General features: G+C 62.2%; 50 protein-coding genes and 1 tRNA gene. 37 read left to right on the forward strand and 14 right to left on the reverse strand.

The annotated features are described in order from the left end of the window. Positions 1-467: sigma-70 family RNA polymerase sigma factor (locus CWO89_RS06935; RefSeq protein WP_130577891.1), on the reverse strand; the 467-nt coding region annotated here is incomplete at its 3' end. Positions 468-577: 110 nt separating this feature from the next. Between CWO89_RS06935 and CWO89_RS06940 the strand changes: the two genes are divergently transcribed. The 3 genes from CWO89_RS06940 to CWO89_RS49090 all read left to right on the forward strand — a co-directional run bounded on the left by CWO89_RS06940 (position 578) and on the right by CWO89_RS49090 (position 3,101). Beyond that, positions 578-1,033 carry a carboxymuconolactone decarboxylase family protein gene (locus tag CWO89_RS06940; protein WP_165421038.1) on the forward strand — a complete coding sequence of 152 codons (456 nt, stop codon included), beginning with the start codon at positions 578-580 and terminating at the stop codon, positions 1,031-1,033. Between the two features lie 335 nt (positions 1,034-1,368). Continuing rightward, a complete protein-coding gene (locus CWO89_RS49085; RefSeq protein WP_349644866.1) occupies positions 1,369-2,262 on the forward strand; it encodes a HAMP domain-containing protein in 894 nt (297 codons plus the stop codon). Between the two features lie 14 nt (positions 2,263-2,276). Continuing rightward, positions 2,277-3,101, forward strand: coding sequence for an adenylate/guanylate cyclase domain-containing protein (locus CWO89_RS49090; RefSeq protein ID WP_349644867.1), 825 nt, complete (start codon positions 2,277-2,279; stop codon positions 3,099-3,101). A 96-nt stretch (positions 3,102-3,197) separates the two neighbouring features. Here the strand turns inward: CWO89_RS49090 and CWO89_RS06950 are convergent, their stop codons facing one another. Continuing rightward, positions 3,198-4,007, reverse strand: a complete 810-nt coding sequence (locus CWO89_RS06950) for an alpha/beta fold hydrolase (protein WP_130577893.1) — start codon at positions 4,005-4,007, stop codon at positions 3,198-3,200. 234 nt (positions 4,008-4,241) lie between these two features. Between CWO89_RS06950 and CWO89_RS06955 the strand changes: the two genes are divergently transcribed. Beyond that, positions 4,242-4,784: a methylated-DNA--[protein]-cysteine S-methyltransferase gene (locus CWO89_RS06955; RefSeq protein WP_130577894.1), complete on the forward strand. Its 543-nt coding sequence runs from the start codon at positions 4,242-4,244 to the stop codon at positions 4,782-4,784. 91 nt (positions 4,785-4,875) lie between these two features. Here the strand turns inward: CWO89_RS06955 and CWO89_RS06960 are convergent, their stop codons facing one another. The 6 genes from CWO89_RS06960 to CWO89_RS06990 all read right to left on the reverse strand — a co-directional run bounded on the left by CWO89_RS06960 (position 4,876) and on the right by CWO89_RS06990 (position 10,253). Then, the gene (locus tag CWO89_RS06960) at positions 4,876-5,748 is read right to left on the reverse strand and encodes an MBL fold metallo-hydrolase (RefSeq protein WP_130577895.1); all 873 of its coding nucleotides are present in this window, start codon (positions 5,746-5,748) and stop codon (positions 4,876-4,878) included. Positions 5,749-5,761: 13 nt separating this feature from the next. Then, positions 5,762-6,376: a glutathione S-transferase family protein gene (locus CWO89_RS06965; protein WP_130577896.1), complete on the reverse strand. Its 615-nt coding sequence runs from the start codon at positions 6,374-6,376 to the stop codon at positions 5,762-5,764. Positions 6,377-6,502: 126 nt separating this feature from the next. Next, complete coding sequence (locus CWO89_RS06970; protein ID WP_130577897.1) at positions 6,503-7,345, reverse strand: fumarylacetoacetate hydrolase family protein; 843 nt, start codon at positions 7,343-7,345, stop codon at positions 6,503-6,505. A gap of 186 nt (positions 7,346-7,531) precedes the next feature. Continuing rightward, a complete protein-coding gene (locus tag CWO89_RS06980) occupies positions 7,532-8,386 on the reverse strand; it encodes an MBL fold metallo-hydrolase (RefSeq protein WP_130577898.1) in 855 nt (284 codons plus the stop codon). A gap of 81 nt (positions 8,387-8,467) precedes the next feature. Further along, positions 8,468-9,457, reverse strand: coding sequence for an NADPH:quinone reductase (locus CWO89_RS06985; protein WP_130577899.1), 990 nt, complete (start codon positions 9,455-9,457; stop codon positions 8,468-8,470). A 13-nt stretch (positions 9,458-9,470) separates the two neighbouring features. Beyond that, entirely contained in the window at positions 9,471-10,253 is a 783-nt protein-coding gene (locus CWO89_RS06990; protein WP_130577900.1) for an SDR family oxidoreductase, read from the reverse strand. 148 nt (positions 10,254-10,401) lie between these two features. On the opposite strand from CWO89_RS06990, the gene CWO89_RS06995 reads away from it, so the two are divergent. Further along, on the forward strand, positions 10,402-11,163 hold the full coding sequence (locus CWO89_RS06995) for an SDR family NAD(P)-dependent oxidoreductase (protein ID WP_130577901.1): 762 nt from the start codon (positions 10,402-10,404) through the stop codon (positions 11,161-11,163). Positions 11,164-11,755: 592 nt separating this feature from the next. After that, a tRNA-Met gene (locus CWO89_RS07000) sits at positions 11,756-11,832 on the forward strand. Positions 11,833-12,120: 288 nt separating this feature from the next. On the opposite strand, the gene CWO89_RS07005 is transcribed toward CWO89_RS07000, so the two are convergent. Continuing rightward, positions 12,121-12,303 carry a hypothetical protein gene (locus CWO89_RS07005; RefSeq protein WP_130577902.1) on the reverse strand — a complete coding sequence of 61 codons (183 nt, stop codon included), beginning with the start codon at positions 12,301-12,303 and terminating at the stop codon, positions 12,121-12,123. Positions 12,304-12,361: 58 nt separating this feature from the next. Between CWO89_RS07005 and CWO89_RS07010 the strand changes: the two genes are divergently transcribed. Then, on the forward strand, positions 12,362-13,000 hold the full coding sequence (locus CWO89_RS07010; RefSeq protein WP_130577903.1) for a class I SAM-dependent methyltransferase: 639 nt from the start codon (positions 12,362-12,364) through the stop codon (positions 12,998-13,000). Between the two features lie 237 nt (positions 13,001-13,237). Here CWO89_RS07010 and CWO89_RS07015 read toward each other — a convergent pair whose 3' ends face one another. Further along, positions 13,238-14,137: a DUF2189 domain-containing protein gene (locus CWO89_RS07015; protein WP_130577933.1), complete on the reverse strand. Its 900-nt coding sequence runs from the start codon at positions 14,135-14,137 to the stop codon at positions 13,238-13,240. A gap of 535 nt (positions 14,138-14,672) precedes the next feature. Here CWO89_RS07015 and CWO89_RS07020 point away from each other — a divergent pair. The 6 genes from CWO89_RS07020 to CWO89_RS07045 all read left to right on the forward strand — a co-directional run bounded on the left by CWO89_RS07020 (position 14,673) and on the right by CWO89_RS07045 (position 19,474). After that, the gene (locus tag CWO89_RS07020) at positions 14,673-15,506 is read left to right on the forward strand and encodes a cytochrome c oxidase subunit II (RefSeq protein WP_130577904.1); all 834 of its coding nucleotides are present in this window, start codon (positions 14,673-14,675) and stop codon (positions 15,504-15,506) included. Positions 15,507-15,579: 73 nt separating this feature from the next. Beyond that, complete coding sequence (gene ctaD / locus CWO89_RS07025; RefSeq protein WP_130577905.1) at positions 15,580-17,355, forward strand: cytochrome c oxidase subunit I; 1,776 nt, start codon at positions 15,580-15,582, stop codon at positions 17,353-17,355. Next, positions 17,352-18,056 carry a cytochrome c oxidase subunit 3 gene (locus CWO89_RS07030; RefSeq protein WP_130577906.1) on the forward strand — a complete coding sequence of 235 codons (705 nt, stop codon included), beginning with the start codon at positions 17,352-17,354 and terminating at the stop codon, positions 18,054-18,056. The genes ctaD and CWO89_RS07030 overlap by 4 nt, the downstream gene beginning before the upstream one ends. Positions 18,057-18,070: 14 nt before the next feature. Continuing rightward, positions 18,071-18,793 carry a heme-copper oxidase subunit III family protein gene (locus tag CWO89_RS07035; protein ID WP_130577934.1) on the forward strand — a complete coding sequence of 241 codons (723 nt, stop codon included), beginning with the start codon at positions 18,071-18,073 and terminating at the stop codon, positions 18,791-18,793. A gap of 9 nt (positions 18,794-18,802) precedes the next feature. Next, positions 18,803-19,204, forward strand: coding sequence for a cytochrome C oxidase subunit IV family protein (locus tag CWO89_RS07040; RefSeq protein ID WP_165421035.1), 402 nt, complete (start codon positions 18,803-18,805; stop codon positions 19,202-19,204). 75 nt (positions 19,205-19,279) lie between these two features. After that, entirely contained in the window at positions 19,280-19,474 is a 195-nt protein-coding gene (locus CWO89_RS07045) for a hypothetical protein (RefSeq protein WP_130577907.1), read from the forward strand. Between the two features lie 134 nt (positions 19,475-19,608). Here the strand turns inward: CWO89_RS07045 and CWO89_RS07050 are convergent, their stop codons facing one another. Beyond that, the gene (locus CWO89_RS07050; protein WP_130577908.1) at positions 19,609-20,718 is read right to left on the reverse strand and encodes an HD-GYP domain-containing protein; all 1,110 of its coding nucleotides are present in this window, start codon (positions 20,716-20,718) and stop codon (positions 19,609-19,611) included. A 477-nt stretch (positions 20,719-21,195) separates the two neighbouring features. Here CWO89_RS07050 and CWO89_RS07055 point away from each other — a divergent pair, with 477 nt between their 5' ends. The 8 genes from CWO89_RS07055 to CWO89_RS07090 all read left to right on the forward strand — a co-directional run bounded on the left by CWO89_RS07055 (position 21,196) and on the right by CWO89_RS07090 (position 27,373). Further along, complete coding sequence (locus tag CWO89_RS07055) at positions 21,196-22,170, forward strand: helix-turn-helix transcriptional regulator (RefSeq protein ID WP_130577909.1); 975 nt, start codon at positions 21,196-21,198, stop codon at positions 22,168-22,170. Between the two features lie 166 nt (positions 22,171-22,336). Further along, positions 22,337-22,786, forward strand: a complete 450-nt coding sequence (locus CWO89_RS07060; protein WP_028163034.1) for an ester cyclase — start codon at positions 22,337-22,339, stop codon at positions 22,784-22,786. Between the two features lie 227 nt (positions 22,787-23,013). Continuing rightward, on the forward strand, positions 23,014-24,105 hold the full coding sequence (gene ada / locus CWO89_RS07065; protein ID WP_165421036.1) for a bifunctional DNA-binding transcriptional regulator/O6-methylguanine-DNA methyltransferase Ada: 1,092 nt from the start codon (positions 23,014-23,016) through the stop codon (positions 24,103-24,105). 112 nt (positions 24,106-24,217) lie between these two features. Further along, the gene (locus tag CWO89_RS07070; protein ID WP_130577911.1) at positions 24,218-24,541 is read left to right on the forward strand and encodes a hypothetical protein; all 324 of its coding nucleotides are present in this window, start codon (positions 24,218-24,220) and stop codon (positions 24,539-24,541) included. Positions 24,542-24,704: 163 nt separating this feature from the next. Next, a complete protein-coding gene (locus CWO89_RS07075; RefSeq protein WP_130577912.1) occupies positions 24,705-25,271 on the forward strand; it encodes a methylated-DNA--[protein]-cysteine S-methyltransferase in 567 nt (188 codons plus the stop codon). Then, the gene (locus CWO89_RS07080; protein ID WP_130577913.1) at positions 25,268-26,017 is read left to right on the forward strand and encodes a 2OG-Fe(II) oxygenase; all 750 of its coding nucleotides are present in this window, start codon (positions 25,268-25,270) and stop codon (positions 26,015-26,017) included. Before CWO89_RS07075 ends, CWO89_RS07080 begins: the two co-directional genes overlap by 4 nt. Before the next feature lie 164 nt (positions 26,018-26,181). Beyond that, complete coding sequence (locus CWO89_RS07085; RefSeq protein WP_130577914.1) at positions 26,182-26,667, forward strand: hypothetical protein; 486 nt, start codon at positions 26,182-26,184, stop codon at positions 26,665-26,667. A 187-nt stretch (positions 26,668-26,854) separates the two neighbouring features. Next, positions 26,855-27,373, forward strand: coding sequence for a methylated-DNA--[protein]-cysteine S-methyltransferase (locus CWO89_RS07090; RefSeq protein ID WP_130577915.1), 519 nt, complete (start codon positions 26,855-26,857; stop codon positions 27,371-27,373). Positions 27,374-27,387: 14 nt separating this feature from the next. On the opposite strand, the gene zigA is transcribed toward CWO89_RS07090, so the two are convergent. After that, positions 27,388-28,593, reverse strand: a complete 1,206-nt coding sequence (zigA, locus tag CWO89_RS07095) for a zinc metallochaperone GTPase ZigA (RefSeq protein ID WP_130577916.1) — start codon at positions 28,591-28,593, stop codon at positions 27,388-27,390. Between the two features lie 344 nt (positions 28,594-28,937). Between zigA and CWO89_RS07100 the strand changes: the two genes are divergently transcribed. The 9 genes from CWO89_RS07100 (at position 28,938) to CWO89_RS07140 (ending at position 39,643) form a co-directional block, all read left to right on the forward strand. Next, on the forward strand, positions 28,938-30,332 hold the full coding sequence (locus tag CWO89_RS07100) for a cytochrome B6 (RefSeq protein WP_130577917.1): 1,395 nt from the start codon (positions 28,938-28,940) through the stop codon (positions 30,330-30,332). Positions 30,333-30,526: 194 nt separating this feature from the next. Then, positions 30,527-31,030 (forward strand): DUF4142 domain-containing protein, encoded by a 504-nt coding sequence (locus CWO89_RS07105; RefSeq protein WP_245475793.1) that lies wholly within the window; start codon positions 30,527-30,529, stop codon positions 31,028-31,030. Positions 31,031-31,526: 496 nt separating this feature from the next. Beyond that, the gene (gene rnk, locus CWO89_RS07110; RefSeq protein WP_165421037.1) at positions 31,527-31,925 is read left to right on the forward strand and encodes a nucleoside diphosphate kinase regulator; all 399 of its coding nucleotides are present in this window, start codon (positions 31,527-31,529) and stop codon (positions 31,923-31,925) included. Between the two features lie 215 nt (positions 31,926-32,140). Beyond that, entirely contained in the window at positions 32,141-32,326 is a 186-nt protein-coding gene (locus tag CWO89_RS07115) for a hypothetical protein (protein ID WP_130225404.1), read from the forward strand. A 281-nt stretch (positions 32,327-32,607) separates the two neighbouring features. Next, positions 32,608-32,898 carry a hypothetical protein gene (locus CWO89_RS07120; RefSeq protein WP_130577919.1) on the forward strand — a complete coding sequence of 97 codons (291 nt, stop codon included), beginning with the start codon at positions 32,608-32,610 and terminating at the stop codon, positions 32,896-32,898. 167 nt (positions 32,899-33,065) lie between these two features. Continuing rightward, positions 33,066-33,869: an MBL fold metallo-hydrolase gene (locus CWO89_RS07125; protein WP_130577920.1), complete on the forward strand. Its 804-nt coding sequence runs from the start codon at positions 33,066-33,068 to the stop codon at positions 33,867-33,869. Positions 33,870-34,087: 218 nt separating this feature from the next. Then, a complete protein-coding gene (locus tag CWO89_RS07130) occupies positions 34,088-36,358 on the forward strand; it encodes a spermidine synthase (protein WP_130577921.1) in 2,271 nt (756 codons plus the stop codon). A 93-nt stretch (positions 36,359-36,451) separates the two neighbouring features. Then, the gene (gene htpG, locus CWO89_RS07135; RefSeq protein ID WP_130577922.1) at positions 36,452-38,317 is read left to right on the forward strand and encodes a molecular chaperone HtpG; all 1,866 of its coding nucleotides are present in this window, start codon (positions 36,452-36,454) and stop codon (positions 38,315-38,317) included. Positions 38,318-38,488: 171 nt separating this feature from the next. Further along, a complete protein-coding gene (locus tag CWO89_RS07140) occupies positions 38,489-39,643 on the forward strand; it encodes a DUF3095 domain-containing protein (RefSeq protein WP_130577923.1) in 1,155 nt (384 codons plus the stop codon). A gap of 4 nt (positions 39,644-39,647) precedes the next feature. Here the strand turns inward: CWO89_RS07140 and CWO89_RS07145 are convergent, their stop codons facing one another. Together CWO89_RS07145 and CWO89_RS07150 are read right to left on the reverse strand one after the other, a co-directional pair. Next, a complete protein-coding gene (locus CWO89_RS07145) occupies positions 39,648-40,088 on the reverse strand; it encodes a DUF2147 domain-containing protein (RefSeq protein WP_130577924.1) in 441 nt (146 codons plus the stop codon). Between the two features lie 191 nt (positions 40,089-40,279). After that, complete coding sequence (locus CWO89_RS07150) at positions 40,280-40,807, reverse strand: GNAT family N-acetyltransferase (RefSeq protein ID WP_130577925.1); 528 nt, start codon at positions 40,805-40,807, stop codon at positions 40,280-40,282. 274 nt (positions 40,808-41,081) lie between these two features. Between CWO89_RS07150 and CWO89_RS07155 the strand changes: the two genes are divergently transcribed. The 7 genes from CWO89_RS07155 to CWO89_RS07185 form a co-directional block, all read left to right on the forward strand. Then, positions 41,082-41,678 (forward strand): superoxide dismutase, encoded by a 597-nt coding sequence (locus CWO89_RS07155; RefSeq protein ID WP_130577926.1) that lies wholly within the window; start codon positions 41,082-41,084, stop codon positions 41,676-41,678. Between the two features lie 245 nt (positions 41,679-41,923). Further along, positions 41,924-42,310: a fluoride efflux transporter CrcB gene (gene crcB, locus CWO89_RS07160; protein ID WP_130577927.1), complete on the forward strand. Its 387-nt coding sequence runs from the start codon at positions 41,924-41,926 to the stop codon at positions 42,308-42,310. Positions 42,311-42,582: 272 nt separating this feature from the next. Further along, positions 42,583-43,185, forward strand: coding sequence for a permease (locus CWO89_RS07165; RefSeq protein ID WP_130577928.1), 603 nt, complete (start codon positions 42,583-42,585; stop codon positions 43,183-43,185). After that, positions 43,182-43,682: a hypothetical protein gene (locus CWO89_RS07170; RefSeq protein WP_130577929.1), complete on the forward strand. Its 501-nt coding sequence runs from the start codon at positions 43,182-43,184 to the stop codon at positions 43,680-43,682. The genes CWO89_RS07165 and CWO89_RS07170 overlap by 4 nt, the downstream gene beginning before the upstream one ends. A gap of 49 nt (positions 43,683-43,731) precedes the next feature. Next, positions 43,732-43,935, forward strand: a complete 204-nt coding sequence (locus CWO89_RS07175) for a hypothetical protein (protein ID WP_130577930.1) — start codon at positions 43,732-43,734, stop codon at positions 43,933-43,935. Between the two features lie 3 nt (positions 43,936-43,938). Further along, positions 43,939-44,691, forward strand: a complete 753-nt coding sequence (locus CWO89_RS07180) for a metal ABC transporter ATP-binding protein (RefSeq protein ID WP_130577931.1) — start codon at positions 43,939-43,941, stop codon at positions 44,689-44,691. A 4-nt stretch (positions 44,692-44,695) separates the two neighbouring features. After that, positions 44,696-45,229, forward strand: a 534-nt coding sequence (locus CWO89_RS07185; protein ID WP_130577932.1) for a metal ABC transporter permease, incomplete at its 3' end; no start/stop codon positions are given.

The raw sequence follows: 45,229 nt of genomic DNA on the forward strand, positions 1-45,229 counted from the left end.
CGCCGGGCACGGCTTGCAAGCTGGCGCGCCGCCGCCGGCGTGCGGCCGACGATCGGCGCGATCTCCTCGAAGGGGACGGCGAACATGTCGTGCAGCACGAAAGCGAGCCGCTCGGCCGGCGCGAGCGCATCCAGCACCACCAGCAGCGCCGCGCCGACGGAATCGGCCATCTCGGCGTCGCGCTCATGCATATCGTGCGCGGCCGGCTCGGGCACATGCGGGCCCATCGGGTCCTCGCGGCGCGCCTTGCGCGCGCGCAGCATGTCGAGGCAGACACGGGCGATCACGGTGGTCAGCCAGCCTCCCAGATTTTCGACCGCGGAGGCATCGGTGCGGCTCAGCCGCAGCCAGGTCTCCTGCACGGCGTCGTCGACCTCGCTCGCTGAGCCGAGCATGCGGTAGGCCACTGCGCGGAGATGGGCCCGGTTGGTCTCGAATTGCGCGGCCAGAAAATTTTTCTCGTCCATCGGTCACACTCTCCATCTCGCGTCCGTCATGGCCATGACGAAGCAAATCCGGCCGGTGTGACAGCAAATCGGCTGGACTGCGTCAAAGCCAACGGCATGGAGAACAAATGATGCAAGCCCGCATGAACCACCCCGTGATGGTCATTCCCGAGGCCATGAAGACGATGCAGACGCTCAGCAACCTGCCGCACGGCAGCCTGCCCGAGAAACTGCTCGAACTCGTGCACCTGCGCGCCAGCCAGATCAACGGCTGCAGCGTCTGCGTCGACATGCATCCGAAACTCGCGAAGAGGGCTGGGGAAACGGACGAGCGGCTGTTCTGCGTCGCTGCCCGGCGCGATGCGCCCTATTTCACCGACGCCGAGCGCGCCGCGCTAGCGCTGACGGAATCGCTGACCCGGCTTAGCGATCGCGAGGAGGGGGTGCCGGATGCGATCTGGCGTGAGGCCGACAAGCATTTCAACGAAAAGGAGTTGGCGTCCCTGATCCTTGCGATCGCCGTCATCAACGTCTGGAATCGCCTCAACGTCGCCGTCCGCCAGCCGGTCGGCGCGTGGAAGATCTGATCGCCTCCTGCACCTCCTGCCTTGGGAGAGAGGCCGGCTGCGACATTGCATCGGGCGGTGAGGAGCTTCTCCGAAGTCTCCTCACCGGCCGCGTCGCCTTTTCTTGAATTCATTATTGGGCACTTAAGGTCCGCGCAGAAAAAGCCCGCCGGTCCCGGTGGCGCCGAAAACGACACCCAATCCAGTCTCTGGAACTGTGCTACATTCGCGAAGGCTGATCAGACGCTTGGGTTGGCCAAGTCGGTTGGCCTCGTCTCGATCGGCCGTGTTTCCCGTTCTCGCGTCATCCCGTTCTTACTTCGAAGATTCCGCCTGTCATGTCAGAGCGCCGATTAATGCTGCAACCGACAATCAGAAACCGAATCCTTGGCATTGCCATGGGGCTGATCGTGCTGATGGCCATCATCTCGGTGTTGTCGACGGTGATGGCAAGGAGGATCGCCCACCAGCTCGATGAGCTGACGACGAAATATGTTGAGGCTTACGGTCATCTGGCGCGGATGAATGTCCGTTCGCTCGAGCAGGCATTGGCGCTCCGCAGGATGGTGATCGCAAGCATGCAATCGCCACCGGACCAGGCTGCAGTGGCCGAGCAGCAGAAAGTCTACGAGGCGAAGGGCCTGGAAGTCGATCAGGAAGCGAAGACCGCGCGTGGCCTCGTCAACGCGATCATCGCGGATCTTTCCACCGAATCGGACAACGCGAGGCTGGGCCGGATCGACGATCGAATTGAGACGCTGAATAGCGACCTCCGCCGCTATCTGGGTGAGGAGCACAAACGGCTGCTGCCGTTGCTCGAAGCCGGCAATCTTGCCGAAGTCAATGCCAGTCTTGCTCGCACCGAAGCCCTGCGCAATGAACTCAACCAGAGAGTGGATGAGGTTCGCGGGGAGATGCTGGCGCAGGTGCGCGCCGACGCCGCGGTGACGATGAAGGATCAGCAAAGGTCGATTTTGGCCTCCGTCATTCTGACGGCACTTGCCGCGATACTGGGCCTGCTCTTTTCGTTCTTCGTAAGCACCGGCATCACGCGGCCGGTCAGGCGCTTGCTGGAAGGGACCCGCGCGGTCGAAGCCGGCCGGCTCGATGGCTCGATCGACGTCACGACCCGGGACGAGATCGGCCAGCTAACGGCGGCGTTCAACAAGATGGTCGAGCAATTGCGCCACAAGGAGCGGATGCGCGAGACCTTCGGCAGATATATCGACCGCGGGTCGTGGAGGGATTGATTGAAAGACAATCTTTGACCGCGGCCGACGGTCAGCGCCGTGTCATGACCGTGCTGTTCTGCGACATGAAGGGCTTTACCAGCCTCAGCGAAGGAATGACGCCGCAGGGATTGGTCAAGGTGATGAATCACTACCTCTCGACCATGTCCGGCCCGATCCGCAGTCATCAGGGGATCATCGACAAATATATCGGTGATGCGATCATGGCCTATTGGGGCCCGCCGTTCAACGAGGATGGCGACCAGGCGCGGCTTGCCTGCCTCGCCGCCATCGACATGGCCGATCGCGGTACGGCATTGCGGACGGAATTGCCCGAGCTGCTGGGCGTGCGGTCGGTACCGAGTGAATGCGACGTTCGCATCGGGGTTGCGACCGGCGAGGTGCTGGTGGGAAGCATCGGCTCGGAATTCATGATGAGCTACACCGTCATGGGCGACGCGGTGAACCTTGCCTCGCGCCTGGAGGGCGTGAACAAGATATACGGCAGCCATGCCCTGGTCTCCGAAGCGACCGTGAAAGCGGCCGCCGATGCGATCGAGTTTCGCGAGGTCGATCGGCTGGTCGTCGTTGGCCAGACGCGGCCGGTTACGGTGTTCGAGATCATCGGGCGCAAGGGCGAGCTGAGCCCGGCGCAATTGGCATTGTTGAAGCGATATTCCGAGGGACTTGCCGCTTATCGCGCCTGCCGTTGGGACGAGGCGCTTCAGGCCTTCAAGGAGGCACTTGAAGCGGTTCCCGCCGACGGGCCATCCATGACCTTTGTCAAACGCATCGACGGCTTCAAGATAGATCCGCCCACCGACGATTGGGATGGCTCATGGTATCTCGATCACAAGTGATGCGCCTCTCCACTCGTCATTGCGAGCCACCGGGTCGGCGCGCAGCGCCGCCCCGGTGGCTCGCAATGACGTGGCGGCGGCGGAGGTGAGCGGCAGTCACTCCGCCAGAAAATCCAGCACGATCTCGCAATAGCGCTGAGGGGCCTGCTCGAACATCGGATGCGTCGTGCCCGGGATCATCTCGGTGCGCGAGTCCTTCACATGGGCCGCCAGCGTGTGCAGCACTTTCGGCAGCGCGCCTCTGGTGTTGGCGCCGCCGATGAACAGGGTCGGCGTCCGGATCGCTTCGGCGTCCGCCTTCGAGAACGGCGGACGCTTGTCGCTTGTCTGGCCAATCAACGTCGTCGCGTTGTCGCGCAACGGCTCTTTCACTGCCGGCGGCAACCGCTTCCAGGCGCCGGGGCCTTCCAGCGCGTCGATGAAAATCTGCAGCCCGCCATCGATATCGCCCTTGGCGATGATTTCGGCGGAGGCGGCGATCCGCGCCGCCAGCGGCGAGGGGCCCGGCTTGAACTCGGGATCGAGCGTTTCATCCAGTTCGCCACCGGGCTCGGCCAGGATCAGTTTGCGCGACAGATCCGGCCGCCGCTGCGCGACCCGGAAGGAGACGTGTCCACCGCGCGAGTGGCCCATCAGGTCGACCGGCTTCGGCTCGATCTGCTCGATGAAGGCGATGACGTCTTCGACGTGCTGGGCAATCGAATAGGTGTCGCCGACACCGTCCCAGCGGTCGGGGAAGAAGTGCCGCAGGCTGACCGCGATCACGCGGTGCTTGCGCGACAGAAGTCCCAGCGTCGCCGACCAGATGCGGAAATCGCAGAGCGAGCCGTGCACGCACACCAGTGGCGGCCCTTCGCCCACCTCGAGATAGGCCATGTCGTATCCGTTGACGCGAAGGGTTTGCATGCAGGGGCTCGTGGAGGCTGAAGGGACGGCCCATGATTCCATGGAACGCAGGCGCTGCCCATGCCCGAAAACGCAGGGCGGAAGTCTCGCTTTTTCAAGTGGATGCCGCCGATCCGGTATTGCCGATGCCTCGGGTTCCGGCCAGGATTCGGGTGGTTAGCAATATTCGCCAAGCCTAGATTCCGCGACAAGGATCAAGCTCCTACATGGAGCAAAGCGGATATGGAGCAAGCCATGACCGAGCAGCATTTTGCGATCTTCGACACCGTGATCGGCGCTTGCGGCGTAGTGTGGGGCGAGCGCGGCATCACCGGCGTGCAATTGCCGATGGGGAGCGAGGAAAAGACCCGCCAGCGCATCCACCAGCGGAGCGGCGAGGTGACGGAAGCCACACCGCCCGCGGACGTGAGACGTGCGATCGAGGCCATGACCGAACTGCTCGCGGGCAAACCGAACGACCTTGCCGAGGTCGTGCTCGACCTCGACGGCGTGCCGGCGTTCAACCGCGGCGTCTATGACATCGCGCGCAGGATACCGCCGGGCAAGACCATGACCTATGGCGACATCGCCAAGCAGCTTGGCGGCGTCGAGCTGTCGCGCGACGTCGGCCAGGCGCTCGGCCGCAACCCGTGCCCAATCGTCGTGCCCTGCCACCGCGTGCTCGCGGCCGGCGACAAGCCCGGCGGCTTCTCGGCGAATGGCGGCGTGGTGACGAAGCTGAAGATGCTCGAGATCGAGGGCGCCATCGTCAACCACACGCCGAGCTTGTTTGATTGAGCAAATCGCGGGGTGGGCAAAGCGCAGCGTGCCCACCATCACGGCGGAGTCTCTAACGGTGGGCACGCTGTGCTTTGTCCACCCTACGCGGCTAACTGATCGTCTCGCACTTAAACCCGTCGCCTCTGCGCCGGATATTGCCGACCGAGGGCGAGGGGAAATGCGCGGTGCAGCAGAGCGTGTCGGTGTCGCAATAGCGCTCCAGGAAACTGCGCCGCGTCCGCGCTGCCTGCGCCTGGTCGACATCGAACTTCGCCGACAGTTCCGGATAGTGCGTCTGCAGCGGCGAGTGCATGAGATCGCCGGAGAACACGGCGTCGTCCTTGCCGCGCCCAAGGGTGAAGGCGACATGGCCCGGCGTGTGTCCGGGCGTCGGCAGGATGCGTGCGTGGTCGCCGATGGCGAAATCATTGGTCACGATCGCCTCGCGCTTTGACTCCACGATTGGCAGCACGCTGTCGACGAACGCCGGCACCTCGCTCTTTTCGTTCTGCGTGGTCCAGTAGTCGAACTCGCTTCTTGCAAAGACGTAGCGCGCCCTCGGGAAGGTCGGCACCCAGCGGCCGTTTTCCAGTCGCGTGTTCCAGCCGACATGGTCGACATGCAGATGCGTGCACAAGACGTAGTCGATGTCTTCGACCGAGAACCCGGCCGCGGCGAGGCCGCGCATATAGGTGTCGTCGGTCTTCATGTTCCATTTCGGACGCTGCGGGCGCGGCTTGTCGTTGCCGATGCAGCTATCGATCAGGATGGTGTGATGCGGCGTCTTCACGACATAGGACTGGAAGCACAGGAGCAGTACGTCGCTATCATCGAGCGCCTTGGCCTCACGCATCCAGGCCCGGTTCTCGGCCAGCACTTCCGGCGTCAGGCCGGGCAGCATGTCCAGCGCCGGCAGGAACGCCGTCTCCTGCTCGATGATGCGGTGGATGGTGAGGTCGCCGATCGAGAAAGTGAGGCTCATGGCAGACTCCGCTTCAGGCTGGCGGCACCGAGATCTTGACTGACGGCCGCTCCAGCATCTTCTGGTTGAATGCATCAAGCTTCGGATGGGCCTTGCGCCAGCCGCAGTCGGGGAAGCGGAGGTCGGCATAGCCGAGCACGCAAACCAGTCCGATCTGGGCGACGTTGAACGGCCCGGAAAGCACATCCTCCCGCCGCTCGAACCGCGCCATGCCGGCCCAGGCCCGGTTCCAATGGTCGTCATACCAAGCCTGCCACTGCGAGCCCTGCGGCCGCACCATCTTTTCGTGGCGGCACAACAGCATGGAATCGAGCATGCCCTGCAGCAGCGAGTGATCGGTCTTCGCCTTCCAGCGCGCCGGTCCGGACGAGGGAATCAATTTGCCGCCGCCGGCGAGATCGTCGAGATATTCGACAATGACGTAGGAATCGAGGATGACGTCGCCGTCATCGAGGATCAGCACCGGGAGTTTCTTCAGCGGGTTGATATCGCGCGTATAGGCATCATTCGCGGTGCCTGGCGCGACCGTGGTGGGGACCAGTTCGATCTTGTCGATCAGCCCGGTCTCGATCGCAGCGATGCGCACCTTGCGGGCAAACGGCGAGGCGGGCGAGAAAGTAAGCTTCATGGGATGCCCCTTGGGTCGTAGGGTGGGCAAAGCGAAGCGTGCCCACCATCACGAACAGAATTGCTAGTGGTGGGCACGCTTCGCTTTGCCCACCCTACGCGGCTCCTCAGGATGAGAGAGCGGCCGTTACGCCGCGACGATCTCCTGGCGCTGCTCGCCGAGGCTCTCGATGCCCAGCGTCACGACGTCGCCGACATTGAGGTACTGCGGCGGCTTCATGCCGGTGCCGACGCCGGGCGGGGTGCCGGTCGTGACGATGTCGCCGGGCAACATTGTCATGAACTGCGAGACGTAGGAGATGCACTTCGCCATCGAGAAGATCATGGTCGAGGTCGAGCCGGTCTGGCGGCGCTGGCCGTTGACGTCGAGCCACATCGAGAGGCTCTGCACGTTCGGGATCTCGTCCTTGGTGACGAGCCAGGGGCCGAGCGGGCCGAAGGTGTCGTGTGACTTGCCCTTGGTCCACTGTCCCAGACGCTCGATCTGGAAATTGCGCTCGGAGACGTCGTTGCAGACGCAATAGCCGGCGACATGGTTGAGCGCGTCGGCCTCCGAGACATATTTGGCGCGGGTGCCGATGATGGCGGCGATCTCCACTTCCCAATCGAGCTTGGTCGAGCCGCGCGGCTTCTCCACGGCGTCGTTCGGGCCAGAGAGGGCGGTGTTGGCCTTCAGGAAGAAGATCGGCTCGGACGGAATGGGATTGCCGGTTTCCTTGGCATGGTCGGTGTAGTTCAGCCCGATGGCGACGAATTTCGAGATGCCGGTGACCGGCGCGCCGAAGCGCGGGTTGCCGGGAACAGCAGGCAGCTTGGACGGATCGAGCGCGGCCAGCTTGGCCAGGGATTCCGGCGAATAGGCCTCGCCGGTGAGGTCCTTCAGATGCGCCGACAGGTCGCGCAACTGCCCGGATTTATCGATCAGGCCGGGCTTTTCCTCACCCTTCGCGCCGTAACGAACAAGCTTCATTTTTGATCACTCCCTACAGGGGTTTTTGGAATTTACGGACTTAGGACGCTTCATGGAGCAGCGCGGGGCGAAATTCAACTGCCGAAAACGGGAAGCGGGTAGGTAGGATGGGCAAAGGCGCACTTCCGCCGTGCCCACCATCAAACGCCTCGCTCGCAAGGGTGGGCACGCTCCGCTTTGCCCACCCTACGCATTGTCCAGCGCGATGAACTTGAAGGCTTCCCCCTCGCGCTTGATGTGACCGGCGTTGAAATGGCCGCCGATCACCAGCGTCGGCGTGTCGGCAAAGCGGGAGAACAATTCGCGCCGCGTCACCGCCGATTGCTTGTGGTCCGAATCCGCCGTCGAGGACCAGTCCGGATGGGCCATCTGGCAGGGATGGTGGGTGACGTCGCCGGTGAGCAGCGCTTCCTCGCCGTCGGAGCGGATGTGGATGCTCATATGGCCCGGGCTGTGGCCGGGCGTCGGGATCAGCGTGATCTCCTCCGTCAGGCGGTGGTCGGAAGGCACGAGATCGGCCCTGTCGGCATCCGCGATCGGCTTCACGGAATCCGTGAACACCGCGATGTTGTCGGGCGATTTGCCGTGGTCGCGCCAATGCTCGAATTCGGCTCGGCCGAACACGTAGCGGGCGTTGGAGAAGGTCGGCACCCACTGGCCGTCGACGAGCTTCGTGTTCCAGCCGACATGGTCGACATGCAGGTGCGTGCACAGCACGGTGTCGATGCTATCGGGGGGAAAGCCCGCCGCGGTCAGCGTCTCCAGGAAGGGATGCTTGCGGTTGTTCCAGCTCGGCACGTTGCGGCCCTGCTTGTCATTGCCGAGCCCGGTGTCGACGATGATCCGCCGTGTCGGCGTCTCCACCAGCAGCGAATGGATCGACATTTTCAGCCGGCCTTCGTCGGTGGCAAAATGCGGTATGAGCCAGGGCAGCTTCTGGACTTCTTCGTTGGTCGCGAGCGGCAGGATGAAACGGGTGTGCCCGACCGTCTCCAATTCGACGACCTTCGTGATCTTGACCCTGCCTACTTTCCATTCCATCCCACCGCTTCCTTCTTTTGAGCATGATCTTTTCGGAAGATCGGTACCCACTTTTCCCGATCACGCTCTCCCGATCAGGCTCTAACGAGCGCAATCAACGATAACGGTGCCGAGCTTGTCTCCCTTCTCGACCGCGAGGTGAGCCTGTGCCGTCTCCGTCAGCGCAAACTGGCCGGCGATGTTGTGAAGGCGCGGTCCGGCGGCGAGCCATTTCGTGATGTCGGCTTGAGCTGCGGCGAGCAACGGCGGCGGCAGCGCGAACAGCACCAGCGCGCGCAAGGCGATGCACTTCTCCATCAATTCGCGCATCGGCACGACGGGGTTGCGGTTGCCGTTGGTGGCGTAGACGGCGATCGTGGAATTGACCGCCATCAGCTTCAGCGTAGCAGCGAGATTGCCGCCGAAATCGACATCGACCACGCGGTCGACGCCGCGTTGATGGGTGAATGCCGTCGCCTTCGCAACGACATCTTCCTCTTTGTAGTTGATCACGAGATCGGCGCCCGCGCGCCGCGCCTGCTCGGCCTTGTGTGATGAGCTGACGGTTGCGATCACCTCGGCGCCGCCCCATTTCGCCAGTTGCACGGCATAATGGCCGACCGCGCCGGCGCCGCCGGTGACCAGCACCGTCTTGCCCACGATCGGCCCGTCCGCAAACAGGCAGCACCACGCGGTCATGCCGGGGATGCCGAGAGTGGCGCCTTCCGCGAATGAGAGATGATCCGGCAGCGGCGTCACCAGGTGCTCGGCGAGGGTGATATATTCCGCGGCGGTGCCAAAGGCGCGGCCGTTGCGCTGGCCGTTGAACAGCCAGACCCGGTCACCGACCTTGAACCGCTTCACGCCGTCGCCGACCTGGTCGATGATCCCGGCGCCATCGCTGTTCGGGATCACGCGCGGATATTCCATCGCCCGATAATTGCCGCCGCGGCGGCCGACATCGGCGGGATTGACGCCGGAGGCCTCCAGGCGGATTCGCACCTCGCCTGCAGCCGCCACCGGCGTCGGCATCTCGCCGAAGGTCAGGACCTCTGCCGCCGGCCCTGTCCGCTCGTACCAGACCGCTCTCACAGCGTGACCATCTTCACAGCGTGCCCGGGAAGGCGCCGCCGTCGAGCAGGATGTTCTGGCCGGTGATGAAGCCGGCCCTGGCGCCGCACAGGAACGCGCAGGCGTAGCCGAACTCCTCGGGATCGCCGAAGCGGCCGGCGGGATTGAGCTTGGCGCGCTCGGCCAGCACTTGCTGGGGGGTGATGCCGCGCTTCTCGGCTTCCGGTTTCGCGGTGCCGAGCAGGCGATCGGTCTCGAACGGCCCCGGCAGCAGCGCATTGACGGTGACGTTGTTGATGACGGTCTTGCGCGAGAGGCCCGCGACGAAGCCGGTAAGGCCGGCGCGCGCACCGTTGGAAAGTCCCAAAATCTCGATCGGCGCCTTCACCGCGGCGGAGGTGATGTTGACGATGCGGCCGAATTTCCGTGCCATCATGCCGTCGACGGTGGCCTTGATCAGCTCGATCGGGGTCAGCATGTTGGCGTCGATCGCCTTGATCCAGTCGTCGCGGGTCCAGTTGCGGAAATCGCCGGGCGGCGGACCGCCGGCATTGTTGATCAGGATGTCCGGTTCCGGGCAGGCCTTCAGCACAGCCTCGCGGCCCGCGGGCGTCGTGATGTCGCCGACGATCTCAGTGACGGTGACGTCGGGATGCCCTTTGCGAATCTCGTCGGCGGTCTTCTTCAGCGCTTCCGCGCCGCGCGCCGTCAAGGTGACATGGACGCCCTCATTGGCGAGCGCGATGGCGCAGGCGCGGCCCAGACCCTTGCTCGAGGCGCAGACGATGGCGCGGCGCCCTTTGATCTCAAGATCCACTGTTTCACTCCCGTGATGTCAGGTGGTTTCTAAAATGTTCGATGGGACCACTTTAGCCAACGCCGCGCGGCCTGATAAGTCCTGCGGCGTTGCGCCGGCCGAAATCGTAGGTATCAATGCGCGCATATCAGGTTTTGGGAAACGCACCATGTCCGATCTGTTTGACGTCAGCCAGGAAACCATCTTGATCACCGGCGCAAGCCAGGGGCTGGGGCGCCAATTCGCCCGCGTCCTTTCCGCGCATGGCGCCGCCGTCGTTCTGGCGGCGCGGCAGACCGGCAAGCTGAAGAGCCTGGAGGAGGAGATCAGGGGCAAGGGCGGCCGCGCGAGCGCGGTGCAGATGGACGTCACCGACATCGGTAGCATCGGCAAGGCGCTGGACGCCGCGGAAGCCGCCTTCGGTCCGGTCAGCGTACTGATCAACAATGCCGGCATCGCCATCGAGAAATTGTCGACCGAGCAGACCGAGGCGGATTGGGACGCCGTGATCAGCGCCAATCTCAAGGGCGCCTATTTCCTGGCGACCGAACTGGCGCGGCGAATGATCGCGCGCAAGCAGGAGGGCAACATCGTCAACATCGCCTCCGTGCTCGGCCTCGGCGTGATGAAATTCCTCTCGCCCTACACGGTCTCGAAGGCCGGCATCATCCAGGCCACCAAGGTGATGGCGCTGGAGCTCGCCGGCAACAACATCCGCATCAACGCGCTGGCGCCCGGCTATATCGACACCGAGATGAACCACGATTTCTGGGCGACGCCGGCCGGCGAGAAACTGACAAAACGGATTCCGCAGCGCCGGGTCGGCGCCGAATCCGACCTCGATGGCGTGATCCTGCTGCTGGCCTCAAAAGCCTCGCGCTACATGACCGGCACCGTGGTGACGGTCGACGGCGGGTTCTTGCTGAACTGAGACGCGGTGCTGCCCCTCATGGTGAGGAGCCGCGAAGCGGCGTCTCGAACCATGAGGCCCCGGTAGTGCCCGCGGCCCATCCTTCGAGACGCGCGCGAGCGCGCTCCTCAGGACGAGGTTTTTGCGCATTGGCCTTCCGCGAAAGGCCGTTGCTCCTTGCTGCTTCGCCCGGATCATGTCCGACGCCTTCTGGCCGATCATTACGGTCGGCGCATTGGTATTGTGGCCGATCCCCCGAATGCCGCCCCGACCCTGTGCCATTCCGGGAAGCGTGCGCGCCTGATGCGAATGACCGCCATTCCGTGATTCTCTTGGTCCGAGGCTCCAGTTTTGCGGCCTTTTCGGCAAGGGAGGTTCCAAACGCCCGATTCGCGCACGAATCCTGTTAATTTGGCCGTCACAAAACCTCAAAAAACCTGTGCCGAAGGGCTTTCCAAAGCGGATCAGCATTGATACATACGCCTCGCGCCCGGTTGCCCTCGGCCCCGGGTCGCCTTCTCAGGAAGTTTTCGAACGGATCGAGCGGCGCCCTTCCAAGCGTTGTCCGCTTCACGTTCGGCCTCTCTCCATGCAAGGCGGAAATCCGGTTTAACGCGGGGTGGAGCAGCCCGGTAGCTCGTCAGGCTCATAACCTGAAGGTCATAGGTTCAAATCCTATCCCCGCAACCAAGTTGGTAGAAAGCCCCAGCAATCTCAGTTGATTGCTGGGGCTTTCTTTTTGATGACCCGAATAGCCTCGATCGCCCGGCTGGCAGGTTCAATGCCGCTCCGGCCAGCGTTCGTGGCTCCATGGGAAGAGCGACGCCGGGAAATCGGCGGCATAGCGATGACCTATCGGCGTGCGGGCCCCCCCTTGTGGAGGATTCGGGTAGGCAATTGTTTGCACAGTATTGAGGACCCTATTCAGCTAAGGCGTGACACACGTCACCCGGTGACGTTGCATCGAGGCAACAATGGTCAGGTTGCGGCGATCAGGCCGATGTTTCTTAGAACAAAAGCGGGAACGGCGTGCTCGCCGTGCAGCCTCGTCGCCCGAGCGATCATACCGCGCATGACGTTGGCGCGGGCATCCTCCGAGATCCGGAAAAGTGGAAACCGGTTCTCCTCGCGAAAAACGCGAAGCGTTTGCGCGGAGATCATGCTTTAACGATCCGATTCCGTCTGATCGCGGCGCTGAACTGCAAAAGGAGCGTTTTCTATGAGCACCGCGAGCGACGCCCGTTTCTGGAACAGATCGTCACGGAAATATGCCAAGGGTGCGGTTGCGGATCCGGCCGGATATGAGCGTACGCTCGACCGGACCCTTGCCTTGCTAAAGCCGGGCGACCGGGTGCTTGAGTTGGGCTGCGCGACGACGGCGCTGAGGCTCGCAGGCGATGTGCAAAGCTATCTTGCGACGGACTTTTCCGCCGAGATGATCGAGATCGCCAAGGAGAAGCACGGCGCCTCCTCTATACCGGGGCTCACCTTCCAGATCGCGACGGCGGAGACGCTCGCGCCTGAGGCCGGGCCGTTCGACGCGATCCTGGGCTTCAACTATCTCCACCTGGTCCGCGACGTGTCCGGCACCTTGCGGCGCATCCATGCCCTGCTCGCTCCGGGGGGCCTGTTCATTTCGAAGACGCCGTGCCTCGGCGACATGAACCCGCTCATCCGGATAGCCTTGCTGCCCGCGATGCGCGCGATCGGCATAGCGCCTTATGCCGGTGCTTTCCGGGCAATGGAGCTGGGCGAACTGATGGAGGCGGCGGGTTTCGAGGTTCTGGCCACCGAAAACCACGCGGCCAAAGGCAACGAGGCCCGGCCCTATATCGCGGCGCGCAAGCGGCAAGGCTAGAGCAGGATGCGATTAAACTGAATCGCATCTTCACGACGCGCCCAATTGTCTCGGCATGGCGGACGGCCTCGTCCGGTTCGGCGTCGAGCGGCTCAATCAGCATCCGCCTGCGGTTATCTTTGGCGGAGCTATATCGCCCGGTAGGGTGCGTAAACCACAGCTCGCCGCCCCAATTGCCTCGTAGACGGCTATCTATTTGCTTCGATCGCCCGGCTAGCGCGTTCAATGCTGCTCCGGCTAGCGTTCGTGGCTCCATGGGAAGAGCGACGCCGGGAAATCTGCTGCGTAGCGATGACCTATCGGTGTGCGGGGCTCCTCCTGTGGGGGATTCGGGTCGGGCTCCACCACCTTCCGATAAAGATGCCAGGTGGCATGACCGAGCACCGGCAGCACGACAGCGAGACCGACGAAGAACGGCAGCGAACCGATCACCAGCAGTGCCGCAACAATCAGCCCCCATGCGGCCATCACAAATGGATTCTCCTTCACGGCCCGCAGCGACGTCCGGATGGCGTCTATCGCAGTGGCATGTCTGTCCAGCATCAACGGAAACGATACGACGCTGACGCACAGGGACACGACTGCGAACAGGAAGCCGACGCCGCAGCCTATGATGATGAGCGACCAGCCTTGTGGCGTCGTCAGCACGCGCGTTGCGAAATCAGGGATGCTTGCGGCCGGGGCATAGCCGAAGATGGTAACGTAGATCGCGTCCGCGGCGGCGATCCAGACCCCGAACAGGACGAGCAGGAGCACGCCGAGGCCGAGAATGGCGCCGAAGGACGGTGCGCTCAGCACGTGCATCGCGTGCCATGCTGCGGGTTCCTCGCCGCGCTCGCGGCGGCGGCTGAGTTCGTAGAGGCCGAGCGCGGCAAAAGGACCGATCAACGCAAAACCGGCCGCCAGCGGAAACAGCAGCGGCAGCACCGAATAGCCAAGGACCAGTCTGAACAGAACAAGACCGAGAACGGGATAAATTCCGCACAGGACGACAGCGTGAGTTGGTATCGCTTGGAAGTCTTCCCAGCCCAGGCGCAGCGCGTCGCGCAAGTCCGAAAGGCCGATCTTGCGAACGACATATGCGGTGGAGACGCCGAAGAATTGCAGGTGAGGTCTTGCAAAATACTGAGTGGCCATGGCTCCGGTCTCCTTGCTCGTGATCGCAAGGGGGAACGGCGCGGCCTTCAACTCGCGCACATTCGCCTCATGCGCGGAAATCGCGATCGAGCCCGGCGAGCCAGATTCAGCGAGAAGGAGCTTTGCCGGGCGACACCTGTCGCTACCGGTGTACGAGCTTAAGGCGATGAGAGCAAGATAGCGCTCACGGGTGGGTGAATTGTGCGGTTGCACACTTCTCTCGCTGCACTGCACCGCACCGCCGGACGATCGGTATCGGCCGACAATTGCCGGTTTGCGTGGCGTCGGCAACGCGAGGGACCAAGGCGCGGCGTCCTCCACTATTGACGCCCGGCTCGACCCGTACCATCTTGATCCCAACGCCCCCAGCTCTGATGAGACTTGCGGTCGTGGCGTGCAGTCCGCGTCGCGACCAGTGGAATGGGCGAGGCAAGAGGCACGACGACAGCGGATGTAAAGTCCGCCATCGCGACAGACGTGAGCTCCGCCCTCCGGTTCGTATCCGCAGCCTTTTAGCGGCAAGGATGCATGAGGGATGGCTGTAGCAATCATACTGCTTTTGGTCGCGATCGCCTCGGTGGTGTTTCACCTCTTCAGCCCGTGGTGGTGGACGCCGCTTGCCTCGAACTGGGGCTACATCGACGACACCATCACCCTGACATTCTGGATCACCGGAGCGGTCTTCGTCGCCGTCGTCGCGTTCATGGCCTACTGCGTCTTCCGCTTTCGCCACAAGGAGGGAAGGCAGGCAGACTACAATCCCGAAAACAAGCGGCTCGAATGGTGGCTCAGCGTCGGGACAGGAATCGGCGTCGCGGCGATGTTGGCACCCGGACTGGTCGTCTGGCACCAGTTCGTGACCGTTCCGGCCGGTGCGACCGAGGTCGAGGTCATGGGACAGCAGTGGCAATGGAGCTACCGGCTTCCTGGAAAAGACGGCCGGCTCGGGACCTCCGATGCCCGCCTTGTCAGTGCCGACAATCCGATGGGGTTGAATCCCGACGATCCGAACGGAAAAGACGACATCGTTATTCAAAACGACGATCTGCACCTGGCGATCGGGAAGCCGGTGAAGGTGCTGCTCCGCTCAATCGATGTCCTGCATGATTTCTATGTGCCGGAGTTCCGGGCGAAGATGGACATGATACCGGGCTCGGTCACCTATTACTGGTTCACGCCCACCCGCACCGGAACGTTCGAGGTTCTCTGTGCAGAGCTCTGCGGTGCCGCGCACGCGCAAATGCGCAGCAAGGTCGTCGTCGAGGAAGAGAAAGAATATCACGCGTGGCTGGAGAAACAGCGGACATTCGCCGAGTTGTCAGGCCAGCGCAACGTCGCGAAGGCGGCGTACAAGACAGGTAGCGAATAAAAATAGCGGCGAGGAGGCACGATCGATCGTGAGGCGAACTCCTCGCTGAACAGAAGACCAGGAGGGTATTCCGATGGTCGATGTCCCGTTTGACACAATCGCAGGCATTCCGGCCGCTGAGGCGCCTGACGTCGAGCTCTATCATCCGAAGAGCTGGTGGACGAGGTACGTCTTTTCGCAGGACGCCAAGGTTATCGCCATCCAGTACTCGATTACGGCGATGTCGATCGGAATGGTCGCGCTGGTGCTGTCGTGGCTGATGCGACTGCAACTGGGATTTCCCGGCACGTTCTCCTTCATCGATGCCAACCAATATCTCCAGTTCATCACCATGCACGGCATGATCATGGTGATCTACCTGCTCACCGCGTTGTTCCTTGGTGGCTTCGGCAACTACCTTATCCCGCTCATGGTCGGCGCCCGGGACATGGTGTTCCCCTATGTGAACATGCTGAGCTATTGGGTCTACCTGCTCGCGGTCCTGGTGCTGGCCTCGACCTTTTTCGTGCCTGGCGGGCCAACCGGCGCCGGCTGGACGCTCTATCCACCGCAGGCGATTCTCTCCGGCACCCCCGGGCAGGATTGGGGCATCATTCTGATGCTGGCCTCGCTGATCCTGTTCATCATCGGCTTTACGATGGGCGGGCTCAATTATGTGGTGACGGTGCTGCAGGCGCGCACGCGCGGCATGACGTTGATGCGGTTGCCCTTGACGGTGTGGGGCATTTTCACGGCTACCGTCATGGCACTGCTGGCCTTCCCGGCGCTGCTGGTCGCCTCGGTGATGCTGCTGCTTGACCGCCTCCTGGGGACCAGTTTCTTCATGCCGACACTGGTCGAGATGGGCGAGCTGACGAAGTATGGCGGCGGCAGCCCAATCCTGTTCCAGCACCTCTTCTGGTTCTTCGGCCATCCCGAAGTCTATATCGTCGCCTTGCCGGCCTTCGGCATTATATCCGATCTGATCAGCACCCACGCGCGGAAGAACATCTTCGGCTATCGCATGATGGTCTGGGCGATCGTGGCGATCGGCGCGCTCAGCTTCGTCGTATGGGCGCACCACATGTATGTGAGCGGCATGAACCCGTATTTCGGGTTCTTCTTCGCCACCACGACGCTCATCATTGCCATCCCGACCGCGATCAAGGTCTACAACTGGGTGCTGACCCTCTGGCGCGGCGATATTCATCTCACCATCCCGATGCTGTTCGCGCTTGCGTTCATCATCACGTTCGTAAATGGCGGGCTGACCGGCCTGTTTCTCGGCAACGTGGTCGTGGACGTTCCGCTGTCGGACACGATGTTTGTTGTCGCCCACTTTCACATGGTGATGGGCATTGCACCGATCATGGCCGTGTTTGGCGGGATCTACCATTGGTATCCGAAAGTCACGGGACGAATGCTCAATGAGGCGCTCGGACGATTCCACTTCTGGGTCACGTTCCTCGGAGCCTACGCGGTTTTCTTCCCGATGCACTATCTGGGCCTTTTGGGCGTGCCTCGCCGCTATCACGATATTGGCGAAACGGCCTTCATCCCGGCATCCGCCCATGACCTCAATGCGTTCATGAGCGTGGCCGCCCTGATTGTCGGCTTTGCCCAGCTTGTCTTCATATTCAATCTGATCTGGAGCCTGTTCAAAGGGAAAGAGGCGGGCGGCAATCCCTGGGGAGCCGCGTCGCTGGAATGGCAGACACCAGAGACCCCGCCGGGGCACGGCAACTGGGGCAAGGAGCTCCCGATCGTCTATCGCTGGGCCTACGATTACAGCGTACCCGGCGCCGGCAGGGACTTCGTGCCGCAAAATGAACCGCCGGCCAGACTGTCGGCGCAGGGGGCCCATCCGTGAGCGTCATTGTCCTGTTCATGGTTGGAATCGCGGCAATTGCGGGATGGTGGCTCTCGCAGCAACGGCTGACAGCCAAACCCTGGCTGGAGGAGGGAGTGAGCGTCGATCTTCGCGAGGAGAGCACAGCATCACCGCAAGCGGCGAAGATCGGATTGGGGGTGTTTCTCGCGGTCGTCGGCTCGCTGTTCGCGCTCTTCATCAGCGCTTACTCCATGCGCATGAACATGGTGGACTGGCGGACGCTGCCAGTGCCAGCGCTGCTGTGGTTCAACACGGGCGTGCTGGTGTTGAGCAGCGTTGCGCTGCAATGGGCGTACATCGCCGCCCGCCGTGACGACATGGACGGCATCATTCTCGGCCTGCTCAGTGGGGGAGCATTCGCCGTTACATTCCTGGTTGGACAGCTTCTGGCGTGGCGACAGTTGAATGCCGCTGGGTATTTCGTCGCGTCCAACCCAGCCAATTCTTTCTTCTACCTGATCACCGCGGCGCACGGGCTGCATGTGATGGGCGGTCTCGTGGCGCTCGGCAGAACGGCCGCCAAGTTATGGCGTGGCGCTGAGGTTAAGCAGGTGCGCGCGAGCGTGGAACTCTGCGCCATCTATTGGCATTTCCTGCTGCTGGTCTGGCTGGTCTTGCTCGGTCTGCTGACGGGCTGGACAGACAATTTCGTCGACATCTGTCGCCAGTTGCTCAGCTAGGGAGGCAGGGACCGATGGCAGAGACTGCACTGACAAACGTTGGAGCATCGCCTGCGCGGCTCCCGGGCTTGCGAGGGATCGTTGCCGACTGGTCTTCGGATCAGCGCGCTTTCAAGAATGTCTCCTGGGGGAAGGCCATGATGTGGATCTTCCTCCTGAGCGACACCTTCATCTTCAGTTGTTTCCTGCTGTCATACATGACGGCGCGAATGTCCACGACGGTGCCGTGGCCCAACCCCAGCGAAGTCTTTGCTCTCAATATCGGCGGTCAGCACATACCGCTCATTCTGATCGCTATCATGACCTTCATCCTGATCAGCAGCAGCGGCACCATGGCGATGGCGGTCAATTTCGGTTACCGCCGGGATCGGATCAGAACTGCAGCCTTGATGCTGGCCACCGCCGCATTCGGCGCAACGTTCGTCGGAATGCAGGCTTTCGAATGGACCAAGCTGATCATGGAAGGCGTCAGGCCCTGGGGCAATCCGTGGGGCGCGGCGCAGTTCGGGGCCAGCTTCTTCATGATAACCGGCTTCCACGGCACCCACGTGACCATTGGCGTGATTTTCCTGATCGCCATCGCACGCAAGGTCTTGCGGGGAGACTTCGACGTCGAAAGGCGTGGCTTTTTCACGAGCCGGAAGGGGTATTACGAGATCGTCGAAATCACCGGCCTGTACTGGCACTTCGTCGATCTTGTGTGGGTGTTCATCTTTGCCCTTTTCTATCTTTGGTGAGGTTGGCGCATGACAGAAGCCGCGATACATGTGGAAGGCCAACAACCTTCGCTGCACGTTCACGCCCATGAGGCCCATGCGCCGGGAGCCACGCAAGCAAAGGGCCAGCAGCACCCGATCAAGCTCTATCTCGCGGTCTGGGGATGGCTGTTCGTCCTTAGTACCTGCTCCTTTCTCGTCGACTACTTTGGTATCCATGGCCATCTCAGATGGTCGCTGATTCTGCTGTTCATGGTTTTGAAGGCCGGTCTGATCGTCGCCGTCTTCATGCACATGGCCTGGGAGCGGTTGGCCTTGGCCTATGCCATCCTGCTTCCGCCGGTGCTGGTGTTGGTATTCGTGGCGATCATGGTGTTCGAATCCGACTACACGCATCTGCTCCGGGTCGTATTCTTCACTCCGACTGCGTAGCTCCCGTTGCCTCGCGGCGAAGGAGAACGGCAATGACGAAAGACACTGTAGCAGTACAAGAGTGGAGATATTGGGATGCAGTTCACCGTTGGGTTTAAGCTAAGGGGAAAGACAGACCATGTCGTCCTCGACGGACAAGACGCGCTTGTCGCCGCGCTGAAGGTGAAGGCGGAGCTTCCGGAAGCAGTCATCATGTACGTACGCCCACAAAATCGGCGTGGCGACACACGTCATCCGTCACGTGCGCTCGCCGAAGACGTTCTTCGATGAGAGTCCGGCGGACCCTTGCGCCTCCCCGCAGCCAGCCTTCTCCAGCGATTTCGAAAAATTTTGCCCGCCTCTGTCAGGCCTTTCGATGTCCAGCGTCCCCCGGGCGATGACGGCGTACCTTCGCATAGGTCACGTCACGCCGTATCCTCGACGACGGAGCGGAACGCGTTGAGGAGATCGCCGTCGAGTTTGTTTCCCATGTCCTGCATGATGCCGAAGGCCTGCATTGGCGCCAGCGATTGCCGGTAGGGTCGATCTTCCACCAGTGCAGAAAAAATATCGGCAATCGTGATGACGCGTACGAGATCTGCAATCTGCCCGGCGCGAAGCTGATCCGGATAGCCCGATCCATCGAGCAGTTCATGGTGATGAAGCACGCAATCAAGGATCTCGACCGGAAAGCCGCCTTGTTGCGTGAGCAGGTCATATCCGTATCGGGGATGCTGTCTTATCTGCTCCATCTCATGGTCAGTCAATTTTCCCGGCTTGTCGAGGATATCGAGTGGAACGAACGATTTTCCAACATCGTGCAACAGCGCAGCGTGCGCGATGCGTTGTTGGTCCTTGGGGCGCATCTTCAGCTTCTGCGCGAACGCGACGGCGAAGCCGGTGACAAGCAGGCTGTGCCTGTAGGTGCCGCCATGATGCCTCCGCACGGTTTCCATCCAGGGACCAATTCCCCAGACATCGAGCGCCTCCAGGATGAGCGGAGTGTTGGCTTCGAGAGTTTCGAATGGAAGTGAGCTCTCGTTGTGCGGCGCCTCGATTGTCTGCGCGAGCGCACGATGAGCGGCGGAAACGCCCCGCAACACGATCTTGTTGTGCGATGGTGTTTCCGACTTGGCGCGCGCGTGATGTATTGGAGAAAATACCCGCAGAACTTCATCTGCATCGAACGGATGGTAGATGTAGTTGCGTACGCCGAAAGTCTCTGCGTGGCGCATCTTTTCGGCAAGCGCGCGTTCTCCGATGCTCTTGTCGATAACAAGGAGGCTGGGCAGCGAACGTGCAAGAATTGCCTGGCGAGTGGGCTGAAGCGCTCGAACCACCTGCGTTGACGAAAGATCAACGTCAAGAACGACGCAAGAAGCGAAATTATCGATGACAAGAGGGTCAATCGCCGGCGGCAGCAAATGGACGTCGCAGGTTCGACTGAGTATGGATGCCAGCGGTCTTGTCCGTTCCGGCGTCTCAGTTATGAGGGCGATATGAAGTTGTCGGACTGTCGTGGCTGCCTCGATCATGCGATTCACTTTCCTGGCGGTCTCGCCTGTTCGTAAATTATCGCGGCTGTCTTTTGGTGCGTCGTTACCTGCGCGAGCAACGGGGAGGCAACGGCGCTTGCAGTGTTGCGAACATCCACCTCGTTCCTCCTGCTGCCGCCATCATTCGTTTGATGGCTTGTCGACTCGAGATGAACAGAGAGAGTCGCGTCCCTGTCCAAGCTGCATCCGCTCGCTTGTGATCGTGATGTTGCCAACATTTCCCGGGTTGTCGGCGGACGTAAGCAGGAGCGCTGTTCACGCCAGCTGCCACGTATCTTCATGCGTATGCAGCGTTGCTGAATGAGATGTTACCGACGCGCGGGCAATTCGCCTTTTGGCCATATCTCGCGCGAATTGGATAGCCACCGTTAAAATTGACGCCGTGTGGCACCGCGTTGCTTAACCGGAGAATTTCAGTTAATCGCGAAACAATTACTGTGTGGCCTGCTTGGAAATATGAGTTCGTTTTCGCGTGTTGCTTCCCAAGATAAGCGTGGGGTTGGTTTCGATACGTATCTAGACTGTCTCTCGATATTCTTGCCGGACGTTTCGGCGGAGCCGGAGAAGGCCGGGCGGCAATTTTCGTGGCGAGCCAGCTTCGCTGCGGTCAACGGCCTGACCTGCTGGCGGGTGCAGGGTAGCCATGGCTACGAAATAACACTCAATGACTCAGCGGAGACCTTGCATGTCTCGCAGCCTGTCATTGGCGCTGTTGCTGCAATTGGCAGATACGGTGCCTGCCGAGCGCTCCCAGGATCTCTATTTACACATCTGACAGACGCGCCAAGCCGAATCTCCACCAAGGGGGCTCATGCAATGAGAGCGTTACGGTTCGAACGCCCGGAATTGATGCAGGCCCTTTCCACATTCGATGAAAAGCTCTCTATTCAGGACCTCACGCCTCTGATGCTCCATCATCTGACGGAGACGACGACGCAATCGCTTTATCACTCCGCGCAAGCGGTCGTGTCCGCCGTTCTTGATGAGGATCTTCAGGGGCGCGCTCCCATCGCGATGGCGCTGCTGAGCGAATCCTTGCTCTTGCTGGTGCTCGAGAGACTGACATCAGGCAAATTGCGGGAACCGTCTGAACCAACCATGCGCCACCTTCGGCGGGCGGTCGATTACATGCATTCCAACATTCATCGGCCCTTTACCATGAGCGACGCCGCAGCCGCAGCAGGTATCAGCGTACGGACGTTGCAGACCGCTTTCCAGGCGCACTACGGTGCAACGCCGGTCGCCTACTTGCGTCGCATCAGGCTGGAAGCCGCACATCTGGAACTTACATCTGCGGACAACATTCTGCCTGTCTCCGAAGTCGCCCTGAAATGGGGCTTCATGCATATGGGACGCTTTGCGGAGATATATCGCAAGACCTACGGTCTTCTTCCATCCCAGCTTGCTGGACTGCGAAGGCGGAACGGCTGATCTGTGCCGGCCGTGGTATCTATCCGCATCGCGTCGGCGGTTGCTCCGTCTCCGCTTTCGATTTGAAGACAAGAACCGGAGTTTGGCTTGCTTCGGTCAAGCGTAAGCCTCGTTCAGATCACCACCCGACGTCGGTGATCGTCACGAGACACAAGGAGCCGTTCCAATGAGCAAGGAAGAAGATAACAAGGCCGTTGTCGGTCGCTGGTTCACGGAGTTCTGGGGCAAGGACGTCAATCTTGCGGTCATCGACGAGATCGCCGCGCCCGACATGCTGCTCAAATACTCGCTGCATGAGCCTCGCCGCGGCCGCGCCGATATCAAGGCGTTCATGACCGATTTCCGTGCTGCATTCCCCGATCTCAATTTCTGGGGCACGGCGGACCTGATCGCCGAGGGCGATTACGTCGTCGGCCAATGGGAAGGTGGCGGCACCCATAAGGGGCCGGCCTTCAACGACTTCCTGGTCGGCGGTTTGCCGGCTGCAACGGGCCGCAAGATGCATTTCACCGGCACTACGGTGCTGAAGGTGATCGACGGCAAGATCGTCGAGGAGATCGGTCTCGACGACGGCGTGACCGCGCTGACCCAGCTTGGGCTGCTGAAGGCTGCCTAGGCAGCTCACGCCCGGCCATCGAATAAGGTCCGCACGTCCGTGCGGACCTTATTCGCTTCTGGCCATCTAGGCTTAACTCGGCATCTGTGCTGCCCCCGGAACTCGTCAAGCCGGTGTTCCCCCGGTGATCCGGTTGCTGGCATACGCAATCGAATTCGAAAGCAAGGATCGGAGTGCATCAGACGGGAATTGGCGGCACCATCGTCCAACACCATATGAGAAAGAAGATGACTGCGACGCCCGCCAGCACCCCGAAGTCAACGCCCCCGTCGGTGGTGGATGATCCTCGATGGGCACGCATTGTCGCGCGCGACAAGACGGCCGATGGCCATCTCTGGTACTCGGTGGCAACGACCGGCGTCTATTGCCGGCCGTCCTGCCCTTCGCGCGTTCCCAACGCCAGGAACGTGCAGCTCCACGACAGCCTGGAAAGCGCCAGGGCGACAGGCTTCCGGCCTTGCCGGCGTTGCAATCCGGAAGGCCTTTCGACCGAAGCCGAGAACGCGGCCCTGGTGGCGAAAGTGTGCCGGATCATCGAGGAGAGCGAAGAAGAGCCTTCGCTGGAGCAACTGGCAGCGGCGATCGGCCGGAGTCCGAGCTATTTCCATCGCGTGTTCAAGGCCACGACCGGGTTGACACCGAAGGAATACGCCGCCGCCCACCGTGCCAGGAAGGTTCGCCAGGGATTGGTCTCGGGCAACTCCGTCACCGAGGCGATCTACGACGCCGGCTTCAATTCCAGCGGGCGCTTCTACGAGAAGTCGACGGACATGCTCGGCATGACGCCGTCGCAGTACCGTGCCGGGGGCACGAACGAGGAGATCAAGTTCGCGGTCGGGCAGACTTCTCTCGGCGCCATCCTCGTCGCCTCCAGCACCAAGGGCGTGGCTGCGATCCTCCTGGGCGACGATCCGGACGAACTCGTCCGCAATCTTCAGGATCGTTTCCCGAAAGCGCATCTCATTGGCGCCGATCGCGACTATGAGGCACTGGTTGCCCGGGTCGTCGGGTTTGTCGAGGCGCCGGGGATCGGCCTGAACCTTCCCCTCGACGTCCGCGGCACCGCCTTCCAGCAACGCGTGTGGCGGGCTCTGCAGGAGATTCCCGTCGGCGAAGCGGTTTCCTATACTGAAATCGCACAGCGTATCGGTTCCCCCAAGGCGGTGCGCGCGGTGGCCGGCGCCTGCGCGGCGAACAAGCTTGCCGTCGCCATTCCCTGCCATCGCGTCGTTCGGAAAGATGGCTCGCTCTCCGGTTATGCCTGGGGCGTCGAACGCAAGCGCGCTCTGCTCGACCGGGAGTGCTCGCAGGGTACATGAACAGCGCCGCCGCCTTGACCTCCAGAGGCACCTTCCGGCCAGTGTCTGCGAGTTTGAAAGCAATATTCGGAGTGCGCTGGTTGCGATCTCGTGCACTCACTCGATCATTCAGGTGGTCGATGCGAGCCTATCGAAGTCGCTGGTGATCGCCGACGCCGATCGACTGGCGGAAGGAACGCTTCAGACGATGTTTCCTCGGGGTGCATTCGACGCAAAGACCAAGCGCGAGAAGCGACGCCGCAGGACAATGCCCGATGCGATCGCAGGCCTTGTTCACGCCGATCCGGCGAAGGCGCGCGTGATGGCCTATTTCCGCCGGCTCGTCACCGACGGCCATGCAGAATGGCAGATGCTCGAGAACGGAGATATCCGGCTCCGCTTTCGCACCGGCGATACCTATCTTCTCGCGAAGACGACGATCATCCGCATCGCGTGAACTGACCGAAATTCTGATGAGCTTGCTTTGCCCCAAGTGTCCGGCTCTTTCGCGTCGGCAGGCAGCAATCGAAAGCTTTCTCGATTTGAGAGCAAGCACCGGAGTTCAGGCAAGCGCGCTGCCCAATAGTTTCGATCATGAGGACAGATCAGGGAGCTAAGCGATGAACCTCATGATTTCCGACGCCGCCTTGCAGCTTTCACCCACGGCAAAGCGTGCCAACGCTGCCGTCGAGATGCTTTTCTATGCGACCGGCGAATGCGCCCTGGGCAAGGTGCTGGTGGCCCGCAGCGCCAACGGCGTCTGCGCCATTCTGCTTGGCGCGGACTCTGGCGAACTGGAGGCGGATCTCGCCGCCCGTTTTCCGGAGGCCATGCTCGTCGCGAACGAGGCCATCGTCCGCGATGACCTAGCGAAGGTGATCCGTTTCGTGGACAAGCCCGCCGAAGGACTTCATCTTGCGCTCGATATGCGCGGGACGGCGCTCCAGCGCCGTGTCTGGGACAAGATGCGCTCGATTCCTGTCGGCAGGACAGTGACCTACATGGAACTCGCTCGTTGGATCAGCCCGATGGCCTCGGCCCGGGTGATCGCCGGCGCCTGCGCCGCCAATCCGATCGCACTCGCTATTCCCTGCCATCGCGTCATTCGCACCGATGGCGATCTGGCGGGTTATCGCTGGGGCATCGAGCGCAAGCGTGAATTGATCAGGAAGGAAGCCATCGCATGACAGTCCGTTCGTCCACCATCACCCGTGCCCCCGCGGTTACGTCCGCAGAGGCACGGGTTGCCGCTTACGACTGGCAGGTGCTCGCAGGCGAGCTCGACAATTACGGCTGCGCCGTCTTGCCGAAGCTGCTTTCGCCCGAGGAGTGCCGCACCATCGCAGATATCTACCCCGACGAGAGCCATTTCCGAAGCCACATCCACATGGCGCGGCACGGCTTCGGCAAGGGCGAGTACCGCTATTTCAAATATCCGCTGCCCGAGCTCATCGGCTCCTTGCGAACCGCGCTCTACCCGCGCCTTGCAGGTGTTGCCAACGAATGGAACGCTCGGATGGGAATAAGCGAGCGCTATCCAGGCGACCATGCGTCGTTCCTCAAGCAATGCCACGACGCCGGCCAGACGCGCCCGACGCCGCTTCTGCTGCAATACGTCCCGGGTGACTTCAACTGCCTCCACCAGGATCTCTACGGCGATCTCGCATTCCCGATTCAGGTCGCGATTCTGCTCTCGCAGCCCGGCACGGACTTCGCAGGTGGCGAGTTCGTTCTGACCGAGCAGCGGCCGCGTATGCAGAGCCGCGTCGAAGTCGTGCCGCTCCGGCAGGGCGACGCAGTGGCCTTCGCGGTCCATAACCGGCCAGTGCAGGGATCGAAGGGCAATTACCGCGTGAACCTTCGTCACGGTGTGAGTCGTGTGCGCTCCGGCATGCGGCACACCGTCGGGATTATTTTTCACGACGCGACCTAAAGCGCGATGAGATGAGGATGAATCATCATCGCGCTTTAGGTTATTGTTTGAGCATGATCTCCGCGCAAACGCTTCGCGTTTGTCGCGAGGGAAAACCGCTTCACACTTTTCCGGATCATGCTTCAGCGGCGCGGCAGACGCACTCCCGCCGAATGGAGAAGGCCATGAAACTGGTCAGGATGAGCGAGCAGAAAGTCGGCCTCCTGGTGCCTCTCTCCAGAGGCCTGCCTGTGATCGACATAGCGAACAGCCTGGGTGTATTTGCGCCGCATGATCCGCTGTCAAACGGTCTTCTGAACGGCGCGCTGAAAGATGGTTGCGATTGGTCGCTGATCGTCAAGCATTGGGCTCACTTGCGGTCGCCGCTCAAGAGGCTGGCAAACCTCGCCATAGCTAATCCAGATCATTCATGCCTGGTCATGCAGCCGTTTACAGAGCAATTCCAGATCGAAGATGCCGTCGATCAGATCGTTGCGATCGATATAACCGACACGGAACGCCTCGAAGAACAGGATCCGACGGGCCGGCACGCCATGGCGCGACAGTTCAGTGAGCTTCCTGAGGATAAGATCAAGCGCGATGCGCCGTCGGCGACGGGAGCCGCTCAGGTCATCGACTTTTCGCATCACAAACAGATCGGCGACGCCTGATTTCCAGGTGTCTCCGCCGGAGAGATAGCAGTCGCCCGTGGCTTCTCGACTGTCGCCAATAATGCGCGAGCCGGGCTCTCGCCGATCAGCGTCACCTCCATTTTTCGATTTGAAAGCAAGGACCGGATCGGCCCCGCCATCGCCGGCTTCTATCTTGTCGCCAGAAACAAATTCGAAGGAGCGCAGGATGCGCGAAATCATCCGCTTTGCCTGGGGGACCAGTTCCCTCGGCGATTTCATGGTGGCGATGTCCGGCAAGGGGCTCGTCGCCCTCGAATTCAGCTCGAACCGCTCCGCGGCGGAGGACGCATTGCGCGGCCACTTCCCGGAAGCCGACATCATCGACAGCGAGCAGGAATTGACCGATGTCCTGTCGAAGGTGCAACGCGCGATCGAAGCGCCGGGTTTCGATCCCGCGATTCCACTCGACTTGCGCGGGACGCCGTATGAAGTCGAAGTCTGGTCGATGCTGCGTGCAATACCCGTCGGCGAAACGACCAACTACGGCGCCCTGGCGGCCAAACTCGGTACCCGCGACGCACGCGAGGTGACCGAGGCGATCGCCTGCAATCCTGTTACGGTCCTCGTGCCGTGTCACCGCGTCGTCAAGAAGGACGGCTCGATCTCCGGCTATCGCTGGGGCGTCAAGCGCAAGCGCGAGCTATTGGCACGCGAACGGCGTTCCGGGGCATCCGAAACTCTGTGAAGGGTTGCGGCGCGTCAGGCCGCTTCGTTGGCGCGCCTCCAAACCGGAAACGGATCGGGCAGGCCGGCCCAGGCCTGCGTATCCATGCCAGGCTTTCCTTTCACGAGGCACGCATCAAGCCGTGCACGGATCGCGGCTTCATCCATGTTCGTGCCGATGAAGACGAGTTCTTGCCGGCGGTCGCCATAGAGATCGTTCCAGCTCTTCTTCAATATTCGCTGCCACTCGGGATCCTGCGGCCACCGTTCGCGCGGAATCGCTGCCCACCAGAATCCCAGGGCCTCGGTCTTGGTGATGGCGCCGGCCTGGCTCATTTCGCCGACCCACTGCGGACGCGTGGCAATCCAGAAATGGCCCTTGGCGCGAATGACCCCTGGCCAGGCGTCATGAAGGAAGTGATGGAATTTCGTGGGCTCAAACGGCCGCTGCGCACGATAGACGAAGCTCTTGATGCCGTATTCCTCGCTCTCCGGCACATGGTCGGCAAAGCCATACAGCTCCTTGAACCACAGCGGATGCTGTTGCGCCTTCTGAAAATCGAAGCGCCCGGTATCGAGGATCCGATCGAACGGGACCTTGCTGTGATTGGTCTCCAGGATCTCGGCCTCAGGATTGAGCGCCCGGATGATCTTGCGCGCGGCATCGCGGTGCGCGGGTGTTGCGTCATCCACCTTGTTCAGCACCACCACATCGGCAAATTCGATCTGCTCGACAAGCAAATCGACCAGCGTGCGCTGGTCGTTGTCGAGGGCCTCGCCGCGCTCGCTAAGGAAGTCGGTGGAGGAATAGTCCTTCAACAGGTTCACCGCATCGACGACCGTGACCATCGTGTCGAGCCGCGCGACGTCGGACAGGCTCTCGCCTTGCTCGGTCCGGAAATCGAACGTGGCCGCAATCGGCAGCGGCTCGGAGATGCCGGTCGATTCGATCAAGAGGTAATCGAACCTTCCGCCTTCAGCCAGCGCACGCACTTCCCTCAGCAGGTCGTCGCGCAGGGTGCAGCAGATGCACCCGTTGGTCATCTCAACCAGCTTCTCGTTCGTCCGGGAAAGATTCGCACCGCCATCGCGAACGAGGTCCGCATCGATGTTCACCTCGCTCATGTCGTTCACAATCACGGCCACCTTCAGGCCGTGTCGGTTGTTGAGCACGTGGTTCAGCAAAGTTGTCTTTCCAGCCCCGAGGAAGCCGGACAAGACGGTGACGGGCAGTTTTTGCATGGAGATCGAACAGCCTTTGCAGCTCGAGGAATTTCCGCCCGGCAGAGGGCATCGGGGCATCCATATGTAATGTTATAACATGACATAACCGGAGCCGTTTTCGATTGTCAAGCTGCACCGACGGCAACGCGTGCTGCGTTGGAGCAAACGTGAGTTGGTGGAGTGGCTGGATTGTCAACTAATGCCAACGCGATCAACCAACCCGGCCATCGCGTGCGCCCCCATCACGGAATGATCAAACTCGAGGAATGTAGGAATGAAGCAGATTCGACCGCGTTGCGCTCCGCATCTGCGTAGGTCCTGCATCGGCACTTCTGGTGCGTGCTCCGAACCGGAGGTCGCTCATGTCGAAATACCCGAAAACTGCGGCCGCATTGGCCGTAGCGAGCTTGATTGCAGTCGCTGCATTGGCCGATCCACTGCCCCCAGACGCGACCTACAGGCCGCTTCCGACGCAGCCGCTTGATGTGGTGAAGGCGCTCGATGAGGCGCAGAAACCGCAGGTCATGCAGCGCCAGCAGGCCTTGTTGGAGCAGCGCTATGACCTCTCCAACCGGCCGATCGACAATGCGATGATGTCGGGCGGGCGAAAGCCCGTGCAGGACGGAGTGCGCGTCAGGCTGGCGACAGGAGTAACCTGGGACAGTCTGTCGGCGATGAGTCCGGACGAGATAAGGCAGCGCGGATTGCTGCCGGCCGGTTTCATGCCGCTGCCGCATGTCAAGCAGGCGACCGGCGGCCAGGTTTTCCCGAACCAGCAGATCGACGAAATCAACCGGCAGGAATCGCGCAACATCAGGCGCTTCGACATCGATTTCGATCTCCCCGACCAGTTCACGCCGGAGTTTCCGCCGCCGATCTTTCTCACCACCCATCCGGAACTGGGCGATGTCTCGCACGGCCAGCTTCTGACGATAAAGAACTACTATCAACTGATGATCGGCATCATCACGCCCGTGCAGATGGAGGGACTGCGCCTGTTGCTGACACCGTTCCCGCAGGAAGAGTTCAACCAGACAGAAGATCGCAAGAGCGCAGACCAAAGCCTTGGCGTCACCTGTCTCGATTGCCATGCGAATTTCCACACCAATGCGGCCTTCCACCAGACACCTGACGTGCGTCCGCAGGCGGCTCGCTTCCGCCTCGATACGGTCAGCCTCCGCGGCATGTTCAACCAGCAAATTCATGGCTCGAAACGGTCGCTGCGCTCGATCGAGGACTTCACGCAGTTCGAGCAGCGGACGGCCTATTTCAACGGCGATCACGTCAGCGCGCAGCGGAAGGGCGTGAACCTGCCCGACCGATTTGATCAGGTCCCGATGATGGCGCAGATGCAGAACATCATCGATTTCCCGCCTGCGCCAAAGCTCGACCCGCTGGGGCGGCTCGATCCCAGCAAGGCGACGCAACAGGAACTCGCGGGAGAGCAGGTGTTCCTGGGCAAGGGGCAATGCGCGCAATGTCACATGCCGCAGACGTCGTTCCTCGACAACAACATGCACGACCTGAAGCTTGAGCGCTTCTACAATGTCGGTCAGACGGTCAATGGTCTCGTCACATTGCCTGATGGACCAATCAAGACCTTCACGTTGCGCGGCATCAAGGACTCGCCGCCCTATATGCACGACGGGCGGTTGCTGACGCTTGCCGACACGGTCGAGTTCTTCAACCTGGTGCTCGGCTTGAAGCTGACGCAGGAGGAGAAGGATTCGCTGGTGGCGTACATGCTGACGCTGTGATGCCAGTCGGGTGCCGGCGGTTGTCGTCCCGCTGAGTCGCAGAAGGAGATTGAGTGATGCGTCTTCTCACGCTCGTAACGATCGCAATTGCATTTGTTTCTCCGGCGGCTTTCGGTCAGTCGACCAATCCCGCGAGTCCCGCGCCGGGTAATCCCGGCGGCGTGCCGCCTGGCACGAGACAATCTGCACCTGGGATGCCGGCGCCACGCCAAACCAATCAGCCGGATCGCACCTTCATTCACGCCGCCGCAGTCGGAGGATTGGCTGAGGTGGAGTTGGGCAGGCTCGCGGCGCAGAGAGCAACGAGCCGCAGGGTCAGGGAATTCGCGGAGCGCATGGTCCGCGACCACAGCGCTGCCAACGACAGGCTGGGAACGCTCGCAAACACGAACGGGATTGCGCTGCCTGATAAATTCGACGAGGAACACAAGGCCATGCGCGCCAAGCTGGAGCAGTCGAGCGACGCGCAATTCGATCGTGCCTACATCGAGGGGCAAATTATCGAGCATCAGAAGACAGCCCAGCTTCTGGAATACGAGATCGGTTCAGGTGAGAACGCCGAACTGAAGAATTTTGCATCCGACCTCTTGCCGACTGTGCTGGATCATTTGCGGATGGCACAAACGATTTCCGCTGAGATGGCACATCAAGCCGCAACAGAGATGCCGCGAAAGGAGATGCCGCGCGAACGGCGCTAGCGACACTGGGATCGGAAAGTCACCTGTGGGGTTTCGATCCCTGCAACGGTACGCAATTTCGCGTCGGTACGCGAGGTGCGCGCTTTCGCCGCAATGGCGACGGTGCCATGTGGGGCTATGCTGAGTGCATTATGACATACGTTGTCGACATCGATCCGCGCATCGCGCGCATCTGTCTGCACGCCGGCCGCCTGCACGCAGGCACTTAGCCGGACGGCCGATCGAGCCGTCCGGGTTCTGTTCTCATCGATATCTCGAGTTCGTGGCTTCCGTGCAGGAGCCCGATTTACTTTGAACAGAAGGAACGTGCCGTGCCGCCCCCGTCAAAGACCGTCCACACCGCATCCGATGATCGCCGCCTCGAGCCCACGCGCGAAAGCGTGAGACAAGCCGAGTCGAATGTCGTGCCATTGTTCCGTGCGCCTGCGGCTACAAAAGATGATCCCGTCGACGACGACCCAGGGCCAACGGCTGCCTGAACGCCAAGGTGACAGCAATGAGCAAGAAGACCGAACCCGATCTGCCGCCGATCCTGGTGACAACGGAGGAGAAGCAGCGGTTGAGCGGGCTTGCCAACTCCAGCATGGAGCTTTTTCCGCGCGTGGCCTATTTCCTCGCGGGCGAGATGGAGCGCGCGAGCATCGCTCCTGACGACGCCGATTTGCGAGACGTGGTCCGCATGGGCTCCGAGGTCCGCTATCGTGACGACAGCACCGGCGAGGCGAGGGAGGTGGTGCTGGTCTATCCGCACGAAGCCGACATCTCGCGCAAGCGCATTTCGGTGCTGACTCCGGTCGGTGCCGCGCTGATCGGCCTGTCAGTCGGCCAGACCATCGAATTTCAAACGCCGGATCGCCGAACGCGAGCGCTGACCGTGTTGGGGGTTTCGCATTGAGCAGGAGCTTTGCGACCATGCGCGACCGTGTGTTTGAGCAAGCCGGGCTGATCGTGATCTGCATCACCATCGGCCTGATCGGGCTCGTCGGCGCTCTGGCTTACCTCGCGCGGCTGTTCATGTGAGTCCGGTGGCTGTTTGAGCCTGGTGGCCGGGTTCGATCCCTGCAACGGAACGCGTTATAATCGCGCGTCGCTTAAGGCGAGGCGCTTGTCATGACACAGTGGTACTTCGTCTGGATCGAAGGTCCGCGCGGGCCTGTGCCACAAAAGTGGTCCACGGAGGGACTTTGGGGGCAGGTCACCCGTCAGGATGTGATCGTGCGCTTTACGCTGACGGAACGCGAAGCGGCGCTATCGCTCGACGAATTGGCGAGGTTGCATCCTGTTCCCGAGGAGTGAACCTTGGGGAACTCGCGAATTTAATGCGAGCGCGGGGTTGAATAGGCGAGCTCGGACCCAATGTCCCGGACTTCACGTTCGTTGAAGCGCGGTCGAAACGGATCGTATTTGGCGAAGAGCCGGCGACAGGATGGCAATTCGAAGAAAATCATCCAGCGACGGCACAAGTGAAGCTCCAGCGCGTCGTCGTGTTGGCGGGATGACGTCCCGCAAATGCAGGCGGCCGCCTGCGGCTTAGGCCGTTGCGCGGTGCAACCCTCCAATCCAGAGGAGCGAGGAACATGAGACTGAACTCATCCCAGGTCGAGCGGGCCTTGAGCCAATTCGATGCCCACTGCCTTCCCGACGATCACCCGGCGGTCGCCCAGTTGAACCGCTTGTTCGGTGATCACACCTACTTCCTTGACACCAACGGGCTCAACGTTCTCGAGCCCAGCGAATCAGCGGAGACGGACACGCAGATCGGCAAGATCGTGAACCTCGCCCATTGGAGCGACGACACCCTGACGAATTTGATGCCGCACGAGCCTGAACCGACCGGCGTCATCGTCAGTCTTGGCTCCAAGCACTGATCGTTCCTGATTGACCATCGTGAAAGCCCGCCTCTGGCGGGCTTTTGTTTTGCAGCCCTTGTCACGGTGCTTTTGGGGCAGCCGTGTACAGGCAGCGGAAGCCGATATAGACGAGATCGAACCGCCGCATTGCATGCTATCTTGCGCCTCCAAATGGAGTGACCCTCATGCCAATCTGGACCTGCGAACAATGCGGCGCGCAGTTTTCCGAGAGCGCCAGTTCGCCGCCGTCCTGCCGGATCTGCGAGGACGAGCGGCAGTTCGTGAACTGGAACGGGCAAGTCTGGCTCAGCCGCGAGGAACTGGCCAAGCGCCATCGTGTCGTCTGGCGCGACGATCTTGGGCTCGTTGGCATCGCGGTCGAGCCGCGCTTGGCGATCGGCCAGCGTGCGTTGCTGGTGCCGGATGGCGACGGCCTTGTGATGTGGGACTGCATCCCGCTCGCAACGCGAGAGGCGATCGACTACGTCAAGTCGCGCGGCAGGCTGAAAGCGATCGCGGTATCGCATCCGCATTTTTATGGGGCGGTGGCCGACTGGAGCGAGGCGTTCGGCAATGCACCGGTCTATCTACATGGCGACGATGCGCCATGGATCACGCGGCCGCATCCGTCGATCATGCCGTGGCGAGGAGAGGAGCTCGCGATTTCGGACGATCTTCGGCTGGTCCGCGCCGGCGGGCATTTTGCTGGCGCGAGCGTATTGCATTGGCGCACGGGCGCGGATGGCCGCGGCGCACTCCTGACCGGCGATGTGGCGCAGGTGGCGATGGATCGCCGTCACGTCAGCTTCATGTACTCCTATCCGAACTACACGCCGCTGAACGCGGTGGCAGTGCGCCGCATCGCGGAGGCGATCGCGCCGCTTGCGTTCGATCGCATTTACGGCGGCTGGTGGGGACGAAATATCGAGCACGACGCGAAGGCGGCGTTCGATGCGTCGGTCAGACGGTATCTCGATGCCATATCTTAAAGCCCCGTAGAGCATGAATCGCGCGAAGGTGGTGTTCCATTGACGTGGTCTTTGATCACATTAACGCCTTCTTAGAGCATCATCCGGAAAACTGTGACCCAGTTTCCGAAAAGATCATGCTTAGACAAAGAGATAAGATCATGGTCCGACCAGCCTGATCGGATCATGATCTGAGTGCGCTTCTCCTTAGTGTGCACGCGTAAATTGTGGGGGCGTCAGTGTCGCTGTTGGAAAATCCTCCGGAACGAACGTTGCAGGCGCTCGGGCGCGATGTGGCCGAGACGCACGTTGCGCCGGCGCTTTACGCGACAACGCTGTTTGTTTCGGCGCTACTGTTGTTCTCGATCCAACCGATGTTCGCCAAGATGGTACTGCCGAAACTCGGCGGCGCACCCGCGGTGTGGTCGGTCGCGATGGTGTTCTTTCAGACCGTCCTCCTCGCAGGCTATGCCTACGCGCATCTGCTCGGCCGCGCCTTGCCGCCGCGTCGGGCCGCCTTGGCCCATCTTGCGCTCATCGCCGTCACGGCACTCACGCTGCCGATCGCGATCGCGTCCGGCTGGGGCGCGCCTCCGGCCACCGGCATCGCGTTCTGGCTGTTCGGGCTGTTCGCTGCCTCGATCGGTTTGCCATTCTTCACATTGTCGGCGAGCGCGCCGCTGCTGCAAAGCTGGTTCGCCGCGAGCGGGCATCGGCAGGCCGGCAATCCCTACGTGCTCTATGCGGCCTCCAATCTCGGCTCGTTCGCGGCGCTGCTGGCCTATCCCGCGCTGCTGGAGCCGATGTTGACGCTGAAGATGCAAACGGCCGCCTGGTCGGTTGGGTTTGCGCTTCTTGCGCTGCTTATGGCCGCGGTAGCGCGGTCGGCCGGGCGCGGTGCGCCCGTCGCGGCCTCTGTTGTTCATCCGGGTGATGTTGCCGGAGTGACCGTTGCCGACCGTGCGCGCTGGATCGTGCTGGCGGCGATTCCGTCCGGGCTGGTGATCGCCGTGACGGCGCATCTGACGACCGATGTCGCGGCCGCACCGTTCCTCTGGGTGATTCCGCTCGCGCTGTACCTACTCACCTTTGTTGCGGTGTTCCGCGAGCGGCCGTGGATCGCGCATTCAACGGTGGTGCGGCTGGTGCCGTTCGCAGTGATACCGCTCGCGGTCAACCTGATCGGCAACAGCAGCGCCTTTTGGGCGGTTGCGATTGTGCTCAACCTAGTTGCGTTCACGCTGCTGACGTTGCTGTGTCACGGCGAGCTCTATGCGCGCCGGCCCCATGCCCAGCGGCTGACGGAATTCTTCCTTTGTACGTCGTTCGGCGGTGTCATCGGCGGTGCCTTCGCTGGCCTGTTCGCGCCGCACATTTTCTCCGGTAATACAGAATATCCGATCCTGACCCTGCTGGCGCTGCTCGCCATTCCCGGCGCTTTTGCCGGCGGGCTGCGCAAGGCCTTGGTCGAAGCGTTGCCATGGTTGCTCGCGAGCGCGGCGCTGGGGATGATCTGGTACTTCGTGAGCTCCCAACGTCCGGCCGCGCTCGATCTGCCGATCCAAATAGGGCTGAACCTGCTGGCGGTCGTCATGCTGTTCCAACGACACAGGCCGATGAGGTTCTTCGGTCTTGCCGTGCTCGGTTTCATGTTGACCGCATTCTGGCGGCCAGGATTTGTGCCGGTTGAAACCGCGCGCAGCTTTTTCGGCGTGCATAAGGTGGTGGAGATAAACGACGGCAAGTTCCGGCTGCTCTCTCACGGCAGCACCATTCACGGCGCGCAGCGCCTGCGCAATGAGGATGGAACACCGGTCCAGGGAAAACCAGTCCCGCAAATGTACTATAATCCAGGTGGGCCGTATGCCGAAGCCATAGAGTCGGCGCGTGCCGCCCGCGGCGGATTCGACCGGGTTGCCGTCGTTGGTCTTGGCACCGGCACCCTTGCCTGCCACCAGAAACAAAAAGAACGATGGACTTTCTTCGAGATCGATCCGGAAGTTATTCGCATCGCGCGTGATCCGGCCCGCTTCGAATTCTTGTCGCGCTGCGCGCCTGATGCCGAGATCGTGCTTGGTGATGCTCGTCTGACGCTTGCAGCCTCGCCCGACCGCTACGACCTGATCGTGCTGGACGCCTTCTCCTCGGATGCCATTCCTGCCCATCTTCTGACGCGCGAGGCTTTCTCCGCCTATCTCTCCAAGCTCACGCCGCATGGCGTGATTATCGTCCATATCACCAACCGGCATCTCGACCTTGCGCCTGAACTTGCCAACATCGCGCAGTCACAGGGGCTCGAAGCCTATTTTAAGCAGGATACCAGCGCCGATGATTTCGCGACGACGCTGAAAGCCAAGGTGCGCCTGGTGGTGCTGGCTCGCCAGCCGACGGATCTCGGCCGTATCTCCGAAGGCTGGACCCATTTGGAGCCGGACCCCTCGAGTGCGCTCTGGACGGACGATTATTCCAATATAATTGGCGCGATGCTACGGAAGAAGTTCGGCAGCTGATCCGTTCGGTGGTCGAGAGGAAGCGGCAAGACTTGATCCGTTAAATCATCACGCTATATCGACGTTTTCCCTTATCCTTGATCGGGCGAACGTATGACGAATAGCGATACCACCCCTGAATCCCAGCCGTTCCAGGCCGAGGTTGCCGAGCTCCTGCACCTGATGGTGCACTCGGTCTATTCGGAGACCGATATCTTCCTGCGCGAATTGATCTCGAACGCTTCCGATGCCTGCGACAAGCTGCGTTATGAGGCGATTGCCGCGCCGGACCTGATCGCCGACGGCGCGCCGCCGAAGATCTGGATCAGGCCGGACAAGAAGGCCGATACGTTGTCTGTGATCGACAGCGGCATCGGCATGGACCGGCAGGAGCTGATCGACAATCTCGGCACCATCGCGCGCTCCGGTACCAAGTCGTTTCTCGCGCGGCTTGCTGAGGCCAGGGACGGCACCAACCTGATCGGTCAGTTCGGCGTCGGCTTCTATGCCGCCTTCATGGTTGCCGACAGGATTGTCGTGATCAGCCGCCGCGCCGGAAGCGACCAGGCCTGGACTTGGACCTCGTCGGGCGGCAGCGGCTTCGAGATCGCGCCCGCCAGTGAGGAGGATGCCAAGCGCGTCACCCGCGGCACCGAGATCGTGCTGCATTTGAAGAAGGACGCCGCGAAATATCTCGAGACCTATGAGATCGAGCGCATCGTCCGCGCCTATTCGGATAACATCCAGTTCCCGATCGAGCTGGTGCCGGAGGAGGGGGAGCCAAGCCAGATCAATTCCGCGAGCGCGCTGTGGCAGCGGTCGAAATCGGAACTCTCGGCGGAGGATTACAGCGAAGCCTATAAATCGATCGCCGGCGCCTTCGACGAGCCCGCGATGACGCTGCATTATCGCGCCGAGGGCCGGCAGTCCTATGCCGTGCTGCTGTTTGCGCCGTCGACAAAACCGTTCGACCTGTTCGAGCCGGCGCGCAAGGGCAGGGTGAAGCTCTATGTCCGCCGCGTCTTCATCGCCGACGATGCCGATCTTCTGCCCGCGTATCTGCGCTTCATCCGCGGCGTGATCGACAGCGAGGATCTTCCGCTCAACATCTCGCGCGAGATGCTGCAGAACAACCCGCAGCTCACGCAAATCCGCAATGCCGTAACCGGCCGCGTCATCGGCGAACTCGAGCGATTGGCGGATAAGGAGCCGGACGCGTTCGCCAAGATCTGGGATGCGTTCGGCCCGGTCCTCAAGGAGGGCCTGTGGGAAGATTACGAGCGGCGCGAGAAGCTGCTGGGCCTGTCGCGCTTCACGACCACTGCGGGCGAGAACCGCTCGCTCAAGCAATATGTCGAGGCTCTCAGGCCGAACCAGACCGACATCTATTATCTCACCGGCGAAAGCATCGAGCGGTTGAAGTCGAACCCGAAGTTGGAGGCCGCGCAAGCACGCGGCGTCGAGGTGCTCTTGCTCACCGATCCCGTGGATGCGTTCTGGACTTCGGCGCCGATCGATTTCGGCGGCAAGCCGCTGAAGTCGCTGAGCCAGGGCGACGTCGATTTCAGCCTGATCCCGCCTGTGGATGACAAGACCGACGAGAAAAAGGACGAGCCGGCCGCGGATGAAGCCACGACGATCGCCGCGATCAAGGAAGCGCTCGGCGAGCGCGTCGCCGACGTCCGCGCCTCGCAGAGGTTGACCTCGAGCGCTTCGTGCCTCGTCGGCGGCGGCCGCGACCGCATGCTGGAGCGCCTCCTCGCGCAACAAAACCGCGGTTCGGTGACCAAGCCGATCCTCGAAGTCAATCTGCGCCATCCTTTGGTCGCCGCGATCGCGCGCGAAAAGGATGCGGCGAGGGATTTGTCGCTGCTTCTGCTCGAGCAGGCCCAGATCCTCGAAGGCGAGCTGCCGGAGGACCCGGCCGCCTTTGCCGGCCGTCTCAACCAGCTCGTGCTGCGCGGATTGGCAAGGGCCTAGCACTCGGTCCGTAGCCCGGATGAAGCGAAGCGTAATCCGGGGAGACAGACGCACCCGCCGTCCCGGATTACGCTGCGCTGCATCCGGGCTACGGGTCTGCATCGGGGCTACGCGCAACCGATCCCAAGACCGCCCGTATCTGCTAGACAGACGCCGAAAGCGGAGCGGTCCATGGCGACGGCAGGCGGCAGCGAGATCTTCTACGGCGGCATTCCGGTGTTCCGCGGCTTTGCGCGCCTGATGGAGCCGTCGCTGTATTCGCCTTTGCCCGACGATTGGAGCATCGGCGTCGCCGACATCGTGGAATCGACCAGGGCGATCGCCGCAAAGCGCTACAAGGCGGTCAACATGGCGGGCGCGGCTGTCATCGCCGGCGTTACCAATGCACTTGGTGGCCGCGAATTCCCCTTCGTCTTCGGCGGCGACGGCGCGAGCTTTGCTGTCGCGCCCGCCGATCTCGACGCCGCGCGCGGAGCGCTGGCAGCGACCACGACCTGGGTGAAGGACGATCTCGACCTCATCATGCGCGTGGCGCTGGTGCCGATCGAAGCAATCCGTGCGCAAGGCCTTGACGTGCGCGTCGCGCGCTTCGGGCCATCGACCAATCTTTCCTACGCGATGTTCTCCGGCGGCGGGCTTGGCTTCGCGGAAGGTGCGATGAAGCGGGGTGAATTTGCCGTCGCGCCGGCGTCGCCGGGCACGCAGCCCGATCTCAGCGGACTCTCCTGCCGCTTCGAGGAGATCCCTTCCGCGCGCGGCGTGATCCTGTCCGTGCTGGTGATGCCGGCGAAGGGCGGCGATCCGCATGCCTTCCGCAAGGTGATCGAGGAGGTCATCGCTCTCGCCGAGCAGAGTCCGGATGCTGGCCGCCCGGTGCCGTCGGGCGGGCCCGCGTTGCGCTGGCCGCCGCAGGGCCTCGACTTCGAGGCGCGCACCAGGCGCGGCGGTCCGCTGTTTGCGCGGCGCGTCCTGGTGCTCGCCGTCACGCTATGGGTCTACACCATCATGCGCTTCGGCATTTCGGTCGGCAAATTCGTGCCGAAGGACTATGTGCGGCAGGTGGTCGAGAATTCCGACTTCCGCAAATATGACGACGGCTTGCGGATGATCCTCGACTGCAGCGAGGAACTGGCGCAGGCGCTCGCCGGACGTCTCGCGCAGGCCTCGGCCAACGGCGTCGTGAATTATGGCCTGCACCGGCAGGATGCCGCGATGATGACCTGCTTCACCCCGTCGGCGATGCGCAGCGACCACGTGCATTTCATCGACGGCGCCCGCGGCGGCTACGCCTCCGCCGCGTCAGCCATGAAGGCGATGCAGATCTGAAGATTTAGCGCCCGACCCGCGTCCAGCTTTCGCCGCCGCAGAGTGCGCCGACGCAGCCCTCGACCCGTAGCGTATCGGGGCCGGCGAGCGAAATGCTGCTCGCATAGGTGCCGCCGTCGTCGGCGTTGTAGATCTGGCCGGTCCACTTGCCGCCGGCCGGCCGCATGCCCGAGAACAGCGGCAGCCCGATGATCGGACGGGTCGTGAGCGCCGGATTCGGGTTCTTGTTGTCGACCTGCGGCCTGCCGGTCGCGGGGTCGATCGGCTCGCGCAGGGAGACGATCACGCCGCAAATCCCGCCGCCGCATTTGCTGACCTTGACGCGGGCGTCGCCCGCCTGCGTCTGCCAGGTGCCGGATGGATCGGCCGCGCTTTGCGCGCGCGCCGTCGGTGCGCCCAGTAATACCGCCAGCATCGCTGCGATGAGAGCTGATCTGCAAGCCATGATTCGTTCCCCAACAAAGCACGCCTGCATAGCAACAAATCGGCTTTGTGCAATCTCACTTCCGCGCGTCGGCGCGCGATCATTTGCCCCAGTGATGCGCTTGCGTCACTGCGTGGTCGCCCTGAAGATTGCGTGAAGATGATGTCCGGCATCTTACGGACGGTGCAGGCTAAGCGCATCTCATTCAGGGGTCACCACGGCAGGCCGCACAGGTCGATGGTCCCCGTATCAGGCGCGCGCTTGATGTCGAATACGAACGGCGTCATCGCCTCAAAGCGGACGCGTCCGCCCGGCTGCTCGCAATAGAGCTCGCCGGTGAAGGGCCTCCAGCCACGCGCCTGGTAGAACGCGAAATTGTGCGGCTCGCAGAACAACAGCATGAAGCGCGCCGCCTCATTGGCGCGCACGGTCTCGACCGCGGCGTTGAGCGCGATCGAGGCATAGCCGCGGCGCCGGCAGTCCTCGCGGGTGGCAACCCCGCCGATGCCGGCGATATGGATCTGGTGCCCGTTCCAGATGATGGTGCGGAAATAGATGCCGACGTGGCAACCGACGCCGCCCTCAGGCGCGTCGATCAAGACGCGCAGGTCGGCACTAGCCCACTTGATATGGCCCCACGGCAATTTCGCGATCGCGTCGGGCGGCCAGACCGCCCGAAACAGCGGCTCGACCGTCTTCCAGGAAGCATCGCCGTTGAGGATTTCGATCTCGATGCTCACTTGAGTGGGTCCTTGAGTGGGTCCTTGCATTCCATTGGCGCGATCTTACTCGCACAAACGGGAAAACGCACCTGGGCCCGCGCCCCGCCGCTCGGAGTTGATCTTAAGCATTTCATTCCCAACAATATTTTGGAGTTGGTTCGTTGCGCTGACGTTTTGCAGATCGCCTGCAGGGCCTGCATGCCTGCGCCGAAAATGCGGTGTTTAACTGTGATGGAACCTTCTATAAGAGGTCTCCGTTAGTGTCGTCTCCCCTCATGTTGGACATCACACCATGACTTTCACGCTACCCGACCTCCCCTACGCCCACGACGCCCTGGCGCCCTACATGTCGAAGGAAACGCTGGAGTACCATCACGACAAGCATCATCAGGCTTACGTGACCAACGGCAACAACGCGATCAAAGGGACCGAATTCGAGGGCAAGTCCCTCGAGGAGATCGTGAAGGGCTCGTACAACAAGAACGCGGCCGTCTTCAACAATGCCGGCCAGCACTACAACCACATTCACTTCTGGAAGTGGATGAAGCCGAATGGCGGCGGCAGCAAGCTGCCGGGCCGTCTCGAGAAGAAGATCAACGAGGACCTCGGCGGCTTCGAGAAGTTCAAGGCCGATTTCGCCGCCGCCGGTGTCGGCCAGTTCGGCTCCGGCTGGGCCTGGCTGCAGGCCAAGGGTGGCAAGCTCGAGATCTCCAAGACGCCGAACGGCGAGAACCCGCTGGTCCATGGCGCGGTGCCGATCCTGGGCGTCGACGTCTGGGAGCACTCCTACTACATCGACTACCGCAACCGCCGTCCCGACTATCTGAAGGCGTTCGTCGACAACCTCGTGAACTGGGACTACGTCGACGAGCTGTTCGGCAAGGTGTGATCTTCTAATAGTCAATCATGCACGACGTCTCGACCCTCCCCTGAAAGGGAGGGTCGGTTCGTATGTAGCCGAAGCGTAATGCGAACCGGGGAGGGGTCAACTCTTTCCACTCGGGCATCGTCTCAGCGGAGAGACCTGACCCCGCCCCGCCGCTCATTTCATTCGCGTCACCCTAGAGCGAGCTTCGCTCGACCCCTTTCAGGGGAGGGTGCAATCCCTCTCGACGGCACACCTGCGGGGCAGTGGTGGGAACGGCAGCAAGCTATTTTCTGGTCTTCTTCGGCGGCGGCCTGGGTGCGATGCTGCGTCATTTCATCAATCTCGCCTGCGGCCGCAGCCTCGGCACAGATTTTCCCTACGGCACCTTCATCATCAACATCACCGGTTCGACCGTGATGGGCCTGATTGCGGGTTATCTCGCCTTCAAGGGCGAGGCGTCGCAGCCGTGGCGGCTGTTCCTGATGACCGGCATCCTCGGCGGCTACACCACCTTCTCCGCCTTCTCGCTCGACGCCGCGCTGCTCTACGAACGCGGCGAACTCGCGCTCGCAGCGTTCTACGTGCTCGGCTCGGTCGCGCTATCGATCGCCGGCCTGTTCGCCGGACTGGCCATCGTCCGCCACCTCACATGAACCGCTCCGTCATTCCGGGACGCGCCTCTTGGCGCGAACTATGATGTGCAATTGCACATCAGAGAATCCATCGGGCCGCATACGCAGGCGGTGAAATGGATTCCGGGCTCGATGCTGTCGCATCGCCCCGGAATGACGAATGGAGGGAGCGCCGCATCGATGCATGGCCATAGCCCGCGCGCGCATGGATGCATGGCCAGCTTCCGTTTGCGTCGCCTTTGTGACGGGACTAAGCAGGATGGAAATTCTCACCCCGCCTTGGCCCCATTGCCTTGTCAGATGCACCGCTAAAGGATCCGCCGCCGGCCGATGACGCCGCGGAGGCCGAGTCGCCGCCCGGCCGTGTGCGCAAGCCGATCGGCTGGTCGATGATCTCAATCCTAGTGCTGGTTCTGGTCTGTGCGGCGCTGGTCTATCGGCGTGACGGCGCCGATGGCGTGATCGAGATCCTCACCCACGACCTCTCGCTGTTCGGCGGCATCCTGCCGCGCGTGCTCGCGGGCTGCCTGCTCGGCGCGTTCATCGCGGAAATTCTGCCGCACGAAAAAGTCTCGCGCTCGCTCGGACCGAAGTCGGGATTGAAAGGCCTTCTGATCGGCACCGCCTTCGGCGCGATCCTGCCGGGCGGTCCCTTCACCGCCTATCCGGTGGCGGCGGCGCTGCTCACCGTCGGCGCCGATTTCGGCGCGACGATCGCGCTGGTGGTGAGCTGGACCCTGATCGGCTATGGCCGCGCGGTGGCCTGGGAATTGCCGATCATGGGCACCGAGTTCACGCTGTGGCGGATCGTGATCTCGCTGCCGCTGCCGGTGCTCGCCGGCGCCTTCGGCCGCTTCGTCTATGCCCGCGTCTATCCGAACGGCGCGCCGGAATGAGCGCGGCGCTCCTGATCGACATCCTGCTGTGGGGCTCGGTCGCCGGCGTCGGCTTCATCGCCTGGCGCCGCGGACGCACGGTGCTGGTGTCGTCGTTGCGCGAAGGTTCGCTCGAATTTGCCAACATCATGCCGCGGATCGCGATCGGCGTGGTCGGGTCAGGCTATATCGCCGCGGTGATCCCGCAAGAGATCATCACCGGCTGGCTCGGGCCGGACAGTGGCTGGCTCGGCGTGCTGACCGCCGTTATCGCGGGCGCGGCGACCCCGGGCGGGCCGGTGGTCGGTTTTTCCATCGGCGCGGTGGCGCTGAAGGCCGGCGGCGGTCCACCCCAGGTGATCGCCTATGTCGTCGCCTGGGCGTTGTTCGCTTTCCAAAGGGTGATCCTGTGGGAAATCCCGTTCATGCCGGCCCGCTTCGTCTGGTTCCGCGCCGCCGTCTCGGTGCCGTTTCCGTTCCTGGCCGCCGCCATCGCGATGGCGATCGGCAAACCGTGAACTTCCAGCAGGTGGACTCGCGTAATGTTATAATGTAACGTTCCGCTAAATGGCACACGCACAGCCCCATACCCACGACCACGTCCATGGACATGCTCACGACCATGTCGCCCACAGCCATGGTCCGGCAACGCCGCATCCGGCGCAGGCCGCGACCTGGTCGATCCTGCGCATGACCGTCGCAGCGCGCCTTGCGGCAGCGCTCGCGGTCTGTGCCGGCCTGTGGGCCTTCGTGCTGCTGGCGATGAGGTGAGCGATGGCGGCACAACTGCAATTCCGCAACGTCACGCTTGGCTATGACCGCCATCCGGCGGTGCATCATTTGAACGGCGAGGTGGCCTCCGGCGCGCTGCTCGCAATGATCGGCCCGAACGGCGCCGGCAAGTCGACGCTCTTGCGCGGCATCGCCGGCATCCTGAAGCCGCTCTCCGGTTCGATCTATCTCGGCGGCCTCGACCACAGGGATATCGCCTACCTGCCGCAGTCGGCCGAGATCGACCGCAGCTTCCCGATCTCGGTGTTCGATTTCGTCGGCACCGGCCTGTGGCGCGGCATCGGCATGTTCGGCGGCATCGGCAAGGACGCGCGCGAGAAGATCCTTGCTTCGATCGCCGCGGTCGGCCTCAACGGCTTCGAGAACCGGCCGATCGGTACGCTCTCCGGCGGCCAGATGCAGCGCATGCTGTTCGCGCGGGTGCTGCTACAGAATGCGCGATTGATCGTGCTCGACGAGCCCTTCAACGCCATCGACGCCAAGACCACCGCCGACCTGCTGGCGCTGGTCAAGCGCTGGCACGGCGAGGGGCGCACGGTGCTGGCGGCGCTGCACGACCTCGACATGGTGCGCGCCAATTTCCCGGAAACGCTGCTGCTCGCGCGCGGGCCGGTGGCGTGGGGGCCGACCACCGAGGTGCTGACGCCGGACAACCTCACGGTGGCGATGCGGATGTGCGAAGCCTTCGACGACCGTGCCGCCGCCTGCGTCGTGGACACTTCGCGCGCCGCCTGATGCCATGCTCACCGACGCGCTGATCGCGCCCTTCACCGAGTTCGAGTTCATGCGCCGCGCGCTCGCCGCTGTGGTCGCGCTGTCGCTCGGTGCCGCACCGATCGGCGTATTCCTGATGCTGCGGCGGATGAGCCTGGTCGGCGACGCCATGGCGCATGCGATCCTGCCGGGCGCGGCGATCGGCTTCCTGCTCTCCGGGCTCAACCTGTTCGCGATGACGGTTGGCGGTCTGGTCGCGGGATTTGCGGTGGCACTGCTGGCCGGCCTCGTTGCCCGCAACACCGAGCTGAAGGAGGACGCCTCGCTCGCCACCTTCTATCTGGTCTCGCTGGCGCTCGGCGTCACCATTGTTTCGATCAAGGGCACCAATATCGACCTGCTGCACGTGCTGTTCGGCGACATTCTCGCGATGGACAACCAGACGCTTCTGGTGATCACCTTCAACGCCACCATCACGCTGCTGGTGCTCGCGGTGATCTATCGGCCGCTGGTGATCGAATGCGTCGATCCGCTGTTCCTGCGCACCGTCAGCCGCGCC

This window comes from Bradyrhizobium sp. Leo170 (genome assembly GCF_004296405.1).
Classification (GTDB): Bacteria; Pseudomonadota; Alphaproteobacteria; order Rhizobiales; family Xanthobacteraceae; genus Bradyrhizobium.

Bases quoted from the DNA above. Each gene is read 5' to 3' on its own strand.
- CWO89_RS07050 (WP_130577908.1), bottom strand. From the start codon at position 20,718: ATGATCGAGGCAGCCACGACAGTCCGACAACTTCATATCGCCCTCATA.
- CWO89_RS07035 (WP_130577934.1), top strand. From the start codon at position 18,071: ATGGCAGAGACTGCACTGACAAACGTTGGAGCATCGCCTGCGCGGCTC.
- CWO89_RS07120 (WP_130577919.1), top strand. From the start codon at position 32,608: ATGAGACTGAACTCATCCCAGGTCGAGCGGGCCTTGAGCCAATTCGAT.
- CWO89_RS06965 (WP_130577896.1), bottom strand. From the start codon at position 6,376: ATGAAGCTTACTTTCTCGCCCGCCTCGCCGTTTGCCCGCAAGGTGCGC.
- CWO89_RS07060 (WP_028163034.1), top strand. From the start codon at position 22,337: ATGAGCAAGGAAGAAGATAACAAGGCCGTTGTCGGTCGCTGGTTCACG.
- ada (WP_165421036.1), top strand. From the start codon at position 23,014: ATGACTGCGACGCCCGCCAGCACCCCGAAGTCAACGCCCCCGTCGGTG.
- CWO89_RS07040 (WP_165421035.1), top strand. From the start codon at position 18,803: ATGACAGAAGCCGCGATACATGTGGAAGGCCAACAACCTTCGCTGCAC.
- CWO89_RS07180 (WP_130577931.1), top strand. From the start codon at position 43,939: ATGGCGGCACAACTGCAATTCCGCAACGTCACGCTTGGCTATGACCGC.
- CWO89_RS07115 (WP_130225404.1), top strand. From the start codon at position 32,141: ATGACACAGTGGTACTTCGTCTGGATCGAAGGTCCGCGCGGGCCTGTG.
- CWO89_RS06955 (WP_130577894.1), top strand. From the start codon at position 4,242: ATGACCGAGCAGCATTTTGCGATCTTCGACACCGTGATCGGCGCTTGC.
- CWO89_RS07105 (WP_245475793.1), top strand. From the start codon at position 30,527: ATGCCGGCGCCACGCCAAACCAATCAGCCGGATCGCACCTTCATTCAC.
- CWO89_RS07085 (WP_130577914.1), top strand. From the start codon at position 26,182: ATGAAACTGGTCAGGATGAGCGAGCAGAAAGTCGGCCTCCTGGTGCCT.
- CWO89_RS06960 (WP_130577895.1), bottom strand. From the start codon at position 5,748: ATGAGCCTCACTTTCTCGATCGGCGACCTCACCATCCACCGCATCATC.
- CWO89_RS49085 (WP_349644866.1), top strand. From the start codon at position 1,369: ATGCTGCAACCGACAATCAGAAACCGAATCCTTGGCATTGCCATGGGG.
- CWO89_RS06970 (WP_130577897.1), bottom strand. From the start codon at position 7,345: ATGAAGCTTGTTCGTTACGGCGCGAAGGGTGAGGAAAAGCCCGGCCTG.
- CWO89_RS06980 (WP_130577898.1), bottom strand. From the start codon at position 8,386: ATGGAATGGAAAGTAGGCAGGGTCAAGATCACGAAGGTCGTCGAATTG.
- CWO89_RS07015 (WP_130577933.1), bottom strand. From the start codon at position 14,137: ATGGCCACTCAGTATTTTGCAAGACCTCACCTGCAATTCTTCGGCGTC.
- CWO89_RS07010 (WP_130577903.1), top strand. From the start codon at position 12,362: ATGAGCACCGCGAGCGACGCCCGTTTCTGGAACAGATCGTCACGGAAA.
- ctaD (WP_130577905.1), top strand. From the start codon at position 15,580: ATGGTCGATGTCCCGTTTGACACAATCGCAGGCATTCCGGCCGCTGAG.
- CWO89_RS07175 (WP_130577930.1), top strand. From the start codon at position 43,732: ATGGCACACGCACAGCCCCATACCCACGACCACGTCCATGGACATGCT.
- CWO89_RS07005 (WP_130577902.1), bottom strand. From the start codon at position 12,303: ATGATCTCCGCGCAAACGCTTCGCGTTTTTCGCGAGGAGAACCGGTTT.
- CWO89_RS07045 (WP_130577907.1), top strand. From the start codon at position 19,280: ATGCAGTTCACCGTTGGGTTTAAGCTAAGGGGAAAGACAGACCATGTC.
- CWO89_RS07020 (WP_130577904.1), top strand. From the start codon at position 14,673: ATGGCTGTAGCAATCATACTGCTTTTGGTCGCGATCGCCTCGGTGGTG.
- CWO89_RS07055 (WP_130577909.1), top strand. From the start codon at position 21,196: ATGAGTTCGTTTTCGCGTGTTGCTTCCCAAGATAAGCGTGGGGTTGGT.
- CWO89_RS07145 (WP_130577924.1), bottom strand. From the start codon at position 40,088: ATGGCTTGCAGATCAGCTCTCATCGCAGCGATGCTGGCGGTATTACTG.
- CWO89_RS07170 (WP_130577929.1), top strand. From the start codon at position 43,182: ATGAGCGCGGCGCTCCTGATCGACATCCTGCTGTGGGGCTCGGTCGCC.
- CWO89_RS06995 (WP_130577901.1), top strand. From the start codon at position 10,402: ATGTCCGATCTGTTTGACGTCAGCCAGGAAACCATCTTGATCACCGGC.
- CWO89_RS07090 (WP_130577915.1), top strand. From the start codon at position 26,855: ATGCGCGAAATCATCCGCTTTGCCTGGGGGACCAGTTCCCTCGGCGAT.
- CWO89_RS06940 (WP_165421038.1), top strand. From the start codon at position 578: ATGCAAGCCCGCATGAACCACCCCGTGATGGTCATTCCCGAGGCCATG.
- CWO89_RS07125 (WP_130577920.1), top strand. From the start codon at position 33,066: ATGCCAATCTGGACCTGCGAACAATGCGGCGCGCAGTTTTCCGAGAGC.
- rnk (WP_165421037.1), top strand. From the start codon at position 31,527: ATGAGCAAGAAGACCGAACCCGATCTGCCGCCGATCCTGGTGACAACG.
- CWO89_RS07075 (WP_130577912.1), top strand. From the start codon at position 24,705: ATGAACCTCATGATTTCCGACGCCGCCTTGCAGCTTTCACCCACGGCA.
- CWO89_RS06950 (WP_130577893.1), bottom strand. From the start codon at position 4,007: ATGCAAACCCTTCGCGTCAACGGATACGACATGGCCTATCTCGAGGTG.
- CWO89_RS07080 (WP_130577913.1), top strand. From the start codon at position 25,268: ATGACAGTCCGTTCGTCCACCATCACCCGTGCCCCCGCGGTTACGTCC.
- CWO89_RS07100 (WP_130577917.1), top strand. From the start codon at position 28,938: ATGTCGAAATACCCGAAAACTGCGGCCGCATTGGCCGTAGCGAGCTTG.
- CWO89_RS07140 (WP_130577923.1), top strand. From the start codon at position 38,489: ATGGCGACGGCAGGCGGCAGCGAGATCTTCTACGGCGGCATTCCGGTG.
- htpG (WP_130577922.1), top strand. From the start codon at position 36,452: ATGACGAATAGCGATACCACCCCTGAATCCCAGCCGTTCCAGGCCGAG.
- CWO89_RS07155 (WP_130577926.1), top strand. From the start codon at position 41,082: ATGACTTTCACGCTACCCGACCTCCCCTACGCCCACGACGCCCTGGCG.
- zigA (WP_130577916.1), bottom strand. From the start codon at position 28,593: ATGCAAAAACTGCCCGTCACCGTCTTGTCCGGCTTCCTCGGGGCTGGA.